34 protein-coding genes and 1 tRNA gene are annotated in these 48602 nt (G+C 55.8%); 20 read left to right on the top strand and 15 right to left on the bottom strand.

The genetic code is table 11. The features are described 5' to 3' along the window. Window positions 1–242: 242 nt before the first annotated feature. The 7 genes from Q0336_RS01920 to Q0336_RS01890 all read right to left on the bottom strand — a co-directional run bounded on the left by Q0336_RS01920 (window position 243) and on the right by Q0336_RS01890 (window position 10067). Complete coding sequence (locus Q0336_RS01920) at window positions 243–1241, bottom strand: YitT family protein (protein ID WP_298524981.1); 999 nt, start codon at window positions 1239–1241, stop codon at window positions 243–245. 43 nt (window positions 1242–1284) lie between these two features. Then, a complete protein-coding gene (gene leuS, locus Q0336_RS01915) occupies window positions 1285–4083 on the bottom strand; it encodes a leucine--tRNA ligase (RefSeq protein ID WP_298524979.1) in 2799 nt (932 codons plus the stop codon). Window positions 4084–4305: 222 nt separating this feature from the next. Continuing rightward, on the bottom strand, window positions 4306–6426 hold the full coding sequence (locus Q0336_RS01910) for a S9 family peptidase (protein WP_298524976.1): 2121 nt from the start codon (window positions 6424–6426) through the stop codon (window positions 4306–4308). 57 nt (window positions 6427–6483) lie between these two features. Next, window positions 6484–7143: a WbqC family protein gene (locus Q0336_RS01905; RefSeq protein WP_298524973.1), complete on the bottom strand. Its 660-nt coding sequence runs from the start codon at window positions 7141–7143 to the stop codon at window positions 6484–6486. Between the two features lie 21 nt (window positions 7144–7164). Further along, window positions 7165–7830 carry a signal peptidase I gene (gene lepB / locus Q0336_RS01900; RefSeq protein ID WP_298524970.1) on the bottom strand — a complete coding sequence of 222 codons (666 nt, stop codon included), beginning with the start codon at window positions 7828–7830 and terminating at the stop codon, window positions 7165–7167. Further along, complete coding sequence (locus Q0336_RS01895; RefSeq protein ID WP_298524967.1) at window positions 7820–9277, bottom strand: S26 family signal peptidase; 1458 nt, start codon at window positions 9275–9277, stop codon at window positions 7820–7822. The genes lepB and Q0336_RS01895 overlap by 11 nt, the downstream gene beginning before the upstream one ends. Before the next feature lie 61 nt (window positions 9278–9338). Beyond that, on the bottom strand, window positions 9339–10067 hold the full coding sequence (locus Q0336_RS01890; protein ID WP_298524964.1) for a dihydrodipicolinate reductase C-terminal domain-containing protein: 729 nt from the start codon (window positions 10065–10067) through the stop codon (window positions 9339–9341). A gap of 495 nt (window positions 10068–10562) precedes the next feature. On the opposite strand from Q0336_RS01890, the gene Q0336_RS01885 reads away from it, so the two are divergent. From Q0336_RS01885 to Q0336_RS01835, 11 genes are all read left to right on the top strand, one after another. Further along, entirely contained in the window at window positions 10563–12563 is a 2001-nt protein-coding gene (locus Q0336_RS01885; RefSeq protein WP_298524961.1) for a helix-hairpin-helix domain-containing protein, read from the top strand. 98 nt (window positions 12564–12661) lie between these two features. Beyond that, window positions 12662–12735 (top strand) — tRNA-Ile (locus Q0336_RS01880). 211 nt (window positions 12736–12946) lie between these two features. After that, window positions 12947–14413, top strand: a complete 1467-nt coding sequence (locus tag Q0336_RS01875) for a DUF3078 domain-containing protein (RefSeq protein ID WP_298524958.1) — start codon at window positions 12947–12949, stop codon at window positions 14411–14413. Window positions 14414–14582: 169 nt separating this feature from the next. After that, a complete protein-coding gene (locus Q0336_RS01870; protein ID WP_298524955.1) occupies window positions 14583–16265 on the top strand; it encodes an AMP-binding protein in 1683 nt (560 codons plus the stop codon). Between the two features lie 104 nt (window positions 16266–16369). After that, window positions 16370–18526 carry a S46 family peptidase gene (locus tag Q0336_RS01865; protein WP_298524952.1) on the top strand — a complete coding sequence of 719 codons (2157 nt, stop codon included), beginning with the start codon at window positions 16370–16372 and terminating at the stop codon, window positions 18524–18526. A gap of 686 nt (window positions 18527–19212) precedes the next feature. After that, the gene (locus Q0336_RS01860) at window positions 19213–20310 is read left to right on the top strand and encodes a DUF4831 family protein (RefSeq protein WP_298524949.1); all 1098 of its coding nucleotides are present in this window, start codon (window positions 19213–19215) and stop codon (window positions 20308–20310) included. A gap of 84 nt (window positions 20311–20394) precedes the next feature. Continuing rightward, window positions 20395–21951: a peptide MFS transporter gene (locus Q0336_RS01855; RefSeq protein WP_298524946.1), complete on the top strand. Its 1557-nt coding sequence runs from the start codon at window positions 20395–20397 to the stop codon at window positions 21949–21951. Window positions 21952–21988: 37 nt separating this feature from the next. After that, window positions 21989–22330: a hypothetical protein gene (locus Q0336_RS01850; protein WP_298524943.1), complete on the top strand. Its 342-nt coding sequence runs from the start codon at window positions 21989–21991 to the stop codon at window positions 22328–22330. Window positions 22331–22428: 98 nt separating this feature from the next. Beyond that, window positions 22429–23421, top strand: coding sequence for a biotin synthase BioB (gene bioB, locus Q0336_RS01845; protein WP_298524940.1), 993 nt, complete (start codon window positions 22429–22431; stop codon window positions 23419–23421). A gap of 20 nt (window positions 23422–23441) precedes the next feature. Beyond that, complete coding sequence (locus Q0336_RS01840; protein WP_298524938.1) at window positions 23442–24896, top strand: sodium:solute symporter; 1455 nt, start codon at window positions 23442–23444, stop codon at window positions 24894–24896. A gap of 18 nt (window positions 24897–24914) precedes the next feature. Beyond that, window positions 24915–26912, top strand: a complete 1998-nt coding sequence (locus Q0336_RS01835) for a TonB-dependent receptor (RefSeq protein ID WP_298524937.1) — start codon at window positions 24915–24917, stop codon at window positions 26910–26912. 102 nt (window positions 26913–27014) lie between these two features. Here the strand turns inward: Q0336_RS01835 and Q0336_RS08815 are convergent, their stop codons facing one another. From Q0336_RS08815 to tgt, 6 genes are all read right to left on the bottom strand, one after another. Then, window positions 27015–27401 (bottom strand): CrcB family protein, encoded by a 387-nt coding sequence (locus Q0336_RS08815; protein ID WP_366139513.1) that lies wholly within the window; start codon window positions 27399–27401, stop codon window positions 27015–27017. A 23-nt stretch (window positions 27402–27424) separates the two neighbouring features. Continuing rightward, entirely contained in the window at window positions 27425–28303 is an 879-nt protein-coding gene (locus tag Q0336_RS01830) for a nucleoside phosphorylase (RefSeq protein WP_298524934.1), read from the bottom strand. A 101-nt stretch (window positions 28304–28404) separates the two neighbouring features. Then, window positions 28405–28899, bottom strand: coding sequence for a glutathione peroxidase (locus Q0336_RS01825; RefSeq protein ID WP_298524931.1), 495 nt, complete (start codon window positions 28897–28899; stop codon window positions 28405–28407). Between the two features lie 14 nt (window positions 28900–28913). After that, the gene (gene smpB / locus Q0336_RS01820) at window positions 28914–29375 is read right to left on the bottom strand and encodes an SsrA-binding protein SmpB (RefSeq protein ID WP_298524928.1); all 462 of its coding nucleotides are present in this window, start codon (window positions 29373–29375) and stop codon (window positions 28914–28916) included. Window positions 29376–29390: 15 nt separating this feature from the next. Beyond that, complete coding sequence (locus Q0336_RS01815; protein ID WP_298524925.1) at window positions 29391–30632, bottom strand: LptF/LptG family permease; 1242 nt, start codon at window positions 30630–30632, stop codon at window positions 29391–29393. A 22-nt stretch (window positions 30633–30654) separates the two neighbouring features. Beyond that, window positions 30655–31788, bottom strand: coding sequence for a tRNA guanosine(34) transglycosylase Tgt (tgt, locus tag Q0336_RS01810; RefSeq protein ID WP_298524922.1), 1134 nt, complete (start codon window positions 31786–31788; stop codon window positions 30655–30657). A 621-nt stretch (window positions 31789–32409) separates the two neighbouring features. On the opposite strand from tgt, the gene Q0336_RS01805 reads away from it, so the two are divergent. From Q0336_RS01805 to Q0336_RS01765, 9 genes are all read left to right on the top strand, one after another. Continuing rightward, complete coding sequence (locus tag Q0336_RS01805; protein ID WP_298524919.1) at window positions 32410–34668, top strand: TonB-dependent receptor; 2259 nt, start codon at window positions 32410–32412, stop codon at window positions 34666–34668. A 16-nt stretch (window positions 34669–34684) separates the two neighbouring features. Next, window positions 34685–38041 (top strand): SusC/RagA family TonB-linked outer membrane protein, encoded by a 3357-nt coding sequence (locus Q0336_RS01800; protein ID WP_298524916.1) that lies wholly within the window; start codon window positions 34685–34687, stop codon window positions 38039–38041. Between the two features lie 165 nt (window positions 38042–38206). Next, on the top strand, window positions 38207–39733 hold the full coding sequence (locus Q0336_RS01795; RefSeq protein ID WP_296940062.1) for a RagB/SusD family nutrient uptake outer membrane protein: 1527 nt from the start codon (window positions 38207–38209) through the stop codon (window positions 39731–39733). A gap of 16 nt (window positions 39734–39749) precedes the next feature. Further along, window positions 39750–40742 carry a putative zinc-binding metallopeptidase gene (locus Q0336_RS01790; protein WP_298524913.1) on the top strand — a complete coding sequence of 331 codons (993 nt, stop codon included), beginning with the start codon at window positions 39750–39752 and terminating at the stop codon, window positions 40740–40742. Continuing rightward, window positions 40726–41775 (top strand): DUF4302 domain-containing protein, encoded by a 1050-nt coding sequence (locus Q0336_RS01785; RefSeq protein ID WP_298524910.1) that lies wholly within the window; start codon window positions 40726–40728, stop codon window positions 41773–41775. The genes Q0336_RS01790 and Q0336_RS01785 overlap by 17 nt, the downstream gene beginning before the upstream one ends. After that, a complete protein-coding gene (locus Q0336_RS01780) occupies window positions 41753–42421 on the top strand; it encodes a hypothetical protein (RefSeq protein ID WP_298524908.1) in 669 nt (222 codons plus the stop codon). The genes Q0336_RS01785 and Q0336_RS01780 overlap by 23 nt, the downstream gene beginning before the upstream one ends. A gap of 5 nt (window positions 42422–42426) precedes the next feature. Further along, complete coding sequence (locus Q0336_RS01775) at window positions 42427–43602, top strand: DUF4856 domain-containing protein (protein WP_298524905.1); 1176 nt, start codon at window positions 42427–42429, stop codon at window positions 43600–43602. A gap of 45 nt (window positions 43603–43647) precedes the next feature. After that, on the top strand, window positions 43648–45195 hold the full coding sequence (locus Q0336_RS01770; RefSeq protein ID WP_298524902.1) for a fibronectin type III domain-containing protein: 1548 nt from the start codon (window positions 43648–43650) through the stop codon (window positions 45193–45195). Window positions 45196–45203: 8 nt separating this feature from the next. Then, window positions 45204–46151, top strand: coding sequence for a hypothetical protein (locus Q0336_RS01765; protein WP_298524899.1), 948 nt, complete (start codon window positions 45204–45206; stop codon window positions 46149–46151). A 464-nt stretch (window positions 46152–46615) separates the two neighbouring features. Here Q0336_RS01765 and Q0336_RS01760 read toward each other — a convergent pair whose 3' ends face one another. Together Q0336_RS01760 and Q0336_RS01755 are read right to left on the bottom strand one after the other, a co-directional pair. Then, entirely contained in the window at window positions 46616–47764 is a 1149-nt protein-coding gene (locus Q0336_RS01760) for a DNA polymerase III subunit delta (protein WP_298524896.1), read from the bottom strand. A gap of 20 nt (window positions 47765–47784) precedes the next feature. Continuing rightward, complete coding sequence (locus Q0336_RS01755) at window positions 47785–48393, bottom strand: aminodeoxychorismate/anthranilate synthase component II (protein ID WP_298524893.1); 609 nt, start codon at window positions 48391–48393, stop codon at window positions 47785–47787. Window positions 48394–48602 lie beyond the last annotated feature (209 nt).

Here is a 48602-nt window from a genome sequence, read left to right as displayed (position 1 = left end):
AAAACCTACTGTGGGTCGCATCGACGACCTACCGTGGGTCGTCAAGGCGACCTACCGTAGGTTTTATTTACCCCCCTCAGAAGCCCCCCACACTCATCACCTCGCTCCGACCTGCTCCACCACCCTCCTACTCAGTTAAAACTCCCCCTTCTACTAGGAGAGAAGGGGGATACAAAAGCGGAGGCCCTAGGTGCAAGCACCTAGGGTCTCCGCTTGTATTGAAAGCTTTCCTGCAGAGAGGGCTACTTGATCTTCTTGAGGCTTTCGAAGCCTTCTCCATAGACCCCCTTGACGGCACCTTGAGAGACGAAGGCCTTGGGATCAATCTCCTCGATGATGCGAGAGATCGCTACCGACTGCTGCTTGCGCACTACGACGAGAAGGACCTTCTGAGTCTGCCCCGTATAGCCACCCGTAGCATCAAGGATCGTACAGCCTCGGCGTAGGCGAGAGGTGATCGCATCATTGATCTCCTGATACTTGGAGCTGAAGATCATGAACTGGATCGACTGCTTGTTGCCACTCGTGTACCAGTCCATCGTCATCGCTAGGAGCACGACTTCGATGAAGGACATGACGAGCTTGTCGAAGGCAACCAGAGGATCGATCTTAATATCCGCTAGGTAGACATTGGCAAAATAGGAGAAGAGGACTACCGTACCATCCACAGCGACGAAGATACGCCCGAAGGACATATTGCGGTACTTGCTGATGAGTGCAACGATGACATCCGTTCCCCCAGAGCTACCATTGACCGAGAAGATAAGCCCAAGCCCGAGCCCACACATCATCGACCCGAGGATAAGGGCAAGCAGGGGCTGATCCTTGAGGATCATCAGGTGCCAGAGCTCCTCGACACGTGGGTCAGGGATAGCCGTACGTGTAGCCAGCGGGACAAAGATAGCTAGCAGGCCAATCCCTATGAGGGTCTTGATGAAGAAGTTCTTGTCAAGGAAGAGGAAAGCCACCAGCAGAAGGCTGATGTTGATGATGTTGTACGGGATGTCGACCTTGATCCCTGTGATGATGGTGATGATGTTACAGATCCCCATCAACCCCCCAGTAGTGACACGCTGAGGATAGATCAGGAAGCTAAAGCCGATCGTATAGAGTAGGACCCCAAGGAATACGATCACCAGGTCCTTCCAGAAGTACTTCGAGAGCGCTTGCTTAGAGAGCTCATTCCCGAGGTCTTTGAACTTCTGGCCGACGAAGGTCACAAGATTGAAATTCTGTGCCATTGCTGTTGATTACAAAAGTCTATTGTTGTGATTAGTGCTATTGCTATAGGACGATGTTGATGATGCGCCCTGGGACGACGATCACCTTCTTAGGAGTCTTGCCCTCGAGCCACTTCTGTGCTTCCTCTGCTTGGAGCACTGCTTCCTGAATCTCTGCAGGCGTAGCAGCGGTGGGGAACTCCATCGTGAAGCGGGTCTTACCATTGAAGCTAACGGGATACTTGACACTATCCTCGACGAGGAAGGCCTCATTGCACTCAGGCCAAGTAGCCATTACGACGGAAGAGCCTTCACCCAGAGCATGCCAGAGCTCTTCAGCTACATGAGGAGCGAAGGGAGCTAGCAAGATGACTAGGGGCTGAAGCACCTCACGCGAAGCGGTCTTGAGCGACTGAAGCTCATTGATGCAGATCATGAAGGCTGCCACAGAGGTATTGAAGGAGAACTGCTCGACATCAGCAGTGACCTTCTTGATGAGCTTGTGTAGGCTCTTGAGTTCTTCCTTTGTAGCAGGCGTATCGCTGACACGGAAGGTCCCATCCTGAGCATAGAAGAGTCCCCAGAACTTACGCAGGAAGCGGTGTACCCCGTCGATACCGTTCGTATCCCATGGCTTGCTCTGCTCGAGCGGACCAAGGAACATCTCATAGAGACGAAGCGTATCTGCCCCATATCGCTCTACGATCATATCGGGGTTGACGACATTGTACATCGACTTACTCATCTTCTCGACAGCCCAGCCACAGATGTACTTACCATCCTCGAGGACGAAGTCGGCGGTCGCATATTCGGGTCGCCAAGCCTTGAAGGCTTCGAGGTCAAGCTGATCGTTGTAGACGATATTGACATCCACATGGATAGGCGTGGTGTCGTACTGATCCTTCAGCCCAAGAGAGACGAAGGTATTGGTATCCTTGATGCGGTAGACGAAGTTCGATCGTCCCTGGATCATCCCCTGATTGACCAGCTTGCGGAAGGGTTCATCCTCTACGATGAGTCCTAGGTCGAAGAGGAACTTATTCCAGAAGCGACTATAGATCAAGTGCCCCGTAGCGTGCTCAGCACCGCCGACGTAGAGATCCACATGGCGCCAGTAGGCATTCTTCTCGGGTGCGACCAGAGCCTCACCGTTGTGAGGGTCCATATAGCGCAGATAGTAAGCGGAGCTACCTGCGAAACCAGGCATCGTGCTCAGCTCATAGGGGAAGCCCTCGGAGGTGTGCCAGTTCTCAGCACGACCTAGGGGTGGCTGTCCGTCTGCTGTGGGGAGGAACTTATCTACCTCGGGTAGGCACAGAGGGAGCTGATCATCGCTGATCGTCTGAGGCATCCCATCCTGATCGTAATAGATGGGGAAGGGTTCACCCCAGTAGCGCTGACGGCTGAAGATCGCATCACGCAGACGGTAGTTCGTGCGCACACGACCTAGGCCAGTCTCACGGACATGCGCCTTCATCTTGGCGATAGACTCCTTGACACTCAGCCCCGTGAGGAAGCCAGAGTTGATGAGGACACCAGCCTTGCTATCCTTGCTCTCTGCCCATTCTGCGGGGTCAGAAGCTTCCTCACCTTCGGGTACAACGACCTGAATGATGGGAAGGCCAAAGTGCCGTGCGAAGGCAAAGTCACGGCTATCATGTGCGGGTACAGCCATCACAGCTCCCGTGCCGTAACCTGCGAGGACATAGTCACTGATCCAGATGGGTATCGCCTCACCAGTGAGCGGGTTCTTGGCATACGATCCCGAGAAGACACCCGAGACACGCTTATCGGCCATACGGTCACGCTCGGTGCGACGGCGAGTAGCAGCAAGATACTCTTCGACCGCCTGAGCCTGCTCAGGTGTCGTCACCTCGGCTACATAGTCGCTCTCGGGGGCAAGGACCATGAAGGTCACCCCAAAGATCGTATCTGCTCGGGTGGTGAAGACCGTCAATGAGCCTTCACGCTCCTTGCCAGCTTCGTCGAGGAGCGGGAAGCGGACTTCTGCCCCTTCGCTCTTACCGATCCAGTTGCGCTGTGACTCCTTGAGCGAGTCACTCCACTCAATGGTCTCGAGGCTATCGATGAGGCGACCAGCGTAAGCCGACACACGGAGACACCACTGGAGCATCTTCTTCTGCTCAACGGGATGACCGCCACGGACGCTAACCCCATCGCTGACCTCATCGTTGGCGAGCACCGTACCCAGTGCGGCACACCAGTTCACCATCGTCTCACCGAGGTAGGCCAGACGGTAGTTCATGAGCACCTCGGCCTGCTTCTTCGCATCCCAGCTCCGCCACTCTTCGGCAGAGAAGGAGAGCTCCTGGCTCTCTGCGACATTCAGCCCAGCCGTCCCCTGCTTCTCTAGATGAGCGATCAGCTCGGAGATGGGAGCAGCCTTGCCAGCCTCATTATCATAATAGGAGTGGAAGAGGCGGATGAAGACCCACTGCGTCCACTTATAGTATTCGGGATCAGAGGTACGGATCTCACGCGACCAGTCGAAGCTAAAGCCGATACGCTCGAGCTGCTCTCGGTAGCGGCGGATGTTCTCCTCCGTAGTGACTTCGGGGTGCTGTCCCGTCTGGATGGCATACTGCTCTGCGGGCAGACCGAAGGCATCGTAGCCCATAGGATGGAGTACGTTGAAGCCACGAAGACGCTTGTAGCGAGAGAAGATATCTGAAGCGATATAGCCCAGCGGGTGCCCCACGTGTAGCCCTGCCCCAGAGGGATAGGGGAACATATCTAGGACATAGTAGGGAGGGCGGCTAGGGTCTTCGGCGACTCGGTAGACCTGCTCATCACGCCAGTACTGCTGCCAGCGCTCTTCGATAGCTCTAAAGTTATATTCCATCTATATAGGTAGTTGATCTTATCTTAATGAACACGCAAAGGTACGTTATTTAGGACAAATTAGGAGGAGTATCTTTAGCGCCCGTGGCCACCTAATTTATCCCCCTAAAGAAAACCCACTGTGGGTCGGTAAGACGACCTACCGTGGGTCGGTGAGGCGACCTACCGTAGGTTTTTTCGGCGACCTACCGTAGGTCGTCAAAGAGGCTTCTCCAGAGCCCTTCTAGAGCGGGCTCTCTGAAGGGGCTCCAACCATCCCGAGCGTCAGGAGCAGGAAGGCATATTCAAAGGCCGTATCACGGATGCCATCGTAGCGCCCCGTCGCTCCACCATGCCCCGAGTCCATATCCATACGCAGGAGCAAGAGATGATCGTCCGTCTTGAGCTGACGGAGTTTGGCCACGTACTTCGTCGGCTCATGGAAGAGTACCTGCGAATCGTTGATCCCGCCCGTCACCAGCAGGTGCGGGTAGCTCTGAGCTCGAAGGTTGTCATAGGGCGAATAGCTCAGCATATAGTGGTAGTACTCGGGGTCATTCGGATTACCCCATTCCTCATATTCGCCAGTCGTCAGAGGTAGTGACTCATCGAGCATCGTCGTGACGACATCGACGAAGGGCACCGCAGCAATCATGGCATGGAAGAGGTCGGGACGACTATTCGCCACAGCTCCGATAAGTAGGCCACCAGCGCTTCCGCCTTCGGCCGTCAATCGCTCAGCTGAGGTATAACCCTCTTGGATCAAGGTCTCCGCACAAGCGATGAAGTCGGTGAAGGTGTTCTTCTTCTTGAGGAACTTCCCATCCTCATACCACTGCTCGCCGAGATCACTCCCACCACGCACTTGAGCCTGTGCATAGACGAAGCCACGATCCACGAGGCTAAGCACCGAGACGCTGAAGTGAGCATCCAGAGTCACCCCATAGCTTCCATAGCCATAGAGCAGGGCTGGAGCCGAGCCATCACACTGGAGCCCCTTGCGATAGAGCAGGGTCATCGGGACCTTTACCCCATCCGAAGCGGTAGCCCAGAGCCGCTCGACCGTATAGTCATCGGGCGAGAAACCTCCTCCGACCTCCTGTTGCTTCAGCAGACGACTCTCCCCTCGGGTGAGGTCGTACTCATAGAGCGACGTGGGGCGGTTGGGTGATGAATAAGTATAGCGGATCGTCGTGGCCTCGTAGGATGAATTGCCCTTGAGGCTGATCGTGTAGACGGGTTCGGGGAAATGGATCTTGCTCAGTGGCTCTCCCGCATGAGAGAGGATGCGGATCTCGGTGAGCCCCTCTCGGCGCTCCTCCAGAGCTACTTGCTCCCGATAGACACCGATGCTATCTAGGCGCACATCCTCTCGATGGAGCACGAAGAGCTGCCACTGCGACGGATCACCAACTTGGTCCTTAGGGGAGACATAGACCATCCCGTTGAGGTGCTCCTTGTCCTTGTAGTAGACGAAGAACTTCTCCTTATGGCTCAGGATCGAATAGCGTACATCCTGCTTGCGGGGGAGGAAGAGCTTAGGCTCTCGGTCTTCACCCGAGGAAGAGAGGTAGTACTCTTCGCTCGTCGTGCTACTGCTCGTAGAGATGAAGATGAACTCCCGTGTCTTGGTCTCACTCACGCTACACGAGAAGCGCACATCCTGCTCCTCATAGACGAGCGTCCCCTCCGCTTCGGAAAGTCGCTGGGCAAAGATGCGTGTCGAGCGCAGGGTCTCATCAATGAGGCCGTAGTAGATCGTCTCGCTATCCTCCGCCCAAGCCAGCGAAGAGATCCCATGGAGCGTGAAGGGTAGATCGCTTCCCGTCGTGAGATCCCGAAGGTGCAGGTCGAACTCTGCGTACGACCCCGTAGTATTGCAGAAGTAGGCAGCGAGCTGATTATTCGGGCTAACCGAATAGCCTGCGAAGATATAAGCCTCACTTCCCTCAGCTAGCTGATTGACATCGAAGAGGAGTTCCCCACCCTCGATCGCTGTAGGGCAGTCCTTCCACTTGCTCTCGAAGTCTTCCTCCCGCATGCGGTAGTGAGAGGGGTATTGCTTGCCCTTCTCCGTACGGGTATAGTAATAGTAGCCCCGACGAAGCGTGGGATAGCTCTGATCATCCTCCTTCATACGCCCGACGATCTCTTGGTAGATCTGCTCCTGCAGAGGCTTCGTCGAAGCCATGACCTCCGAGGTGTACTTATTCTCAGCCTCGAGGTAGTTCATGAGACGAGGATCACCCTTGTCCTTCATATAGTAGAAGGGATCGACACGCTCTGTATCTAGATGACGAAGGTGCTCCTCCTGCACTTCTGCGGAGGGAGGTAGGGGGAAAGAGGAGGAATGAATAGGGTTCATGAATGAAGAATATACGTGGAAGCAGGCTATACAGAATAGCCCGAGCAAAGGGATTAGTTAGCCTCTGTGAGGCGTAAGACTATCCCGTAGGATGAGTAAGGATTCTGGCCCCATCTCGAAGAGGAGATCCAGGATGCTCAGCTCCTCGACGAAGCCAAAGCGATCCAGATAGAGCTGGTAGTAAGGAGGTCTCGTCAGCCCTGCGATGGGATGCTTCTTCTTAGGATGAATGGCATAGCGGAGATCGCAGGTCGTGGAGGACCCCGCCATTGGGTCAGCGAACTCCTCCGTAGCACTCCAGTTCACCTCCAGCTGGAGCTGGCGAGTGAGGACCGTAAGGAGCTCCTCATTGAAATCCCAGAGGAAGCTATAGCGTCGCTCATAGAAGGGCAGGAGCTCATCGGCATAGTACTCGAAGAAGGGACTCGCCCCATAAGCCGTGCGTAGCGCTTGGGCATGAAGATGCCGCCAAGAGCCGTGCTCAGAGATACGGACATCCCTGATCCTTGTCTTGAGACTTAGGGACTGCTCTACGGGGATGGTCAGTGCCTGCACACCGTTAGGCGAGAGTATCCGGCAGCGGTTGCGGTAGCTCTGCTTGAGATAGTGCTCCTGTGCCTCTAGACCGATCGCCTTGCCTTGGTACTCATAGAGCTTAGCGAAGTAGCTGATCGGGGGCGCATAGGCCGTGGAGAGGAGGAGATCAAAGGGCTTCATCCGTGAAGAGCATAGGGAGGGTCAGAGACCGAAGAGTACTATCCCCTCGATCGCATCAGCAGGCAAGATGCCCAGATGGCGGGAGTCGGGAGCAGCTTGGGTCTGATCTGTCAGCGCCCAATAGTAGTCTCTTCGGAAGGTATGATAGGGGTTCTTAGCTAGAGCTTTGAGCCAATGCTTCGGGTCTGTACCCTCTAGGGCTACTTCGTCGGGGGCACTGGGATAGAGCTTACTCTCCTGCAGCAGGGCAGATCGGTAGGCTACTAGATTCGTCGAAGTGATGGGATAGACCCCTCCCTCACGAGGTAGGCGTAGAGCGTAGCTTTCGGCAGGGTTGATCTCATGGCGATAGTCTCGTACCTCCTCCTCGTTGATGATGAGCCTCCCCGATCGAAGCTCTATGGAGTCACCAGGGAGCGCCACGATACGTCCCAGATGAAGGGAGGTGTCGGTATGTCCCCGAGGTGAGGTCATGCGGAAGAGGACAATATCGCCGTGCTTCGGGCTATGCGACCGTCGAGCTAGAGCCCAAGCCCCAAGGCGAAGGCTGGGAGCTTGAGCGGAGGTCATCACTCGGAAGGGTAGGAAGAAAAACAAACGTAGCACGACCACTAGGACGATCAGCCCTAGTGGCAGTGCTCCGTAGCGAACAAATGAGCTGTGTAAGATCTTCCGATTACTTATCATGGATCAGACGCATCATCCGAGACCATCGGATACCGCCCTGTAGGAAGGGGCGCTCACTATTGAGGGAGAGCCACAGGAAGGCAGGCTTCCCTACGATATGGTCTTCGGGGACGAAGCCCCAGTAGCGACTGTCGGCAGACATATCTCTATTGTCTCCGAGCATGAAGTAGTAGTCCATCGCAAAGGTATAGGTCGTGCGAGGCTGTCCGTCGATGAGGATAGTGCCGTCGGGACGAGTCTCGAGGCTATGCCCCTCGTAGTTGCGAATACAGCGATGGTAGAAGGCCAGAGCCGTAGGATGGAGACGGATAGTCATCCCCTTGCGAGGGATAAGCAGCGGGCCATAGTTATCCTTGGTCCAAGGAGTCTTGAAGTCCACAGGATAGACAAGACCCGAGGACTCAGGTGTAGCGATCTCCACCTGGATACCCTTGACATAGGACTCTTGGGAGAGACGAGCCTTCATCTCCTGAGTCAACGGGAGGTAATAGATAGCGCCATAGCCTCGATCTGCACTGACCTGAGCGAAGGTCAGCCCCGCATGCTTGAGGTAGCCCTCTACCTCGGGATTGACTCGGGGCTGGAAGCTCCTATAATCATAGAGGAGCTGGAGGTCTCGGTCGTTGATCTCTAGTTCGTCGAGGAGTTCTTGGCTGAGGGGTGTCCCGTCGGTCTGGAGGTAATAGTTGTACTGCATGCGAGCAGGATTGCTGATCGGCTTACCGTCGATGTAGACCTGCTTGTTGCGTACCTCGAAGCGCTCCCCTGGGAGACCAATACAGCGCTTGACATAGTGGTCACGGCGATCTACGGGGCGATATACCACTTCTCCGAACTGAGCTCGATCTGACCAGACGGCCTCACGACCATAGCTAGCGCAGAGCGTGTAATAGTCAGGATTAGGCATACCCAAGGCGACGGTATCGCCCGTGGGGAAATTGAAGACGACGAGGTCATTGCGCTCGACCTTGCCCAGTCCCTTGAGGCGGCGATAGCCGAAGGAAGGGTGATCGAGGTACGACTTGTGTCCGAAGGCTGTGTTGTGCGCCAGCGGGATAGCGATCGGTGTCATCGGAGCACGAGGCCCGTAGCTGAGCTTATTGACGAAGAGGTAATCCCCGATGAGGAGCGTCTTCTCTAGTGAAGACGAAGGGATGGCAAAGTTCTGGAAGAAGTAGGTGAAGATGATCGACACCGTGATGACGACGAAGATAATATCCTCCACCAGAGCACCTAGCGAGCGCACGAGTGGATTGGGATGGGTGCGTAGGTAGCGCCAGTTGATCCATCGAGTGAAATAGAAGTCGACAAGTAGAGGTAGGAGCACGAGCCACCATAGGCTTGCCCACAGAGCGAAGAGGACAAAGAGAAAGATAAATATACCCCCCTTGACCTTCCTGAGGGCTTGCTGTCGAGGCGAGAGGCCTTCGATCGGATATTGTTTCATTCGTATCTGCTTGTGATGAGTAGAGAGAAGTGATCTCTAAGCTGAGGGCTTAGACACTCGGCTAGCCGAGCTGCAGCATGTCGTCCATGGTCAGCCAGCCCTGATGCGTATGAGCGAACTCTGCCGCTAGGACTGCACCTAGGGCAAACCCCTGACGACCAAAGGCTTCGTGTGTGAGGACAATGCGATCTACCTCCGAGGTGTAGGTGACGGTATGAATCCCTGGCACTTCACCTTCTCTGTGAGCCGTGATCGGCAGGAGGTCGGCATGAGCCTCTTCGGTGAGCTCCCAGCCCTTGAGCTCGGGGCGCTCGGAGAGGATCGTCTCTGCGAGGGTGATAGCAGTACCGCTGGGCGCATCCAGCTTGTGGATGTGGTGCGTCTCATCGAGGCTCAGATGATAGTTCGGAGCTGCCTGCATGAGGGCAGCTACACGGCGATTGATCTGCAGGAAGAGGTTCACACCGATGCTGAAGTTGGAAGACCAGAAGACAGTCCCCTCGCCTGCTTCACAGCGGGCACGAAGTTCGGAGTGACGGTCTGACCAACCTGTAGTTCCCGAGACGACGGGGATCCCTCGCTCCATCGAACGAAGACAGTTGTCATAGGCCATCGCTGGAGCAGTAAATTCGATAGCGACATCCGCAGATGTGAAGCGAGGATCATCGAAGCGAGCTTCTTCGCCTCGGTCGATGGTGAGCACGATCTGATGGCCTCGTGCTTGGGCTATTTCTTCTATGACGTGCCCCATCTTGCCGTAGCCGATGAGTACGATCTTGAGTCCTTGCATTGATTCGGTCTTTGCGTGAGCTGTAGTCGGTCTAGGAGCGAGCCTAGCACAACTTGGTTATTTACACAAAGATAAAGAAAAGCTATAGACTAGGCTTGGTGCACTGGGTGCTCATCCGTCCTCTGCTCCGGAGCTCAAGAAAAAGCCTCCACGAAGCAGGCAAAAAGAAACCTACGGTAGGTCGTCAAGGCGACCCACTGTAGGTCGGTCAGACGACCTACAGTAGGTTTTAAAGGCGACCTACCGTGGGTCGCAAAATGGGTCTTCCGTGTGGAGGGAGAAGAAGGCTCGCCAAACCCTTTATTTATCGGCTAAGTCGAGGCCTTCATCACCCCTCGTTCTCAGGAGGGGAATTTGCCCCCAAAGCAGGGCTCGGGGTTGCCTCAAGTTTCACTACCTTTATATCACAAATCAGCGCACCCACCAGCCACCCTCATAGCCCTACCCTAGAGGCAGGTCTATGCGAGCGACAGAGTGCAGAGAAAACACCACCCCATGAAGAGATCTCTCCGCCTCTTCCCCCTACCCATCTTCCTGCAGATCCCCTACCCGACGAAGGGGATCTACGGGGCTTTTATACTGCTCATCCTACTCCTCTGCCCTCAGCTCCTCTGGGGACAAGCCCCCAGAGACTCCATACAGATCGAAAGTCCTTGGACTAGCTTTATCGAGAGTCAGCTACAGCTGGAGCTGATGACCGAAGACGAAGCCAAAGAAGCCCTAGCACTCTACGACGAACTGAAAGCAAACCCGCTAGACATCAATTCGGCTGGGGCGGAAGACTTACGACGCATTCCCCTCCTCTCAGACTATCAGATCTACCAGCTCCTACGCTATCGCACGGATCACAAGGCCTTCCATGAATACTCCGAACTGAAGCTCGTCCCTGGATGGAGCACCACCCTCATTCGCCTGCTACGCTCCGTGCTCACCTGTCGTCCTCCCTCAGGAGAGGATAGCAGGGTAAGTCGCTCCCTCTATGCCCAAGGGGAAGCCACCCTCTTCTATGGAAGGCGCACCCCACCCCGCAGTCCGAAGCCGATCCTTGGTCCAAGCGATGCCCTTCGCCTCGGCTGGAGCTATGCGATCCCACAGGCCCTAAGCCTCTTTGCCGCTGGAGAGAAGGACTATGGCGAGCCATGGAGCAGGAAGGGACATCGGGGCTTCGATGCTTACAGTCTCCATGCCCAACTAGAGCATCGAGGGCTAAAGCTTACACTGGGAGACTACCGAGTCTCTCGAGGCTGTGGCTTGCTCCTTGGGCAAGGAACATTTCCCCTCAATTTCCTTGCTCTTATCCCTCGCTTCGGGGATGGAGTGCGCCCCGTACGCCACATGAGCGAGAGTGACTACAGCCGAGGTCTTGCCCTCACCCTGAGCAAAGCAAGATGGCGGGCGGGGCTCTTCGTCTCCAGCCGCAAGATCGATGCCCACCGCTCGAAAGAAGGCGTACTTACGGGGCTCTCCGAGACAGGTCTCCACACCACAGAGCAGGCATGGGAGGCTCGGGGTGGAGCGAAGACACTCCTCTATGGAGGCTGGATCAGCTACCAGCTTCCCTATCTCTCCTTCGCTCTCCAAGGGCTACACCAAGACTGGGGAGGCTCCACGCTCCGCACCCCTCCAGGGAGCGGACGAAGCGCCCTGCTGCACGACCTACGAGGCTACACCGCCCTAAGCCTCTCCTACCATGGGCAAGCCTTCCGAGGGCGACTCCGCCTAAGCGGAGAAGTAGCGAGAACTTCCCTTCGGGCTTGGGCCTTCATCCATCACCTATCCTATGAGCAGGGACTATGGGGTGGGATGAGCCTCTCCCTTTGGCATCTAGCCCCAGACTACTGGAGCTACTACGGGCGAGCAGGGACACATGCGCTTCGCCCCCATAATGAGGAGGGGGGAAGGCTTCAGATCCAGCTCGCCCCTCCGCTCATCCTCGGGCCTACACGCTTCTATATCGAGGGCTATAGAAGTCCTTCACGAGACGAAGACGGACGGCACCATTCCCAAGGGATCGCCTATGGGGGCACGACCTCCCTTCGTCTAGGGGATCATTCAGAACTCGGGCTCTACTACCGAGCACGGAAGAAAGAAGGATCAGAGGGAGGCTATAGGCTAAAACTCCAGTGGAGCTACTCCGAAGGAATGTGGCAGAGCAAGTGCGCCTTCCTCTATGCCCATACGGGGAGCGCCTCGGGCTGGGCTGCCGTCGCTTCGCTCCGCTGGAAGGCTTCGGAGCATCTGCGTCTGGACTTCTTAGCGGACTATTTCGATAGCCCCTCTTGGGCAAGTCGGCTCTATGTCCAGCACCCGAAGCTCCGAGGAGAATACGGCTCATCGCTCCTCTACGGACGAGGGCTGGAGCTGGCGATGAGTGTGCGCTACAGCCCCACACGACACTGGATGCTGGAGGGACGCATCGAGCGAGAGGCACAGCATGGGGGGCTTCGTCCCTCTCGTACTCTAGGGGCTTTAGCGCTGGTCTATCGCTTCTGGTAGCACCCCATACTATTTGGCTGATAAGCTGATTATCTCTACCTTTGCCGAGCGAAAAGTATACCGCACAAAGTTGAGTAAGACTTCGGTCAAGACTCACTGGTCCTATAGCTCAGTCGGTTAGAGCACCTGACTCATAATCAGGGAGTCCTTGGTTCAAGCCCAAGTGGGACCACCGAAGAGGAAGCCCCTCAGACAGCGTAGGCTACAAGCAGATTCGTTGCTTGTAGCCTACGCTTTTATATACCCTCGATGGAGGTCGGTATGGGCGGTGTCTTCTGCTGGTCTTCACTCGAAAGATTTGGAGGGCTTCGCACCTTGTCGGTATTCCCTAGGCTTGTACTACCTTTGTAAGGCTCGAAGATGAGCCACAACGCTACAAGACAATGTTTATACGACGATCTCTATCCCGTCTATCCTTAGTCGCATGGGCGCTGACCACCCTCAGCCTATCTGCCCAGAATGTGGAGCCTACGAAGGAGGACTTCGTGCGCCAAGCCTCTCGACTAGACAGCTTGCTCGCCGAAGGGACGGAGTATTATATCCCCACCCCTATCTCAAGCCCAAGCCTCTTGGAGCTGAAGGCTCAGGCTCCCAGTCACTCCCTACAGCTACTTGACTTCTACCGTCTAGGGGGCCAAGACTCATACAATCCCACACGCTCGGCTCTTCTCCCCGCCCTACTCATACCTAGAGGGGAGAGAAGAAGCACTTGGAGGATCTCCCGAGGGAAGGGGCTTCGTATCGTCGTCCCACCCAACGAATATCTCCAGTTCGGCAAGCCACAGCCTTGGGATCGTCTGCCCCTTGACTGCAAGGGGCTATTGAGCTCGGTCTACCCTGCTAGCCAGCAGCTGCTTGCCTATCTGGGTCAAGGAGACTATGATGGACGGAGCAAGCAGGGACTGCGTCGCCCCGAGACACTTGCCCTAGCTCGTCCTAGTGGAGGCTCCGTAGAGCGAGCCCTCACCCACTATACCCAAGAGAGCAAGCCACAAGGCCTTCAGCTCCCACAAGATCGGAACTATGAGGCCCTGAAGCAACGTCACTGGATCCCCTCACTAGAGAGCAGCATCCAGTTCTCACAGAACCGAGTCTCAGACAACTGGTATAAGGGTGGTGCCTCCAACCTCAACCTCTACATGCGCAACTACTTCGGTCTACGCTATGTCACCGAGCGAGTCGTTTGGAACAATGAGATCGAGAGCCGCCTCAGCGTCTACAACGCAGAGAAGGACTCCGTCCATCGCTACCGTATCGCAGATGACCTCCTCCGCTTCGGCACCAACTACGGGATACGCGCTTGGAACAAGGTCTACTACACCCTCGATGCAGAGCTTCGCACCCAGTTCCTACAATCCTACAAGGAGAATAAGACCAGCGTACAGTCCGACTTCCTCGCACCTTATACGGTGAACGTGGGGTTAGGGATGAAGTTCGACTACTCGATGACCTCTACCAAGGTCTACGGACGAGCCTTCAACTTCTCGATCAACATGGCACCTATCTCCTACACCTACCGAGCAACGACGAAGAAGCACATCGATCTAGCTCGACACGGGCTCAGCGAGGATATGCTCTGGTATCAGCGTATCGGTTCGACTGTCCGTGCTAATTGGCAGTGGAAGATGAATATGAATATCACCTGGACGTCACGCTTCTACTTCAACACCTCCTACCAGCATGTCGAAGCCGAATGGGAGAACACACTAGACATGGCGCTGACACGCTTCTTCTCCACCCGCCTCAATCTTCAGCTCCGCTACGACGATGCCGTACGTCCTGCCCCAGAATGGAACAAGCATCTCCAGTACAACGAGCTCTTGAGCTTCGGCTTCAACTACCGACTCTGACCTCTCCTCCCATCAGATATACTCTTCGCTTGCCCTCCCCGTGGTTCACACTTGAATGCACAGGGAGGGCAAGTCACATTTGCGCACTATCCCAAGAAGTGTGCAGAGTGAGCGAAAAGCCCTATCTTTGCGCATAATTATCACAGGAACAGGAACTCTCTTATACATAATGATCGCAAAGAACTTAATCTCACTCTTTGAAGATAGCTTTAAGCAACACTGGGCTCTGCCCGCCATGACAAACTACGAAGGTCGCTCCTACACCTATGGGGAGATGGCCGAAGCCATCGACCAGTGGCACCTCTTCTTCGCTAGCCAAGGACTACAGCACGGCGACAAGGTCGCCTTGATGGGCAAGGATACCGCCGAGTGGGCGATCTTCTTCCTCGCTGTCATCACCTATGGAGCGGTCATCGTGCCCGTACTTCAGGACTTCCCGCCCGCCGATGCGATGCAGATCATCGACCATTCAGAGTCCAAGATCCTTGGGATCAACCCCAATCTATGGGAGGGGATGACCCCAGCAGGCATCCCTCAGGTAGCCACCATCCTCGACTTCCAAGAAGGTCACATCCTCCATGCCTCTGCAGGTACCGCCGAAGTAGAAGCACAGCTCCAGCAAGCTAAGGCGGATCATCATGCACGTTTCCCCCAAGGGATGCGCCCCGAGGATGTCTCCTACTACCAGACCCCGAACGAGGAGCTTATGGTCCTCAACTACACTTCGGGTACGACGGGCTTCAGCAAGGGGGTCATGCTCTCGGGGAACAACTTCGCAGGCAACCTCACCTTCTGCATGGAGCGCAAGATCATCAAGTCCAGCGAGACACTCCTCTGCTTCCTCCCCATGGCTCATGTATATAGCTGCATGATCAATCTCTTCCTCGCCATGGCCACGGGGACGCATGTCGTGATCCTCGGGAAGGTCCCTTCACCCAAGATCCTCGGAGTCGCCTTCAAGAAGGTACGCCCCACAGTCGTCATCTCCGTCCCCCTCGTCCTTGAGAAGATCTACCAGAACACCCTACAGCCCATCCTCAAGAGCAGCAAGGTACGCTTCATGCTTGCCATCCCTGGTATCCGTGAGATCGTATACCGCAAGATCCGCAAGCAGCTTACCGAAGGGCTTGGCGGAGCCTTCCGTCAGGTGATCGTCGGTGGTGCTGCACTCAACCCCGAGGTAGGAGCCTTCCTCAAGCGCATTGGCTTCCCCATCACCGTCGGCTATGGGATGACCGAGTGCGCTCCGCTCATCTCCTACGTCGATGCCCGAGACTGGCGCTTACGCTCCTGCGGTCAGGTGCTTCATCCCTATATGGAGGCACGCATCGCTCCCCTTGAGCAGCACGAAGGCTCTGAGGGCACTCACTCTGAAGAGATCGGCGAGATCCAAGTACGAGGCGAGAATGTCTGCATGGGATACTACAAGAACCCTGAGCAAACCAAGGCGCTCTTCACCGAGGATGGCTGGCTACGCACAGGCGACCTAGGGACGATGGACAAGGATCACTTCCTCTACATCCGTGGGCGCTCGAAGGCCATGCTCCTAGGTGGAAATGGTCAGAACATCTACCCCGAAGAGATCGAGGCGAAGATCGGGATGCTCCCCTACATACAGGAGAGCCTCGTCCTGATGCGCCAAGGTAAGCTAGAGGCGATCATCGTGCCCAACCTCCAGCTCATCGAGCAGAATGGGCTCTCTCTGGAGGAAGCTTGGCAAGAGATCCAAGCCCAGCGCTCCGTCCTCAACGAGCAGGTAGGTAGCTACGAGAAGATCCAGCGCTTCGAGCTTCGCACCGAGCCCTTTGAGAAGACCCCGAAGCAGAGCATACGTCGCTACCTATATAAGTAGTAGGAGGACTCTTTTCTCTTTATCGGAGGTCTATCGTATCTTTACGCACCTTCTCTTGGGTGCAAACCTACGAGTATCACGCATCACAATACACAAGTAAATCTATGAAGCAACTTCTAAAGAAAGGCCTCGTCCTCGTAGCTGCTGCTCTATCCCTTGGTCATCAGGCTAAGGCAGATAAGGGTATGTGGCTCCTGAACGAGCTAACGAAGGAGAACATCGCCCAGATGAAGGAACTGGGCTTCCGTCTCCCCATCGACTCCCTCTACAGTCTGGACAAGCCCAGCGTAGCCAATTCGGTGGTCATCTTCGGTCGTGGTTGTACGGGTGTCACGGTCTCCGACAAGGGGCTCGTCTTCACCAACCACCACTGTGGGTTCGATGCCATCCAGTCGCAGAGCTCGGTCAATCATGACTACCTCCGTGATGGCTTCGTCTCTCAGAGCTTCCAGGAGGAGCTCCCCATCCCAGGGCTGACCATCAGCTACCTCTCCTCGATCCGTGATGTCACGAAGGAGATCCTCGCTAAGGTCAAGAAGCCCAAGGATGAGATCGACCGCCTCAGCCAGATCCGTAAGATCTGCGAAGGCATGGAGAAGGCTGAGTCTGCTCGTCTGAAGAGTCAGCACAAGCTCTCCATCATCCGTCCCTATTATGCCAACAACAAGTACTACCTCATCACCTACGATGTCTTCAGCGACATTCGTCTGGTCTTCGCTCCTCCAGGATCGGTAGGTAAGTTCGGTGGTGATACGGACAACTGGATGTGGCCTCGCCACACGGGTGACTTCTCCGTCTTCCGTGTCTATGCTGGCAAGGACAATCAGCCTGCTGACTATAGCAAGGACAATGTACCCTACACCCCCAAGTACCACGCTACGGTATCTACCGAAGGCTACGAGAAGGGCGACTATGCGATGACCATCGGCTTCCCTGGCTCGACCTCTCGCTACATCCCTTCGTTCGCTGTAGAGAACCGCATGAAGGATCAGAACGAGCCCCGCATCGAGGTACGTGGCATCAAGCAGGACCTCTGGCGTGCAGCGATGAATGCCGATCAGGCTACTCGCATCAAGTATGCTTCGAAGTACGCTCGTAGCTCCAACTACTGGAAGAACTCCATCGGGATGAACAAGGCCCTCATCAAGCTCGGTGTCCTCGACCAGAAGCGTGCCGAAGAAGCCTCCTTCGAAGAATGGGTAGCAGCCTCCGGCAAGAAGGCTCAGGCCTACAAGGGCATCCTCAAGGAGATGGAAGGTGCCTACAAGAAGCTCGGTAGCATCGAGCGTCAGTCCATGTACCTGCGTGAAGCCCTCATCGGCGGTACGGAGATCGTATCTGCCGCTCGCAGTCTGGATGATCCCGCCATGCTCAAGAAGCTCGCAGCTAAGACGAAGGAAGAGCTAGCTAAGAGCCTGGATAAGTTCTACAAGGACTATGTCCCCTCCCTCGACCAGCAGGTCCTCCCCGCTATGCTGGATATCGTCCGTCAGCGTGTCGATGCTAAGCGTGTCGCTCCTATCTTCGATATCATCGACAAGGAGTATGGTGGCAATACCAAGGCTTATGCAGATGCCCTCTTCGCTAAGAGTGTCGTCCCCTACAAGGATAAGCTCATCGCCACCATCCACCAGCCTAACGCTCTAGAGATCCTGAGCAAGGACCCCGCTGTCCAGCTATCTAACGAAGTGTGGGCGATCTACACGGGCTTCTCTGCCGAACTGAAGCCTCTCTACGAACCGATCGATCGTGGCAACCGCCTCTACTTCGCTGGTCGTCAGGAGCAGAACCCCTCCAAACCCATGCCTAGCGATGCGAACTCTACGATGCGCATGAGCTACGGTACGATCAAGGGGTACAGCCCTGCAGACGCTGTCGAGTATGACTACTTCACCACCAGCCGTGGTATCCTCGAGAAGAATAACCCCGAGTCTACGGAGTTCAACGTCTTCCCCTCGTTCCTTGATCTGATCAAGAAGGGTGACTGGGGTCGTTGGGCAGACAAGAAGGATGGTCAGCTCCATGTCGCCTTCGTCTCGACGAACGACATCACGGGCGGTAACTCCGGTAGCCCCATGTTCGACAAGAACGGTCGTGTCTTCGGTCTTGCCTTCGATGGCAACTGGGAAGCGATGAGTGGGGATATCGAGTTCGAGCCCAACCTCCAGCGCACCATCGGCGTAGATATCCGCTACGTCCTCTTCACCATCGACAAGTGGGGTAAGTGCCCTCGTCTGATCGAAGAGCTTAGCCTCCGCTAAGGCGCTCCTTCCGACATCATATCAGGCGACCCGTGCAAGTATATAGCTTGCACGGGTCGCCTGCTTTCGTTTTGCCCCGACGGATAGAGCTAATCCTCCCCCCTCTTCAAGCCTCTTCCACTCCTCTACCCAAAGTCGCTCCCCATCCCGTCTGAGCATCCCTTGTCTCCAAGGGCTTTGATGGGGCGAAAAACGACCTACTCAGGTCTTCAAAGTGCCCCATTCATGGGTGACGAGAGCGACCCATACATGGGGGGCATAGGTGATCCATCATAGAAGCCCCCGCCCCCATATTAGCTCTCCTCCCTATCCCAATGTGCCCCCATCTCCTTCCCCCAAAGTCGCTCCATACCCGCCCTCAACATCCTCTCTAAGTGCTCCAGCTGAAGAAGCAGAAAAACGACCTACGGTAGGTCGCTCTTAAAACCTACTGTAGGTCGCCTCACCGACCTACCGTGGGTCGCATCGACGACCTACCGTAGGTTTCTTTTGGGGGTATCCTTGGTGGGGGGAAAAAGCACAGCAGAAGGGGAAGCTGGAGAGCGGTGAGAGCAATGCCATTCTTCCCCTCAGCTTCCAAAAGGAGTCACCTTCCTCTTCCCGAGAAGCTAACCATTTGAAAATCCCTGCTTTTTTACTAGTTTTGCTAACAATTGTCCGCTCACTCATCAAGACAAAGATCCTACATGCAACGATTAGATCGCTGGATAGCGCTCCTCGGACTTATCCTGATCTCTGCCGCCTCCCTTAGCGCTCAGACCCGAGTCCGACGCTACGATGTGACGAAAGAAACAGATTACGGTATCGTCTATCGTCTACCACAGACAGAGATAGAGGTCGTACTCACCGTGCGAGAGCTCGTCTATACCCCTGGGGTCCTCGCCTCTTATGCGGATAGATACCTCAACAAGTGGGCTTCCGATACACCCGCTCATACCTATGAGCTCCTCTCTAGTGAACTACACACCATCGGACGCCCCGACTCCACCCATCAGTACCTCATCGCCTTCGACAAGAAGACGCTTGCTCCCTTCGTCAAGCTCACCGACACAGGCATCCTCTACTCCATCAACGGAGGCGAGGAACTACCCAAGAGTCTATCGGAAGTCCGCCCCGCCACACAGCTGCTCTTAGACAAGAGCTCGGACAAGGCCCTGCCTGCCCTAGCTCGTGAGTATTCGCAAGCAGGATCCAAAGCCAAGCAAGCAGAGATCGCTGCTAGCTACCTCTATGAGCTTAGGGAAAATCTGATGAATATCGTCACGGGCTCAGTAGACAATATGCCCAAGGATGGCGAATCTATGCGACTAGCTATCGAGCAGCTTCGCACAGAGGAGCGACGCACACAGCGCCTCTTCCTCGGAGATACCACAGAGCGTGTCACCCAGTATGTCCTGCACTACACCCCTTCGGGGCAGGAGCTCAAGGACTATACCCTCGCTCGCTTCTCCTCTGTCGCAGGTCTCACCTCAGCAGATGACCTCAGCGGAGCACCCATACGGCTCAGTCTACGCATTCTAGAGCATGCACCCGAGCTCAATGACAAGGAGCAAAAGAAGAAGGACAAGATGCTGGAGAATAGCATCGTCTATATCCAGCCTGGTGAAGCGCTTGTCTCCATCGACTATGAGGGTAAGAAGCTCACCGAAGAGAAGCTCCGACTCGCTCAGCTTGGTGCTCCTCAAGCATTGGCTCCGAAGATGCTTAACCTCAATCCCTCCAACACCACGGCCATCTACTTCGATATCCGCTCAGGTGCTATCCTAGACATCCGTCAGGAGTAAACGAGGGTAAATACTCACTTGCCTAATTCAACCTAGGAGTAAAGAATTACTTAATAACAATACTCATCCTAACAACCCAAACTTATGTTCAAAAATCATCCTAAGGGATTGATCGCGGCCTCTCTCGCAAACATGGGAGAGCGCTTCGGCTTCTACATCATGATGGCGATCCTCACGCTGTTCATCTCAGCCAAGTTCGGTCTGAGTGAGCAGGTGACAGGGTATGTGTACTCGGCCTTCTACGCTTCGATCTACCTCCTAGCGCTCGTCGGTGGAGTCATCGCTGACAGATCTAAGAAGTACAAGGCAACCATCGTCACCGGTCTAGTCGTCATGGCTCTTGGCTATGTGCTGATCGCCATCCCCACGCCTACGCCAGTACCCAACCTTCCTCTTTACCTCACGCTGACCTGCGTTGGGCTCGGAGTCATTGCGTTTGGGAACGGTCTCTTCAAGGGGAATCTGCAGGTACTCATCGGGCAGATGTACGACAACCCTCTCTACCAGAGTGCTCGTGACGCAGGCTTCCAGATCTTCTACATGTTCATCAATGTCGGGGGGATCTTCGCCCCATTCATGGCAGTAGGGATCCGCAACTGGTGGCTGAGCCACAATGGCTTCGACTACAGCGCTGAGCTCCCAGCTCTCTGTCATCAGTATCTGCGTGAAGGCGACCAGATGCCTCAGCAGGCTCTTGAGAACCTCCAGAGCCTCATGGGTAAGGTATCCACGAATGGTCAGACCTTCGATAGCCTGCACGACTTCGTCAATCAGTACCTCGAAGTCTTCAGCCGTGGCTTCCACTATGCCTTCATCGCTGCCGTAGTGATGATCTGCGTATCGATGGTTATCTTCCTCGCCAACCAGAAGAAGTTCCCCGATCCAAGCAAGAAGGAAGTCGCTGCCGATGGTGCAGTTGCTGGCAAGGAAGAAGTCCAGATGAGCGCAGCTGAAATCAAGCAGCGTATCTATGCACTCTTCGCTGTCTTCGGTGTCGTCATCTTCTTCTGGATGTCCTTCCACCAGAATGGTTACTCGCTGACCTACTTCGCTCGTGACTATGTAGACCTGAGCGTCATCAAGATCGACCTAGGCTTCACGCAGATCAAGGGAGCTGAGATCTTCCAGTCGGTGAACCCTATGATCGTGGTCTTCCTCACACCCCTTGTGATGTATGTCTTCGGTCGTCTGCGTGCTAAGGGTAAGGAACCCTCTGCTCCACGCAAGATCGCTATCGGGATGGGTATCGCTGCTCTGGCCTATGTCTTCCTCATGGTCTGCTCACTGGGTCTGCCCGAACAGAGCACCCTCGGCACGATGAGCGAAGCAGCTAAGCACGACATGCTCCTCACTCCTTGGGTCATGGTCGGGATGTACTTCATCCTCACGATGGCTGAGCTCTTCATCTCTCCTCTAGGCCTCTCCTTCGTATCGAAGGTCGCTCCTCCTCACCTCCAAGGGGTCATGCAGGGTGCTTGGCTCGCTGCTACGGCTCTAGGGAACTCGCTCCTCTTCATCGGTGGTGTACTCTACACGAGCATCCCTCTCTGGGCTTGCTGGCTCGTCTTCGTAGGTGCTTGTGCTGCCTCGATGATCACGATGCTTGCCATGGTCAAGTGGCTGGAGCGTGTAGCTAAGTAAGAGAAACAGCTAACCACATACAGACCAAAGGACTGCGATGCACCCTCAGACTACTCCACTACAGACTGCTAGCCAGCTCTGCTTCCGTCGCTGGACGCGGAGCCGAGCAGCCGTCTTCCGTAGTCTAGGTCAGTGCGTCACGATCGGGCATCTAGCTCTGAACGTCCTTGAGCGCTTGGCGGGTAAGACCACCTCGCTCGCAGTCCATATCGCTACGCTTGGTCTCCTCCGTATGGATGAGCAAGACGAGCTACAGGAGGAGACTCTTAAGCGTACCCTCTCGCTTGGCCTTGCCCCCACAGAGCAGAGCACTTCACTGTCACTAAGCACAGCTGAAGCGGGTAGTACCCTACCCTATACCAAGCATACTACTACTTAAAGCGTTGCCTCACCACCCTCAGCTCTCCGAGAGCGTATAGGGTGGTGAGGCAACGCTTCTTTATACGACCTCTTCCGATTTATCATTCATAGACGACTATGATCCAAGACATCAAAGCACGCATCCTCGCAGGTGGCGAGATCACCGAAGACGAAGCGCTTGCTTTGCTCTCCTCCCCCAACAAGGAGGAGCTCTACCAGGCTGCACACGAGATCACAGAGCACTTCATGGGCAATGCCTTCGACACCTGCTCGATCATCAATGCTAAGAGTGGCAACTGCCCAGAGGACTGCAAGTGGTGTGCTCAGAGTGCCCACTATGCGACCTCAGCAGAGCGCTACGCAGTAGTTAGCCCTAGTGCTTGTGTTGCTCAAGCTACCTACAACCACAAGCAGGGTATCGGGCGCTTCTCCCTCGTGGCAAGTGGCCGTAGACAGACCGACAGAGAGATCGATATGATGTCCGTCAGCTACCGTGCCATCAAGCGAGCTAACCCCGATCTCAAGTGCTGTGCTTCGCTAGGCCTACTCTCCGAGGCCCAGCTTCAGAAGCTTTTCGACAACGGAGTCACGACCTATCACTGCAACATGGAGACGGCACCGAGCTACTTCCGTGAGCTCTGCACCACACACACCCAAGAAGACAAGGAAGCGACCCTTGAGGCAGCACGACGTGTCGGGATGCGTGTCTGCTGCGGAGGCATCATCGGCATGGGCGAGAGCCTACGCCAGCGCATCGAATTTGCCTTCTATGTCAAGCGACTGGGGAGCTACAGCATCCCCATAAACATCCTCCAGCCGATCGAAGGAACACCTCTTGGCTCCTCTACACCACTGACCGAAGAGGAGATCCTCTCCACGATCGCAGTCTTCCGTCTCGTCAATCCCAAGGCCTTCCTCCGCTTCTCTGGCGGTCGTGCTCAGCTCTCCCCCGAGACACAGCGCAAGGCGATCTATGTAGGGATCAATGCTGCCATCACAGGCGATCTCCTGACGACGATCGGTCGCCAAGCAGAGGAGGATATGCAGATGATCAAGGACTGTGGCAAGGTCACTACCCAGCAGGACTGGGAGGTTCAGTACAATCACTAGTCGGTAGAGCTCGCTTCACTATGGCACAGGGCGTACTCCTTACGTTTGTTCTCTATCTGCTCTTCCTCTTCCTGATCACTCGGCTCACACGCCGAGAGGGGAGCAATGCTGACTTCTTCCTCGCTGGGCGTACCACCCCTTGGTGGATCGTCGCTATCGGCATGCTCGGCGACTCGATCTCTGGGGTCACTTTCGTCTCCGTCCCTGGGATGGTGCGAGGGATGGACATGACCTATCTCCAGCTCGTCATGGGCTTCTTCGTGGGCTATATCGTCATTGCCTACATTCTGCTACCCCTCTACTACCGACTGCAGCTCGTATCGATCTACACCTATCTAGAGCAACGCTTCGGTAAGCATAGCTACCGCACAGGAGCACTCTTCTTCTTAGTCTCGAAGCTCTTCGGAGCTGCAGCGAAGCTCTTCCTCATCACGCTCATCCTTCAGCAGCTAGTATTCGCTCCGCTGGGTGTCCCCTACCCCGTGACGGTCCTTGCAGTGGTAGCGATCATCTGGCTCTACACACAGCGTGGCGGGATGGGCACGATCATCTGGACGGATGTCCTTCAGACAGCTTGCCTCGTGCTCGCCCTTGTGCTGATCATCTATGTCGTCTCTGCGGAGCTCGGTCTAGATCTCCCTGGCATCGTCCGTCTCGTGCGTCAAGATCCGCACAGTCGCATCTTTGTCTTTGATGACTGGACAAGCCCCCTCTACTTCTGGAAGCAGATCGTCAGTGGGACCTTCATCGTCATCGTGATGACGGGGCTTGACCAGAACATGATGCAGAAGAACCTCACCTGCCGTACCCTCCGAGAGGCTAGGACCAATATGCTGACCTATGGCTTTGGATTCCTTCCGCTGAACCTCCTCTTCCTTGTCCTCGGGATCCTACTCCTCCACTATGGAGAAGCTCATGGCTTGACCCTCCCCGAGCGGGGCGATGATATCCTACCCTTCCTAGCCTCTGGCTATCTCGGCTCATGGGTCTTGATCTTCTTCACGCTGGGGATCACAGCAGCCTCCTTCTCCAACGCTGACTCCGCCTTGACAAGCCTCACGACCTCGGTCTGCACCGACCTCCTCGGGATGAAGCTCGATGGAGATCACTCCAGCGAACGTAAGCGCTGGTGGATCCACCTCGGGATGTGTGCAGCCTTTGCTCTGATGGTGCTCTTCATCGGGAGCATACAGCAGAGTTCGCTACTCAACACGATCTTCACCGCCGTCTCCTATACCTATGGTCCTCTCTTGGGACTCTATGCCTTTGGGCTCTTCACCCGACGAGGTGTACGGGATCACCTCACTCCCTACCTATGCCTACTCTCTCCCTTCGTCAGCTATGGCCTCTCGCTGACTCTAGAGACACTTTGGGGCTATAAGGTCGGCTATGAGATCTTACTCTTCAATGGACTCTTCACCTTCCTTGGGCTGTGGATCCTTCGTGATCCAGAGAAGAAGGAAGTACACGTATAACCAATCATTTATTTACAGATGCAGCAACTAAACTTGCTCTCCTGCTCCGTCCTCCGCTTCCGACGTATGACACGCAAAAGCTACGGAGCCTTCAACACCATGCACCGAGTCATCAACATCGGTACACTCTCCAGCCTTGCCCTAGCCTGCGCTTACATCTCGACGGCTAGTGCCCAGAATGTATCTGCCTCAGCTCCCCAAGCCATAGAAGGTGAGCCTGAGAAGGAGATCGATCAGGTCACTGTGACCGCATCCAAGGTCGCTACTCCGCTCAACGAAGCGACACGTCTCGTCACCGTCATCTCCGCCAAAGAGATTGCGCAAACTCCTGCACGAAGTATCCAAGAACTCCTGACCTATGTCGCAGGGATCGATGTCGCTCAGCGTGGCGCACAGGGAGTACAAGCAGATATCTCCATCCGTGGGGGCTCACATGATCAGACCATCATTCTCCTCAATGGCATCAACCTCAGTAGTAGTAAGACTGGGCACCTAAGCTTCGACTTCCCCATCAATCTCTCTGACATCGAGCGCATCGAGATCCTCCGTGGGCCTTCTGCTCTGATCTACGGAACGGGGGCCTTCTCTGGTGCCATCAACATCATCACCAAGCACGACACCGAGAAGTCGCTCTATGCCAAGGTATCTGCAGGGATGCACCGCCTCACTGGAGCCGAACTTCGTGGTGCACTTGCCCTAGGGAAGACACAGAATAGCCTCTCCCTCAGCCGTAGATCCAGCTCTGGCTACCGCCCTAATACCGACTATGAGATCTACAATGCACTCTGGCAGTCTCGTCTCGCTCTATCGGGAGAGAATAAGTTCGACCTACAGCTAGGCTATAGTGATAAGCAGTTTGGCGCAAATAGCTTCTATTCCCCTAAGTATCCCAACCAGTACGAACACACCCACCGTGCTGCTGCTTCACTACGTGGTGACCTTGGCTCCTCCCGTCTTCGCCTACTGCCTACGCTCTACTGGGACCATGAGTTTGACCGCTTCAACCTCATCAAGGGCTCGACCATCGGTCAGAATCACCACATCGTGAATAACTACGGAGCAGGGCTTATCATGAACTACAGCTCCATTCTTGGGACTACGACGCTCGCTGGTGAACTCCGCTACGAAGAAGTCGTCGGCAATAAGCTAGGGACACCTCGATCCAAGCCCGAGAGCTACTACACCAAGCACGGAAGCCGATTCAATACGAATCTGAGCCTAGAGCACACCGTGAAGCTAAACAAGTGGTTGATCTCGGCTGGTGGTCTCCTCAGCCATAACTCCCTACTGAAGGACAAGTACAACTTCCTCCCATCGGTAAGCATCAACTACCACCCCTTAGATCGATGGAGCTTCGTTGCTACTTGGAGTAAATCCATGCGCCTGCCCACCTTCAATGACCTCTGGTATTCTGACCCCAACCACAAGCACGGGGATAATATACAGCCTGAGTATGCACATTCCTTCGAGGGGATCGTCAAGTACCAGACTTCGCTCCTTCGGGCACACCTCTCCTACTTCTTGATGAAGGGAAGTAATCTCCTTGACTGGGTGAAGTTCGATCCCACAGAGGCCTTCTTCACCTCGCATAATATCTCAGAGCTCACAAACCAAGGGATCGAAGCAGGTCTTACGCTACGTCTTGCCGAATACCTCCCCTTGCTCGGCGATGGAGGCAAGCTCAGCCTCGACTACCTCTACATGACGCAGAAGCACCATGCTCCTAGTGTCGCCGTATCGAAGTATGCTCTGAACTATCTGCGCCACAAGTTCACCGCTCAGCTTGCCCACCAGGTATCAAAGCGCATTGAAGCTCTCTGGGCTCTTCGCTACCAAGATCGAGTCAATCAGCCTTCTCCCTTTGCTACACTTGATCTGAAGATCGACTACCTCATCAATCGCCACCTGCGTGTAGGTCTCGAGATGAATAATCTCACCGATACGCAGTACTCAGATATCGCAGGGGTACCTCAGCCTGGCTTCTGGCTCTCAGGCAATATCAGCTATCGCCTCTAGCTATCCCCATTAGCAAATGGTAAGGCTCCAGACCGTGCCCTCTCAAGAGAGGTACACGGTCTGGAGCCTTCACAATATAAATAGGTCGCAGCTAGAAGCGATCTACGAGCGCCCCCAGCGAAATCCTAGGTAGACAAGGAGGAGGGCGCAACAGACACTAAGTAGGAGGTAGCAGCAAGCTTGAAGATACGATCCACTCCGCAGATAATGGAGCACATCGGAAGAGAAAGTAGAGAAGGTCGTAAATCCACCGCAGAGTCCAATAATGAGGAGATAGCGATACCCCTCGTTCAGTCCTACCTCTCGAGCGGAGAGTCCAAGCAGGTAGCCAATCAAAAGCGAACCCAAGGCATTGACCCCGCAGGTTGTCCATGCCGTAGCATGACCAAGCAAGCGAGCTACACCCCACCCCATGAAATAACGGAGGAGGCTACCTAAGCCTCCTCCTATAAATACGAAGAAGATCGCTCGAAGCGAAAGAGTCTCCATCGAATAGTCAAATGAATGCTGATCTAGATACGCTCAAGGACGAGGTCAATCAGCCCTTCGATACTACCCTTATAGTCGGTATTCATGTTCTGAGCCTTACGCCCTGCGATGATACAGCACACGGTCATCGCACGATGCCCCATGAGTGCCGCTAGACCTGCCAGCGAAGAGCTCTCCATCTCATAGTTCGTCAGATGGCGACCTTCGAAGTCAAAGGCTTGGATCTTCTTATTCAGATCGGGATCTTGCAAGGGGAGACGAAGCTGTCTTCCCTGAGGCCCATAGAAGCCATTCGCTGCGATGGTATTTCCTCGAAGGATATCATCCTTACAGATCTGCTCAATGAGATCGGGGGAAGCAGCTACTACGTAGGGACGAAGACCTTCAACTCGCCAATCCAGCTGCTTGATAAGCGCTTCCTCGAAGGCTCTATTACGGATGCGCTCGGTGCCTGCATAGAAGTAGATCACACCATCGAAGCCCACCGAATGCTCGGCAGCCACATACGTACCGATAGGAGTCTCATCCTGCAAGCCTCCAGAGGTACCGACACGGACGAGCGTGAGCTGACGGAAGTTCTCCTTCTCTTGACGGGTCTCGAAGTCAATGTTCGCTAGGGCATCGAGCTCATTGAGGACAATGTCGATGTTGTCCGTCCCGATCCCATGGCTGACGACACTGATACGCTTACCTTGATAAGTACCTGTGATCGTGTGGAACTCTCGGCTCGAGACATTACACTCGATCGAATCTAAGCGAGAGGCTACCATATCGACTCGTGCGGGGTCGCCTACGAGGAAGACTCGATCAGCGAGTTGCTCGGGACGAAGGTGCAGGTGGAAGACCGAGCCGTCACCATTGATGATCAGCTCTGAACTGGGGATTGTGCGTTTATCCATCATCGTTAATTCTATCTAGGGGTTCTAAGAAAAGCTTCCCCTCTCTATGAGTAGGGGGAGCTCGGTGCATCTAAGTTAGTAAAAACTAAGAGGAGCGCCGTCTTCTAGAGGTCTTGGGGAGCGGCGAGGAAGCGCTTGATGGCAGGCTCGAGGGCTTCGGGGCGAGTCATCGGCGCAAAGCGGAGGACCTCCTGCCCGTCCCGAGAGATGAGGAACTTGGTGAAGTTCCACTTGATCCAATTACCAAGCACCCCAGGTGCTCTCCGCTTGAGGTAAGTGAAGATAGGATCGGTATCTCGGCCGTTGACGGAGATCTTCTTCATCATAGGGAAAGTCACCCCATAGCTACGCACGCAGAACTGCGAAGCCTCTAGCCCCGTCTTCAGCTCCTGTCCTAGGAACTGCCCGCATGGGAAGCCTAGGATCACAAGCCCTGCGTCGCAATACAGTTCGTAGAGCTTCTCGAGGCCAGCGAACTGAGGGGTCAAGCCACACTTACTTGCGGTATTGACGATGAGAAGGACCTTGCCTCGGTACTGAGAGAGGCGCACGGGCTCACCCGAAGGGGTCTGAGCGATGAAGTCGTAGATGGTCTGCATGGGAGGATCTTTAGTTAGCGCTTCATAGCTCGATCCATCTCACGGCGGTCGTCGCGCTCACGCATCGTAGCACGCTTGTCGTAGACCTTCTTCCCTCGGGCAGGGGCAATGACGACCTTCGCTAGCCCTCGGTCATTGATGAAGATCTTGACGGGGACGATGGTCACGCCTGGGCTCTGGACATAGCCTTCGAGCTTGCGAAGCTCCTTGCGACTGAGCAGGAGCTTGCGGTCTCGGCGAACCGCATGATTGTTGTACGAGCCGTAGAAGTACTCGCTGATATTAGCGCCCTTGAGCCAAAGTTCACCGTTGTGGAAGTAGCAGAAGGCATCCACTAGGCTGGCTTTACCTTGGCGAAGGGACTTGATCTCGGTCCCGACGAGGACCATCCCAGCGGTATAGGTATCGAGGAGCTCGTAGTCGAAGCGAGCACGGCGATTTTGGATAGAGACGGCTCGCTGTATCTTTTCTTTCATAGACGGGATATCGTGTTATTGGGGAGCCTTGCGCCAGAGGAAGAGGGCGGCTAGGACGAAGGCGACATTCGGAAGCCAAGCGGCGATCCACGGTGCCATAAGTCCGACATTGGAGACCTGCGCCGTCAGCGAAGTCGCAAGGATATAAGCCAGACAAAGCGAGAAGCCGATGACGAGGTTGATCCCGAGTCCATTCTTCACCTTCTTCGCCGAGAGGACAGCGCCGATGAAGGTCAGGATGAAGGCAGAGAAGATCGCCGCATAGCGGTTGTGCAGCTCGGTCTGGAAGAGACGGGTATTGCTGGCTCCTCGCTCCCGCTGTCGGTCAATGTAGCGGGTAAGCTGGTCGTTGCGCATCTTCGCCACGTCCTTCTCATTGACTAGGAAGTCCGAGGGACGAATGCGGAGATTCGTATCTAGGTCGTAGCCCACGGTGTCGGAGGACTTCAGCCCTTCGAAGCGACGGATGTGGAAGTCCTTCAGATGCCATCTATCCAAGGTATCGTAGACGGCTTCGTCCGAAGTCATCCGTGAGACGAGGCTGTGCCCCTTGAACTGATCCACCGCCAGCGACGTAGCTACCCGTGAGAGGCTTTCGTAGTCTCGTATATAGAGATAGGTATCCTTGGCGATGGCGATCTGGATGTTGGAGGTGTAGCTTTCGGACTTGCTCTTGAGGTACTTCTGCTCGAAGTCAAGGCGCACACGGTTGCCGGCGGGGATCACAAAGCCATTGAGCACGTAGGTGAAGGAGGCTATGATAAGCGCCGAGACCATGTAGGGACGCAGGAGTCGGCGGAAGCTCATTCCGCTGGCGAGCATTGCGATGATCTCCGAATTGGCAGCCATCGTCGAGGTGAAGAAGATCACCGAGATGAAGACGAAGAGCGGGCTGAAGAGATTGGCGTAGTAGGGGATGAAGTTGAGGTAGTACTCGAAGAAGATCGCCGACAGGGGCACTTCGGGCTTGAGGAAGTCGGTGATCTTGTCGTTTACGTCGAAGACCACCGCCACCGCCAGGATCAAGCCGATGGAGAAGAGGAAGGTGGTGATGAAGGTACGCATGATGTACCTATCCACTCGTCCGAGCCAAGGGCGGTAGGGCTTCTTCGCCTCGGGCTCAGATGTAGCGGGCTCGCCCTCTAGCGTAGAAGGCTCGGGCTCTGTCGTGGAGTGCCCATCGGCAGAAGCCTCTCTGGGCTCTGCTGTATCGTGCACCTCGTGGAGCTCTTCGTCGGAGTGGGGAATGGAACTCATAGCGACTCGGGGGAGAAGGGGCTTAGAGGCGGTTATCGAGCTGGCGCACCATCTTGTCCTTCCATTCGGAGAAGTCTCCGAGGAGGATATGCTCACGAGCCTCGCGGACGAGGCGCAGGTAGAAGGCGAGGTTGTGGATCGAAGCGATCTGAAGGCCTAGGATCTCGTCGGCCTTGATCAAGTGGTGCAGATAAGCAAGGCTGTACTGCTGATCGACGAAGGACGTGCCCTCGGGATCGATGGGGCTGAACTCCTGCGCCCACTTGGCGTTGCGGATATTGATCGTGCCGTAGCTGGTGAAGAGCTGGCCGTTGCGCCCGTTGCGGGTGGGCATGATGCAGTCGAACATATCGACACCACGGGCGATGTTCTCCAGCAGGTTGATCGGCGTGCCTACGCCCATGAGGTAGCGGGGCTTGTCCTTGGGGAGGATGCTGTTGGTGAGCTCGACCATCTCGTACATTTTCTCCGTAGGTTCGCCGACAGCGAGGCCACCGATGGCATTGCCCTCAGCACCAAGCGAGGCAACGTATTCGGCGGCCCGAGTACGCAGCTCGGGGTAGACGCAGCCCTGCACGATGGGGAAAAGGCTCTGATGATAGCCGTAGTGCGGATCGGTCTCGTTGATGCGATTCACGCAGCGGCGCAGCCAACTTTCGGTCAGCGCCAGCGACTTCTTCGCATAGTGGAAGTCCGCGTCTCCGGGGCAACATTCGTCGAAGGCCATGATGATGTCCGCACCGATGATTCGCTCGATGTCCATGACTCGCTCGGGGGTGAAGAGGTGCTTGGATCCGTCGATATGGGAGCGGAAGGTCACGCCTTCGTCGGTGATCTTACGTCGGTGCGCCAAGCTGAAGACCTGATAGCCTCCGCTGTCGGTGAGGATGGAGCCGTCCCAGCTATTGAAGCGGTGCAGGCCGCCCGCCTTGTAGAGCGTGTCGAGACCGGGGCGCAGGTAGAGGTGATAGGTATTCCCCAAGATGATCTGCGCACGGATGTCGTCACGCAGCTCGGGCATATGGACGGCCTTGACCGAGCCGACGGTGCCGACGGGCATGAAGATGGGCGTAAGGATCTCTCCGTGGTCAGTCTCTATGCGGCCGGCACGTGCGGCGGTCTTCGTACAAGTCTTATGGATATCGAATTTCAGCATCGTTGTCTTTGATTGGCTAGGGGCGCTCCCCGAAGGAGGTGGGACTTGGCCGCCCAAGCTCTTGTGGAATGCAAAGATACGGCATCTAGGGCAATATCTGCCGATGGCCTCGAAGGCTTTTCGCCAAGCGCTCTTTCGCCCTTCGGAGCGCCCCTTCTCCAGCCCGCTCTTACGAAGCCTCGGGGAAGGCTTCAGCGGGGGCAAAAAGGACACTCGGCGAAGGGCTAAAATTTCCGTATATAAGAAAATTTATTTCCGCATATACGGAAAAATATTTTCGCATATGCGGAAATTTATTTTCGTGCGCACAGAAATTTTTCGCCTTGCGGAAAGGACTTTTTCGCCCCTCGAAAGACGAGCTTTTTCACCCCGAAAGAAGACCCATCGGGGCTATAAAAGAAGGTAGATCGGAGGCGCTTCGGGGAAGAAAAACCCCCATTTTTAGGTATTTCATAGCGGAGAGAGATGATATACCTTTGCGGGCGAGATTGCCTAGGTTACTGGAGGAACATCCTCTGCTCCACAGACACGTATTATTATGTATAGCCTTTTATCTGAACCAGAGAAGGCTAGCCAACTCGTGCGCCTAGAGAACACAAAAAGACAACACTATAGACAAATATGTACCACACAGCTAGACGACTAGCCATTACACTGTGCCTTGGCTCCGTGACCCTTGCAGCGAAGGCGCAAGTAGCCCCGACAGATAGCCTCGGCGAAGTGAGGGACTCCGTCCGCCGACTTGACGAGGTCGTGGTCTATGCTCGGCAGATGCTGGGCAGCAAGTTCGAAGCGCGCAACCGTACGGGTTCAGCTTATTACCTTTCGCCAAAGGAACTGAAGAAGTTCGGCTACACAGACATCAGCCGTATGCTACGTGCCGTGCCGGGCGTGAACATCTACGAAGAAGATGGCTACGGCCTACGCCCAAACATCAGCCTGCGAGGGACGAAGGCCGAGCGCAGCGAACGTATCTCGCTCATGGAAGACGGGATCCTTGCAGCCCCCGCCCCTTATGCCGCCCCTGCCGCCTACTACTTCCCCAACGTAGCCCGCATGTATGCCATTGAGGTGCTCAAGGGAAGTAGCCAAGTGCAGTACGGCCCCTTCACCACGGGGGGCGCTGTGAACATGGTATCGACCCCCATCCCCAAGAGCTTCCAAGCAGGCCTCCGCACTTCCTATGGGAGCTTCGGCACCTTCAATACCTACGCTCATCTGGGTAGCGACCACAAGCATGTCGGTTACCTAGTCGAATACCTTCGCTACCAATCGAAGGGATTTAAGAAGGATGAGCCCAATGAACGAACAGGCTTCTACCGCAATGATGTCGTCGGAAAGCTCCGCATTCATAGCGACGAGGATGCTGAGATCCGTCAGGCACTGGAGTTGAAGCTCGGCTTCTCGAACGAACATTCCGATGAGAGCTACGTAGGGCTGAGTGAGCAGGACTTCGCCTCCCGCCCCTATTACCGCTACCGTGGTGCCCAGATGGACCAGCTGCAGACTCGCCACACGCAGACAGCCTTGACCCACCTCATCGACTTCACGGGCGGACTGAAGGTGACGACGAGTGCCTATTACAATTACTTCTGGCGCAACTGGTATAAGCTCAACGACGTGCGCATCGGAGACCAGAAAGGCGAAAAGCGAAGCATCGAAGAGATACTAGCCGACCCCGAGACCAATGCCCGCTACCTAGACATCCTCACCGGTGCCACCGACCGCCTCGGCGAAGCGCTTATGCTTCGAGCCAACCAGCGCTCCTACCATTCGCGTGGGATACAGACGAAGGTGGAGTATCGCCTCCCCTTCCTCTCGAGCTACCTTCTGCTCGAGGCCGGAGCCCGCTATCATGCCGACCTAGAAGACCGCTTCCAGCACGATGATAGCTACTCCATCGAAGGCGGGAAGATGAGCCTCTTCCGTGCGGGACAACCCGGCTCGCAGAGCAACCGCATCACTACTGCCCACGCCTTCGCATCCTATCTCCTTGGGAAGTGGTCACGGGCGGGATGGACCATCACCGCTGGGCTTCGTCTCGAGGACGTAGAGCTGTACAAGCGAGACTATACGACCAAAGACCCAAGACGCACGGGCCACCTACGCATCGAGGGAAGGAACCATGCTACCGCACTCCTTCCTAGCCTCGGGATCAACTACCGCATCCTTCGTCCCCTCTCCATATTCGCAGGTATCCATCAGGGCTTCGCTCCCCCAAGCGTGATGACCTACTACCAGCAGAAGCCCGAGAAGAGCATCAACTTAGAAGCAGGGATACGCCTCACTACAGAGGATCTGAAGGTAGAAGCGATCGGCTACTACAATGACTACTCCAACATGCTTGGCAGTGACCTCGCCGCTGCGGGCGGACAGGGTACGCTAGATCAGTTCACCGTAGGAGCAGCACGTGTACAGGGGCTTGAGTTCTTAGCCTCTTGGCAACCCCTGCCTAAGAGCTGGGGAGTACGCCTTCCCCTTCAGGTCAGCTACACCCTGACCGATACCCAGATGAAGAACGAGTTCTATTCCTCCGCTTGGGGGGAAGTCTTCGCAGGGGATGAACTGCCCTATATCTTCCGACATGCAGCGAATGCCCAGCTCGGGCTAGAGTACAAGTGGCTAGAAGCTAACCTCAGCGTCCGCTACAACTCGGACATGCGCACGACCCCAGGGCAGGGACGTATCGCCAAGGCACATCTTATTCCTAGCCATACGATCCTAGACGCATCACTCAAGGCGCGCCTCAACCGCCACCTCACCCTAAGCCTCAACGCTGTGAACCTAGCGAACAAGGTCTATCTCGTCTCTCGTCATCCCTCTGGCCTCAGACCCGGTCATCCCTTCGGTATCTATGGCGGAGTACGTATCAACCTCTAATGCCTCTTAGCTAGACATGAAGCAATCACTTAGATACATCATACGCCTTGGCCTCCTGCTCCTCCTTGCCCTTCCCCTCAGTGCTCTGGCACAACAAGCGAGCCTGATCACGGGTAGTGTACGCAGTAGCCGTGGCGAAGCCTTAATAGGAGCCAGCGTACGCCTTGTGGGGACAACGCAAGGCACGCTGACGGACAGCGTAGGGAAGTTCACCATCACCGCCCGCATAGGAGATACTCTACTCGTGACTAGTGTGGGTATGCAAGCCAAGAAAGTGAAGATCCATAGCGCACGGCTTACCATTACCCTCGAGGAGGACAACAAGCTCATCGAGGATGTCGTCGTGACGGGCTATCAGAAGATCCGCAACCGAGTCTATACGGGTGCCGCCTCATCGGTGAAGATGCGAGACATCCACCTAGAGGGGACACAGGATATATCTCGTATGCTCGAAGGGCGTGTACCAGGCTTATCCATCCAGAGCATTTCTGGTACATTCGGTGCTGCACCTCGCATCAATATCCGAGGGGGAGCATCTATACTAGGTAATGTACAGCCCCTTTGGGTCATCGACGGAGCGGTCTATGAAGACCTCGTGCACCTTAGCCTCGATCAGCTAGCATCGGGAGACGCAGCGACGCTCATCAGTTCGGCTGTCTCAGGACTCAATGCCTCCGATATACAAGACATACAGGTACTGAAGGATGCTTCTGCTACCTCTATATATGGAGCACGAGCACTCAACGGGGTGATCGTCGTGACGACTAAGTCGGGACGTAGGGACACACCTCTGAGGGTAAGCTATGCCACGGAGAATACTATGCGCCTCAGACCCAGCTATAGCCAGTATGACCTATTGAACTCACAAGAGACGATGGGGATCTACGAAGAGATGAGACAGAAGGGCTACTTCAGCCTAGCTAGCTCACTCTATGGCCGTCGTGGTGGGGTGTACCATCTACTCAATAGGGCGCTCTCCGAGTACGATCCCGAGACGGGGACTTATAAGCTAGAGAACACACCAGAGGCACGTAGAGCCTTCCTAGAGCAGCACGAGCGAGCTAATACCGATTGGTTCAGCGAGCTCTTCCGCCTGACACCTACGACGAGCCACACCGTGAGCTTCAGTGCGGGTGGACGGAGTAGTGCCACCTATGCTTCGCTGGGCTTCTTCTATGACGGAGGCTGGACGATAGCAGATCGGGTACAGCGCATCACGGCCAATCTCAAGAATACCTTCTATCTCGGAGATCGCCTGCAGGTCACACTATCCGCTCAGGGGAACATCCGTTCACAGAATGCGCCAGGCACCCTACCTCAGCGCAAGAATACTACGCTGGGGACCTTCGAGAGAGACTTCGATATCAACCCCTTTAGCTATGCTCTGGGCACAAGCCGTACGCTCCTACCTTCGGAGCGGTACCGCAACAACTGGGCACCTTTCAACATCCATCAGGAATACCGCTCCAACCACATGGACATCGGGGTGCTCGACTTCAAGGCTCAAGCTGAAGCCAGCTACAAGGTCCTACCGCATCTTGAGGCCCGTGCCCTCGTCTCCACCCGACAGGCCTACACCTCTATGGCTCACGAGATCACGGAGCGATCGAACCAAGTCCTTGCCTACAGAGCCATGGAGACCCCTGAGGTAGCCTCGGCCAACATCTACCTGCTACGTGACCCCGAGCATCCCGAGCGCCGTCCCGAGGTTGCTCTGCCTCATGGGGGGATACTTAAGAAGGATGAGACGAGCCTGAAGAGCTATCTCATGCGTCTGGCTCTGGACTATGACCGCCATATAGGCCCCCATGATATCAAGGCCTTTGGCTTCACTGAGATCCGCTATGCCGACCGCTCGCATACTCCCTTCACGGGCTACGGTGTGCAGTACGATCGTGGTGGGCAGATCAACACGGATCCTCGCATATTTAGTAAGCTCCTTCGTGAGGGGGAGGATTACTTCGCTTACTCTAGACGCTATGACCGAGGTGTGACGTTCTCTGCGAGCACCACCTACGGCTACGACGGGCGATATATCCTCAATGCCCTGATCAACATGGAAGGGTCAAATGCTTCGGGGCGCAACGCTCGTACCCAATGGCTTCCCACATGGAATGTCGGGGGGAAGTGGAACGTCGACCGAGAAGCCTTCTTCCATCCCTCTTCCCTACTCTCCCGTCTGGCTGTGCGCATGAGCTACGGACTCACCGCCAAGATGAACGAGGAAGCTGTCAATGCGAACTCGGTCTACCAAGGTGGAACGACCTCGCCTCGTCGCTATCAGGACCGAGAGAATGCCCTACGCATTCGCCACCTAGAGAACCGTGATCTCACTTGGGAAAAGATGTACGAGCTCAACCTGGGCCTCGAGACCGCTTGGGCTGGTGATCGTGTACGAGCTACGGTGGATCTCTACCAGCGTAATGCCTTCGACCTCATTGACCTTGTCCGCACATCTGGTATCGGGGGGCAGTACTACAAGTATGCCAACTTCGGGGATATGCGCACCCAAGGGATCGAGCTCTCACTCAGCACGACCAACATAGAGACGAAGGAGCTCTCGTGGAGCAGCAGCCTTACCCTCAGCCTCATGAACCAGAAGATCACGAGACTGCGTAATACCCCCAACGCCCTAGACATGGTCGCTGGACGTGGCCGAGGTAATCTCGTGGGCTACCCCAAGGGTTCGCTCTTCTCCTACAACTTCCAAGGGCTCAATAGTCACGGGCTTCCCACCTTTGACTTTGGACTCTATCCCACCAATCATGGTGAGGATGCCAACGTCTACAGTGCAGACTTCAGTGACACGCAGTACACCAAGAGCTACCTCACCTATCACGGGCCTATCGAGCCTCAGGTCATCGGTGGGCTATCGAACACCCTGCGCTACGGTCTCTGGGATCTCACCCTCTTCATCACGGCTCAGGCGGGCAATAAGATCCGACTCAACCCCACCTTTGACCCCACCTTCGCTGACCTCAATGTCTTCTCAGGAGAATACCGCAATCGTTGGATGAATCCTGGGGACGAACAGTATACCGATGTCCCTACCATCCCTTCGCAGGATCTAATCAATGCGGTGGGTAGGGAGAATATTGAGCGTGCCTATAGCACCTACAACTACTCCCAGCTGCGAGTAGCCGATGGTAGTTTCGTACGTCTGAAGCATGTCTCGCTGGGCTATCGGGTCTCCGAGGCCTTCGCTAAGAAGCTTCGTCTACACTCAGCTAAGCTACAGCTTAGCCTGACGAACCCCTTCCTCATCTACTCCGACAAGCGTCTACGTGGACAGGACCCAGAGTATTATCGTGCAGGGGGGGTATCTCTACCCACTCCTAGACAGTACACGCTCTCGCTACAGATAGGATTTTAAGACAGGGGTATCGACCCTGCCGTAGGTGCACCTTGGGACTTCCAATAGAAACTCTTCAGAGGCAACAATAGAAACTCCCCTGAGGCAGCAATAGTACCTATCGAGAGGTTACAAACGAACCTCAAGCAGGGTCTGCCTTCTACTTCAAAGTACGTATAGACAACGATGATAAAGCGATCACTACTACTCGTCTCCTTAGCCCTCCTGCTCGGTGGCTGTCAGGGATACCTAGATAAGAACCCCGATGCCGCTCTAGACATCAGTATAGACACCGAGGACAAGCTCCAAGAGCTCCTCACGGGAGCCTACCCTACGGCTAGCTACATCCCCTTCCTAGAGCCCCGTACAGACAATGTCGAGGAGCGCGTCAATGGTATTCAGACCCGCCTAGGGGAGTCCATGTACCTCTGGGAGGATTACGACCAAGAGGATCTAGACACTCCACTAAGCTACTGGCGGGAATGCTACCGAGGGATTGCCCAAGCGAATAAGGTGCTGGAGCTCCTCTCGACCTTCCCCAAGAATGAGCGCACACGTGCTCTCTATGGTGAGGCTTTCCTCCTAAGAGCTTACCTGCATTTTATGCTCGTGAATATATGGTCAGAGCCCTACGGACGCTCTGCATCCAGCCCCGGCATACCCTATCTAACCAAGCCCGAGAAGCATGCCTTCGTGGACTACAAGAGAGGGACAGTCGAGGAGGTGTACACCTTGATCGAGCAAGACCTCAAGAGGGGGATCTCCCTCGTCTCTGACCGCTACTATCAGCAGCCGAAGTACCACTTCTCTAAGCGAGCAGCCTATGCCTTCGCCTCCCGCTTCTACCTCATGAAGGGGGACTGGAAGCAGTGCATCGCCTACGCCGACTACGTGCTAGGCAATGCCCCAGGGACGACGCTACGTCCATGGATCAGCTATCAAGAACAGCTAGAGGGACGCAGGGAGCGACTGCACGAGATCTACTGCTCTCCCCAGACAGCGGCTAACCTGATGCTTGCCTCTACGGAGTCCCGTCTCTCCCGCTCGATCGCCACCGATCGCTATGGGGCGACTGTGGGAATCGTAGACAAGATCTTCAAGCGAAAGACCATCAAGGATGACGACCAATCGGGAGATGCGACCCTTATCTACCCCTTCGTTTATGCCCCTGAGCCCTATCGCACGACACGCTATCTAGCTAAGTTCGACGAACGGGCTACCCAGCAGGAGACTTCCGAAGTACACCCCCGAGGATTAGCAGTGACCAATGTCCTCTTCACCACGGACGAAGTCCTACTCAATCGTATGGAAGCCTACACCATGCTAGGCGAGTATGATCGTGCCATCCTAGACCTCAAGGCCTACACCCTGAGCAAGCTCGGCTACGAGCCAGCTGTCCCAAACGATAGCTACACGCAGGGCTCGACCTCCGACTATGCGCTCTATGCTCCCTTCTATGGACTTACGGTTCGTCAGCTACCGATGATACGTACCATCCTGCACCTACGTCAGATGGAGTTCTTCGAGGAGGGACTACGTTGGTTTGACCTGAGGCGATTCAATATCGAGGTCACACGCAGCTCTAAGAGTAGCTTCTACCGTCCACTCAAGAAGGACGACCCTCGCCAGTGCCTCCAGCTCCCCACCGAAGCCATCACCGCTGGCCTAGAGCCCAATCCAAGGGAGGGCAACAACCATCGTATTCGTCACTAAGCATCCCCCAACGATGATGAAACAATCCATATACCTCACCCTCACACTTGCCCTCGGCTTGACCCTAGCCTCTTGCTCGAAGGATCAGCTCAGTGGGCGGAGCGTCCTGCCCCCAGTGAGCGAGCAGCAGAGCGAGCTAGACCGCTGGTGTCAGGAGCATATCACTCGCCCCTACCAAGCCGAGGTTATCTATAGATGGGATCGCAACCATGCGGAGCGATCTACCCACACCTATCCCCCACGCCTCGAGCAAGTACGCCCCGTACTCGAAGCTCTGGAGGCAACGGTACTCAGCCTCTACCGAGACAAGCAGTTCTTCACCAGCAGAGACTTCCTCCCTGCCCATCCTCTACTGCGCATTTACCTCTACGGTGGTGCCAACAGAGACGGACAAGGCGTAGATCTGCTCTTCAATCGCAAGGCCCCCTCCATCGAGCTATACATATATAATGTAGACACCTTCTCCCCCACTAATCCCGTGGAGGTGTACCGCCTCGTCCGTAGTGCTCAGCACCAGATCGGCCGACATCTCATGACCATACATCCCTACGACCATGACCGCTTCCTATCGTTGGGGCCAGACCGCTACAGCTCGACCACTGAGCCCTTCGCCGATGCCTATCGTAGCTATGAGAAGTCAGGGAGACTTAGAGAAGGTCTTGGCCTGAATAGGTATGCCTACAGCAGAGGTTTCTACTCCATCCTCGGGATGCTGGGTGCACGCGAAGACCTAGCAGAGATGTACAGCGTCACACTCACCGAGACCCCAGCAGCCATCACTCGAGCAGAGCAGGATGCAGCTATCCCTGATGACGCAGACGGCGACGAGGTGGCTAAGCGTCGCTATGCCGAGGAAGCCAAGATCGCTCATGAGGCCTTCGTCCAGAAGCGTGCCTTCCTCACCAAGTACATTGAGGAGGCTTGGCGCATACCTCTTCAACGCCTCCAGCTACAGAGCCTTCAGCTCATGAACCAGTATCTCGACAAGCATCATGCGACACAGCCTTAGCATCACCTTCGCCCTAGCGGCAAGCATCCTACTAGGGGCATGCTCTAAGGATGATCAAGTCTTCCCCAATACCCCTACCGAGCGAAGCCTTGCACGACAAGACTCGCTAAGAGAGGTATTAGTCTCCGCTCCCCAGGGGTGGGAAGTCCTTTATTTCCCGAAGACAGATTCCCTGCTCTTTACCAACCCAAAGGAGGAGATCAACCAGCATAAGTTCCCCAACCAACTCGGTTACGGAGGCTTTTACTATCAGATGACCTTCCACAGAGATGGTACTCTTGAGCTACAAGGGGACTACACCGGTGGCTCCGCCAAGGCCGTCCAAAAGTCTACCTACGAACTTGGTCAGGCTGCCTATACTCGCCTAAGCTTCACGACCGGTAGTTACCTCACCGAGCTGATCGGGGAGCGCTACGAGGGGGAGCTAGACTTCCTCTTCCGAGGGACAGACGCTGATGGGCAACTGATCTTCGAGAGCCCTCGTACGACGAAGCCTGCATGCTCCTACTTCATTCTTCGTAGGATCGCTAAGGACGTAGACCGCTCAGCTCGCCTTGAGAGAGCCGAGGGACACCGCATAGCCTTTGAGCAAATGCGCAATCCTCAGATACGTATCCATCAGGGAGGACGTACGCTCTTCCTGAGCAACTACATAATGAAGTATAGCACGAGGAACGAACTCACCTCCTATGGACGCAACCTCGTCGCCCAGCGGTACGCACTCTTCACAGCTGTTAGCCGCAAAGCCTTGATTCCCGATGGACCTCCACAGGCGATCGTGGGGCTAGGATCGGGCTATGTGGGTACCCCCGAGGGGCTCACCTTCCTCACAGGTATCCGTTATAGTTCGAAGTACATCTTCTCAGACTTTGAGCGCAAGGGAGACCGCTTCTTTGCCGAACTTGTCGAGGTGTACGATGCTCCCTACCGCACGAGACGCTTAGTGAGCCGTCACCTTCACCCCGAGGGAGTAGAGACTGGCATCATCGCCGAGCTCTACGATGATCCCGATGCCACTCATGATTACTACTAATGCGATCACCACGATGAATAGACTTCTGCAGAGCCTAGTAGGGCTCACAGCACTCGCCCTCGTAGGGTGCAAGCACACCCCAGTGGACTATCCCACGGAGGACTATGATAAGCTCTTCCCATTCCGTGGGGTAGAGCGTCCAGACGGTCGCTATGAAGATATGACGATCCTCTCGGGCAACCCCGAGACGACTCCCAGCACCTTCGTCTATCCAGGGGTGACGCTTCCTGGCACACCTCGCACCTACCGAGTCACCTTGACCTACTCCTTCAGCGAACCAGCGGATCTCCATCAAGGAGGCTTGCGCAAGCAGAGCGAAGTGCGCTCACGCTATGTCGTTCGCTATGTCGGAGCAGACAAGCTGCTGCACGAGCTGGGCACAGAGAAGACCCTTCAGAGCCCCAACTTGATCCCCAACGACGGGAAGGAGCATACCCAGACGCTGACGCTTAGCTCTGGTCAGCCCCTTTTCCTCCTCGTCAATGGCACTGCTGCCCGTGGCTCCACGATCCACGTCTCCCTACAAGCAGTCTCTACGGATGGCATCTTCGCCACACCGGTACTAGAGACACGCCAGACACAGAACTACGATGAGGGTGAGGCACGCTTGCCTGCTCCCTTCTGCAAGTACATTATACTTCCTTAGTGCAAATGAAGCCTTATACCTCAAGCCGCTCTTGGGCACTCCTCTTGGCACTCACCACGCTTACCCCAGCCTGCTCACGTTGGGAAGGGGAGGTGGTCGAGAGCCAGTACCAGGCTCCACTCGTCCCTGATCCCACTTACACGTTTAAGCGTCAGGGGACGAGCAGTGTAGACCTACTCCTACCTCAGCAGGCAGCTTCTGCCTCTGAGACGCTTTACTCACGATTCCTTCGCACAGCCTATATCCTCAATGGCGCACGTTGGCAGGAGCTCAAGCAGCTCTTTGCCCAAGGGGGGAATAATGAGATCGCCCTAGAGCCCCTCATCGCTTCCTCCGCTCAGCAGAGCAAGTATCGCTCGGTGATCCTGTCGGACTTCGCCGAGACCCTAGACGATGTGCGCAGAGCCGCTGGCTACGACGGAGACACGTATGCTACCGAGCGGTACAACCGCAGAGCCAGCGCTGGACAAACGGGATTCATCGGTTACAACCAAGGGGACAACGATCGCTTCTTCGTCACTGCCGATGGCTTCGCACCCTCGGAGGTTTACCGAGGGATGACCTTAGGTGCCGTGTACCTAGACAAGGCTCTTGGGGAATACCTTGACGAGAAGTTCCTCACCGACAAGACGCTTATCCAGGCACACGAAGCCCCACAGCTGGTCCCAGGGCACAGCTATACGGCGCTGGAGCATACATGGGATCTGGCCTACGGCTACTACCTACAAGCCCAGAAGCTCCTCCAGTCCAACAGCCTCACGGGACTACGGGGATCGGAGACGAAGCTCTTCAATGCCTTTGCCCTTGGTCGCCTCGCTATCACCGAGTACCGCTACGAGGAGGCTCTGTCGCACCTACGCAGCATCCGTACGCTACTGGCGCAGGCAGTCGCTGCCCGAGCCCTAGAGGAGCTCGTGGGACGGAACACCCTAGCCAACCTCAACGAACGCCCCGAAGATGCCTTCCGCTTCGTCTCACGGGGTGTCGGCTACCTCTACGCTCTACAGTTCACTCGTCGCCCCAGTGGTGAGCCCTACCTTTCGCACGAAGAGGTCAAGCGTCTCATCGCTTCCCTCCGAGCAGGCGAAGGGCTGTGGGAGGGCTCGCTCAGGGAGCGCCTAGACCAAGTCGCTCGCAGTATCTCCTCGACCTTTGCCCTTAGCCTTCCCTCCAAGGGCTAAGCGCACCTCCCCTAGATCTACTAGATAATGACGCTATCGCAAGAAATGAAACAGAATAGACTCAGACAGGCTACCCTTGCTCTGGTGCTCCTACTTGGATCTACCAGCCTATGGGGGCAAATGAACCGCAATAGACCTACGACTCGTCCTGAGACTGTAGGGGCAAGTATCTTACCCAATGGAGGGCTCGAGGATCCTGCGGCTACCGCTCTTCCTCCCATGCCTTCCCGCCCAAGTGACTACCCCGAGGAATGTATCCCGAGGACACCCGACGATGTCTTCTATGAGGACGAAGAAGAGAAGGAGGGCGGTATCTACGAGAAGATCATAGAATACGGCGACGAGCACGGCATCACCTACACGGAAGAGCAGATCGCCCGCTTCAAAGCCTACGTCGAAGCCTACGTCGCCTACCTCAAGGCCCTGCAGGCCTTTGAGAAGGCTCGACCCACTGGCTGGTGGCTCTACCCCTCGCACAGCACGACATCCAGCAACCAGTTTGCCCGCACCTTCACCGAGGCGCATGGCGGGAAGGCGGCGATGAGGATCTCGGGCTACTTCAGCGTCGATCACCAGATATACACCTATCCCGATCCCCTTCCCGTCCGACAGAAGGCCAAGTACCTCGTCTCTTACTGGTACCGAGGCAACCTCCCCAAGTCCGACGAAGGAACCAATCGCCTAGCTGCCAAGCTCGCTGTCGTCCGGATCACGTGGATCCCCAAGGCAGGTAAGGCACTCATGCTCGAAGGGAAGGAACTCGCTCCCGCAGGGAAGTCTTGGGTAGACGCTCGGGAGGCACAGAAGGAGCACGCCAAGGACGGCTTCTTCAATCAGCTCATCGGCATGGACCTTAGAGGGAGCGAGATGAAGACGTGGAGAGAGAAGTACATGGTCGTCGAAGCTCCCGAGAACGCAGAGAAGATGACCTTCGAGCTGGTATTCCCACGCAACGAGAGCGACATCGCTAACTACCTCCTCGAATTTGACGATATCTCCATGACCGTGATCAAGGGTGCCGAAGGGGAAGACGAGCCTCAGAAGCCCAAGCCCAACGTCCTTGCTCCTCCCACGCGACTTCCTCAGCCTTACCTCCAGCGGGAATGCAACCTCACCTGGACCGCTAGCGAACTGCAGGGCGCTACCTACGAACTCGAGCTGGTACAGAAGCGAGGGAAGAACGTCCTCAGCACGAAGACGCTCTCCACGGACAAGACCTCCTTCTTCCTCGAAGGGCTCGAGCCAGGCTACACCTACACGGTGCGCCTAAGAGCACTAGCCGATGGGGTGTACTCCGATTATTCGCTCCCGCTCACCCTCGAGACGCAGGGGCTTGGGGAATTTCCAGGTGGGGAAATCCCCTTCCTCTACTGGATCGCTGAAGATGGCTCTTGTCCGCAGCGTCTACCGCTTCACTACATGGAGCTACGGAATCCCGAGGCGAAGTGCCTCTATTATATTGACGATGTGCTGACCGAGCCCGAGGGGCGCATCCTTGTCTTCCCCTCCACGGGCGAACATTCGCTCCGTGTACAGATCGTAGAGGCTCCCGAGCGCACTTGGGAGCTGGAGTACCTCGTCACCGTCAAGTAAAGCCTCCGATGAAAAAGATTCTATTCCTACTTAGCCTCGTCCTCCTTGTCGCCTCTTGTCACAAGGAGAACGACCGTCCGATCCTCCCGCTCCGTCTCGGCGAGGAGGATGCCAAGGAGCTCCAACTTACCCAGTCCGAGACACGGATGATCCTACTGAAGGGCGGCGACGGGAAGTACTCCGCCACGATCGAAGATGCCCGCATCGCTTCTTCGAGCATTAGCCGAGACACGCTCCGAGTCTCGGGGCTACTCTACGGCGAGACCTCGCTCACGCTGCGCTCCCACGACGAAGTTCGTCGGGTGCGGGTGCTGGTCGTCCCTCCTCCCTTTGCTTCGAATGAAGATGTCGTGACGCTCCGTCCGGGCGACGACGTGCAGACGCTTAGTCTCTCGGGGGGAGGTGCACGTGCGAGCCTCAAGGTCGAAGATCCCGAGAAGGCGGCGGACATCGTCTGGCAAGCTGAGACGGGTCTAGTCAAGATCAAGGCCAAGTACGAAGGGGACATCAAGCTGATCGCCACCAGCGAGGACCGCAAGACGACTAAGGAGATCCTCGTCAAGGTCCGCTGTGCCGGATCGGCCGACCGCTTCGGGGTCTACATGACCAATTCCCGCCAGCTGAGCCAGCTCTTCCCCTGCAGGATCATGGTTCGCCTCAAGGGGAAGTCGGTACGCTTCAGCGAGAGCGCCATCCCTGTGCTGCGCACGAAGAAGGGCTTGACTCCCGAGTCGCAAGTCAATCGAGTGCTCACGCTCACCCCCGAGATCGTTGCCCCCGTAGTTGGCGAGGCCCGCAAGGTGAAGATCGACTGGCTGGATGCGAGCATCTTCTACAAGGAACATCCGCTCAAGCGTGAGGGTGAATACACCGTCTACGTCGAGGAAGTAAGGGATCGCCAAGTCGTACTCCGAGGGCGAGGCTTCAAGATCGTCGCTCCTTACCGCAAGGACTAGCCCCTTCGCATCCAGCCTCACCGCTGGATCTTTCCCCGCAAACGAGCCCCTCGCCTAGCGCAGATACTGCTAGGCGAGGGGCTTTATTTTTCTCCCCGCCTTTGCTCGAAGGGGAAGCTCCTTCCGCTCAAACATGTTTTTCCTTCCGCAAGGAAAGCAATCGCCCTGCGGAAGGCGGAAAATTTTCCAACGCTGGAAAATCTTTTTTCCTGGGCAGGAAAGTTCCTTTTCCTTCGAAGGAAAAAAGATCGCCCTCGGGAAGGAAAATTGCTTCCTTCCCGAGGGCGAAAAATTTGCGTGCGCACGCAGAAAAATTTCTATGCGCACAAAAATAAATTTCCGTGCGCACGGAAATATTTTTTTGTGCGCACGGAAATTTATTTTCTTCCGCAAGGAAATTTTGCCCCTTCCGCAAGGAGATTTAACCCACTAGGGAATAGCGACTTAGCGAAGAACCAAAAGAACTACCTTACCCCCGCCTGCTTGTAGCTCGGAGCAAGCGTCGACGTTAGGCGAAGAAGCAGGTCGAAAAACACCATCTTCGACTGCACATTCTGCGCCAAATGCCGGCGTGCTTCATCCAGCTCGGCCTCCACCTGACGGACGTTCTGACCCGTGATGCAGGAGCGGAGGTAGCGGGCGATCCCCTCTTCGCGCGTCGTCAGGTAATTGATCTCAGCCAGCTGCAGGTTGAAGAGGTAAAACTCCCGGAACATCCGCCCAAGGTATTCGAGCACGTTCGACTGCTCCTCCTTCGTCAGCGAAGAGAGATCTTCCGCGAGCGCCTTCATCTCCAGCGGCTGCGCATTGACCGTCGCACGCAGGATCCTTTGTAAGAAGACAAATTCCTCACCGAGCTCCGCCGCCTTGCCTTGGTACAGATCCAGCGCCCGCCGATAGTTGCCCTCGGAGAGGTGGGCGGCGTAGAGCGCATCGGCATCGGCGGAATCGCTGGGCGTGGAGCGAAGGGCCGCTTCGATCTCAGCCTCCGACAGGCGCATGAGGCGAAGCGTCTGCATGCGACTGCGTAGCGTCGAGAGCACGCCTTGCTCCTCCTGGGTCACCATGAGGATGATGGTGTGTTCGGGTGGCTCTTCGACGAGCTTGAGGAGCTTATTCCCCAGCACTTCCTGCATGCGCTCGGGGAGCCAAATGAAGAGGATGCGGTAGCCCCGCCCCGAGCGGTGGAAGCCCATCTTCTGCTGAAGAGGCTCGCCTTCTCGGGCGAAGATCGAAGCCTTCTTCCCATCCCCGCCGACGATCCCTAGCCATTCGTCGTAGCGGGCGTAGGGGCCGAGCTGGAGGAAGCGTCGCCAGTCCTCCAGATGGTCTTCGCAGAGGTTCTTGCCCGAAGCATTGACGATCGGGAAGAGAAACGAGAGGTCGGGATCCCCCACTTCGTCGAAGCGACGACACGAAGGGCAATGCCCGCAGGCATCGTCTTCGCCCCGCTCTTGGCAGTTGAGGTAGCGGGCATAAGCGTAGGCTAGGCTCAGCGCCCCTTCGCCGTCCCTGCCGACGAAAAGCTGCGCATGCGGGACTTGCCCCGCACGTGCCGAACGAACGAGCTGTGCCTTGATCTTCTCTTGGCCGATGAGGTCTCGGAAATACATAGTGCTGTGGGATGAAAGACTTACGGATGAAGGGCGCGTCGACCGACCGCCTCGAGGAAGCCCCCAAGATAGCGCTCCCCGCCGAAGGTGATCATGCTCTCGGGATGGAACTGCACCGACCAAATGGGTCTGGTGCGATGACGAAGCGACATGATCACTTCCGCCTCCCCTTCGTCACAGCTGTAGCCCGTCACGACGAAGCTCTCGGGCAGGGAAGAAGGCTTCACCGCCCAGCTGTGGTAGCGCCCGATGGTGCTCCCCTCGGGGATCGTGCCCACCACTTCGTCCTCGGAGTCGATCCCGACAAAGCGTGAGGCGTGCCCGTGAAGCGGACGGGGAAGCTGAACAAGTTCGCCGCCGAAGAACTCCGCCAGCGCTTGGTGCCCGAGGCAGATGCCGAAGATGGGCAGGGCGTGCTCGACGGCATAGCGGATCGCTTCCCTCGTGCGGGGATATTCGGATGGGATGCCTGGCCCCGGCGAGAGGATTAGCCCGTCGTAGCGAGCGAGCGCTTCCACACGTAGCTCCTCTTCGGCGACCACGTCGAAAGTCAGCTGAGGCAGTCGGCGAAGGATCTCGACGACATTGTACACGAAGGAGTCTCTATGGTCTACGACTAGTATATGCACGGCAGGGGATGCTTAGGGCGGAGCAAATATAGCTATTCCAGAGGGAATGCCCTCGGATCTGCTGGGAGAATAACGAGGGCGAAGGCAGGGCGCTTCGCCTCGCTCCCCACCCCGCCTTCTCCGCCCGCCCCAAGAGGCAAAAAAACGACCTACGGTAGGTCGCCTCCAAAACCTACTGTGGGTCGCCTCACCGACCTACCGTAGGTCGC

This window comes from uncultured Porphyromonas sp. (genome assembly GCF_938039215.1).
Classification (GTDB): Bacteria; Bacteroidota; Bacteroidia; order Bacteroidales; family Porphyromonadaceae; genus Porphyromonas.
The sequence above is the reverse complement of the archived record's forward strand: the minus strand, read 5'-3'. Positions and strand labels throughout refer to the sequence as shown.

What these genes read in the sequence shown, in the direction of transcription:
- Q0336_RS01875 (WP_298524958.1), top strand. Translation starts at nt 12,947, where the DNA reads ATGTTTATACGACGATCTCTATCCCGTCTATCCTTAGTCGCATGGGCG.
- Q0336_RS01760 (WP_298524896.1), bottom strand. Translation starts at nt 47,764, where the DNA reads ATGTATTTCCGAGACCTCATCGGCCAAGAGAAGATCAAGGCACAGCTC.
- Q0336_RS01775 (WP_298524905.1), top strand. Translation starts at nt 42,427, where the DNA reads ATGAAGCCTTATACCTCAAGCCGCTCTTGGGCACTCCTCTTGGCACTC.
- Q0336_RS01815 (WP_298524925.1), bottom strand. Translation starts at nt 30,632, where the DNA reads ATGAGTTCCATTCCCCACTCCGACGAAGAGCTCCACGAGGTGCACGAT.
- Q0336_RS01785 (WP_298524910.1), top strand. Translation starts at nt 40,726, where the DNA reads ATGCGACACAGCCTTAGCATCACCTTCGCCCTAGCGGCAAGCATCCTA.
- Q0336_RS01825 (WP_298524931.1), bottom strand. Translation starts at nt 28,899, where the DNA reads ATGCAGACCATCTACGACTTCATCGCTCAGACCCCTTCGGGTGAGCCC.
- Q0336_RS01780 (WP_298524908.1), top strand. Translation starts at nt 41,753, where the DNA reads ATGCCACTCATGATTACTACTAATGCGATCACCACGATGAATAGACTT.
- Q0336_RS01870 (WP_298524955.1), top strand. Translation starts at nt 14,583, where the DNA reads ATGATCGCAAAGAACTTAATCTCACTCTTTGAAGATAGCTTTAAGCAA.
- Q0336_RS01910 (WP_298524976.1), bottom strand. Translation starts at nt 6,426, where the DNA reads ATGAACCCTATTCATTCCTCCTCTTTCCCCCTACCTCCCTCCGCAGAA.
- Q0336_RS01860 (WP_298524949.1), top strand. Translation starts at nt 19,213, where the DNA reads ATGCAACGATTAGATCGCTGGATAGCGCTCCTCGGACTTATCCTGATC.
- Q0336_RS01865 (WP_298524952.1), top strand. Translation starts at nt 16,370, where the DNA reads ATGAAGCAACTTCTAAAGAAAGGCCTCGTCCTCGTAGCTGCTGCTCTA.
- Q0336_RS01770 (WP_298524902.1), top strand. Translation starts at nt 43,648, where the DNA reads ATGAAACAGAATAGACTCAGACAGGCTACCCTTGCTCTGGTGCTCCTA.
- Q0336_RS08815 (WP_366139513.1), bottom strand. Translation starts at nt 27,401, where the DNA reads ATGGAGACTCTTTCGCTTCGAGCGATCTTCTTCGTATTTATAGGAGGA.
- tgt (WP_298524922.1), bottom strand. Translation starts at nt 31,788, where the DNA reads ATGCTGAAATTCGATATCCATAAGACTTGTACGAAGACCGCCGCACGT.
- Q0336_RS01890 (WP_298524964.1), bottom strand. Translation starts at nt 10,067, where the DNA reads ATGCAAGGACTCAAGATCGTACTCATCGGCTACGGCAAGATGGGGCAC.
- Q0336_RS01855 (WP_298524946.1), top strand. Translation starts at nt 20,395, where the DNA reads ATGTTCAAAAATCATCCTAAGGGATTGATCGCGGCCTCTCTCGCAAAC.
- Q0336_RS01920 (WP_298524981.1), bottom strand. Translation starts at nt 1,241, where the DNA reads ATGGCACAGAATTTCAATCTTGTGACCTTCGTCGGCCAGAAGTTCAAA.
- Q0336_RS01840 (WP_298524938.1), top strand. Translation starts at nt 23,442, where the DNA reads ATGGCACAGGGCGTACTCCTTACGTTTGTTCTCTATCTGCTCTTCCTC.
- Q0336_RS01765 (WP_298524899.1), top strand. Translation starts at nt 45,204, where the DNA reads ATGAAAAAGATTCTATTCCTACTTAGCCTCGTCCTCCTTGTCGCCTCT.
- Q0336_RS01830 (WP_298524934.1), bottom strand. Translation starts at nt 28,303, where the DNA reads ATGATGGATAAACGCACAATCCCCAGTTCAGAGCTGATCATCAATGGT.
- Q0336_RS01895 (WP_298524967.1), bottom strand. Translation starts at nt 9,277, where the DNA reads ATGAAACAATATCCGATCGAAGGCCTCTCGCCTCGACAGCAAGCCCTC.
- lepB (WP_298524970.1), bottom strand. Translation starts at nt 7,830, where the DNA reads ATGATAAGTAATCGGAAGATCTTACACAGCTCATTTGTTCGCTACGGA.
- Q0336_RS01835 (WP_298524937.1), top strand. Translation starts at nt 24,915, where the DNA reads ATGCAGCAACTAAACTTGCTCTCCTGCTCCGTCCTCCGCTTCCGACGT.
- leuS (WP_298524979.1), bottom strand. Translation starts at nt 4,083, where the DNA reads ATGGAATATAACTTTAGAGCTATCGAAGAGCGCTGGCAGCAGTACTGG.
- Q0336_RS01850 (WP_298524943.1), top strand. Translation starts at nt 21,989, where the DNA reads ATGCACCCTCAGACTACTCCACTACAGACTGCTAGCCAGCTCTGCTTC.
- bioB (WP_298524940.1), top strand. Translation starts at nt 22,429, where the DNA reads ATGATCCAAGACATCAAAGCACGCATCCTCGCAGGTGGCGAGATCACC.
- Q0336_RS01795 (WP_296940062.1), top strand. Translation starts at nt 38,207, where the DNA reads ATGATAAAGCGATCACTACTACTCGTCTCCTTAGCCCTCCTGCTCGGT.
- Q0336_RS01905 (WP_298524973.1), bottom strand. Translation starts at nt 7,143, where the DNA reads ATGAAGCCCTTTGATCTCCTCCTCTCCACGGCCTATGCGCCCCCGATC.
- Q0336_RS01790 (WP_298524913.1), top strand. Translation starts at nt 39,750, where the DNA reads ATGAAACAATCCATATACCTCACCCTCACACTTGCCCTCGGCTTGACC.
- Q0336_RS01805 (WP_298524919.1), top strand. Translation starts at nt 32,410, where the DNA reads ATGTACCACACAGCTAGACGACTAGCCATTACACTGTGCCTTGGCTCC.
- smpB (WP_298524928.1), bottom strand. Translation starts at nt 29,375, where the DNA reads ATGAAAGAAAAGATACAGCGAGCCGTCTCTATCCAAAATCGCCGTGCT.
- Q0336_RS01885 (WP_298524961.1), top strand. Translation starts at nt 10,563, where the DNA reads ATGAAGAGATCTCTCCGCCTCTTCCCCCTACCCATCTTCCTGCAGATC.
- Q0336_RS01800 (WP_298524916.1), top strand. Translation starts at nt 34,685, where the DNA reads ATGAAGCAATCACTTAGATACATCATACGCCTTGGCCTCCTGCTCCTC.